The 57,671-nt window shown below is 41.0% G+C and carries 41 protein-coding genes (1 of these 41 running past the window's edge); 15 read left to right on the forward strand and 26 right to left on the reverse strand.

The features are described 5' to 3' along the window. Positions 1-45: 45 nt before the first annotated feature. Positions 46-684, reverse strand: coding sequence for an RNA polymerase sigma factor (locus tag RMY00_RS27505; RefSeq protein ID WP_322650579.1), 639 nt, complete (start codon positions 682-684; stop codon positions 46-48). 400 nt (positions 685-1,084) lie between these two features. On the opposite strand from RMY00_RS27505, the gene RMY00_RS27510 reads away from it, so the two are divergent. The 4 genes from RMY00_RS27510 (at position 1,085) to RMY00_RS27525 (ending at position 3,385) form a co-directional block, all read left to right on the forward strand. Continuing rightward, positions 1,085-1,378: a YciI family protein gene (locus RMY00_RS27510; RefSeq protein ID WP_322648155.1), complete on the forward strand. Its 294-nt coding sequence runs from the start codon at positions 1,085-1,087 to the stop codon at positions 1,376-1,378. Between the two features lie 239 nt (positions 1,379-1,617). Next, the gene (locus RMY00_RS27515) at positions 1,618-2,115 is read left to right on the forward strand and encodes a VOC family protein (RefSeq protein WP_322650580.1); all 498 of its coding nucleotides are present in this window, start codon (positions 1,618-1,620) and stop codon (positions 2,113-2,115) included. An 87-nt stretch (positions 2,116-2,202) separates the two neighbouring features. After that, on the forward strand, positions 2,203-2,634 hold the full coding sequence (locus tag RMY00_RS27520; RefSeq protein ID WP_322650581.1) for a YciI family protein: 432 nt from the start codon (positions 2,203-2,205) through the stop codon (positions 2,632-2,634). Positions 2,635-2,974: 340 nt separating this feature from the next. Next, positions 2,975-3,385 (forward strand): VOC family protein, encoded by a 411-nt coding sequence (locus RMY00_RS27525; protein WP_322650582.1) that lies wholly within the window; start codon positions 2,975-2,977, stop codon positions 3,383-3,385. A 145-nt stretch (positions 3,386-3,530) separates the two neighbouring features. Here RMY00_RS27525 and RMY00_RS27530 read toward each other — a convergent pair whose 3' ends face one another. Then, positions 3,531-3,674, reverse strand: a complete 144-nt coding sequence (locus RMY00_RS27530; RefSeq protein WP_322650583.1) for a hypothetical protein — start codon at positions 3,672-3,674, stop codon at positions 3,531-3,533. Here RMY00_RS27530 and RMY00_RS27535 point away from each other — a divergent pair. Together RMY00_RS27535 and RMY00_RS27540 are read left to right on the forward strand one after the other, a co-directional pair. After that, positions 3,673-4,107, forward strand: a complete 435-nt coding sequence (locus tag RMY00_RS27535) for a VOC family protein (protein ID WP_322650584.1) — start codon at positions 3,673-3,675, stop codon at positions 4,105-4,107. The two genes, RMY00_RS27530 and RMY00_RS27535, sit on opposite strands and share 2 nt — an antisense overlap. A 110-nt stretch (positions 4,108-4,217) precedes the next feature. Beyond that, positions 4,218-4,838, forward strand: coding sequence for a glutathione S-transferase family protein (locus RMY00_RS27540; RefSeq protein WP_322650585.1), 621 nt, complete (start codon positions 4,218-4,220; stop codon positions 4,836-4,838). A 155-nt stretch (positions 4,839-4,993) separates the two neighbouring features. On the opposite strand, the gene RMY00_RS27545 is transcribed toward RMY00_RS27540, so the two are convergent. From RMY00_RS27545 to RMY00_RS27570, 6 genes are all read right to left on the reverse strand, one after another. Continuing rightward, positions 4,994-5,635 (reverse strand): hypothetical protein, encoded by a 642-nt coding sequence (locus RMY00_RS27545; protein ID WP_322650586.1) that lies wholly within the window; start codon positions 5,633-5,635, stop codon positions 4,994-4,996. 167 nt (positions 5,636-5,802) lie between these two features. After that, entirely contained in the window at positions 5,803-6,063 is a 261-nt protein-coding gene (locus tag RMY00_RS27550; RefSeq protein WP_029631390.1) for a hypothetical protein, read from the reverse strand. A 474-nt stretch (positions 6,064-6,537) separates the two neighbouring features. Continuing rightward, complete coding sequence (gene drmC, locus RMY00_RS27555) at positions 6,538-7,353, reverse strand: DISARM system phospholipase D-like protein DrmC (protein WP_322650587.1); 816 nt, start codon at positions 7,351-7,353, stop codon at positions 6,538-6,540. Then, positions 7,350-9,242 (reverse strand): DUF1998 domain-containing protein, encoded by a 1,893-nt coding sequence (locus RMY00_RS27560; RefSeq protein ID WP_322650588.1) that lies wholly within the window; start codon positions 9,240-9,242, stop codon positions 7,350-7,352. The genes drmC and RMY00_RS27560 overlap by 4 nt, the downstream gene beginning before the upstream one ends. An 86-nt stretch (positions 9,243-9,328) precedes the next feature. Further along, positions 9,329-13,357: a DISARM system helicase DrmA gene (gene drmA, locus RMY00_RS27565; protein ID WP_322650589.1), complete on the reverse strand. Its 4,029-nt coding sequence runs from the start codon at positions 13,355-13,357 to the stop codon at positions 9,329-9,331. A gap of 130 nt (positions 13,358-13,487) precedes the next feature. Next, positions 13,488-15,632 carry a UvrD-helicase domain-containing protein gene (locus RMY00_RS27570; RefSeq protein ID WP_322650590.1) on the reverse strand — a complete coding sequence of 715 codons (2,145 nt, stop codon included), beginning with the start codon at positions 15,630-15,632 and terminating at the stop codon, positions 13,488-13,490. Positions 15,633-15,913: 281 nt separating this feature from the next. Here RMY00_RS27570 and RMY00_RS27575 point away from each other — a divergent pair, with 281 nt between their 5' ends. Beyond that, on the forward strand, positions 15,914-16,738 hold the full coding sequence (locus tag RMY00_RS27575; RefSeq protein WP_322650591.1) for an Rpn family recombination-promoting nuclease/putative transposase: 825 nt from the start codon (positions 15,914-15,916) through the stop codon (positions 16,736-16,738). 176 nt (positions 16,739-16,914) lie between these two features. Beyond that, positions 16,915-17,193: a DUF4351 domain-containing protein gene (locus RMY00_RS27580; RefSeq protein ID WP_322650592.1), complete on the forward strand. Its 279-nt coding sequence runs from the start codon at positions 16,915-16,917 to the stop codon at positions 17,191-17,193. Between the two features lie 90 nt (positions 17,194-17,283). On the opposite strand, the gene RMY00_RS27585 is transcribed toward RMY00_RS27580, so the two are convergent. The 5 genes from RMY00_RS27585 to RMY00_RS27605 all read right to left on the reverse strand — a co-directional run bounded on the left by RMY00_RS27585 (position 17,284) and on the right by RMY00_RS27605 (position 26,161). Further along, positions 17,284-21,369: an Eco57I restriction-modification methylase domain-containing protein gene (locus tag RMY00_RS27585; protein ID WP_322650593.1), complete on the reverse strand. Its 4,086-nt coding sequence runs from the start codon at positions 21,367-21,369 to the stop codon at positions 17,284-17,286. Positions 21,370-21,429: 60 nt separating this feature from the next. Then, a complete protein-coding gene (locus tag RMY00_RS27590; RefSeq protein WP_322650594.1) occupies positions 21,430-21,990 on the reverse strand; it encodes a hypothetical protein in 561 nt (186 codons plus the stop codon). 77 nt (positions 21,991-22,067) lie between these two features. Then, positions 22,068-22,550: a hypothetical protein gene (locus RMY00_RS27595; protein ID WP_322650595.1), complete on the reverse strand. Its 483-nt coding sequence runs from the start codon at positions 22,548-22,550 to the stop codon at positions 22,068-22,070. A gap of 41 nt (positions 22,551-22,591) precedes the next feature. Further along, positions 22,592-25,738, reverse strand: coding sequence for a DISARM system SNF2-like helicase DrmD (gene drmD, locus RMY00_RS27600; RefSeq protein ID WP_322650596.1), 3,147 nt, complete (start codon positions 25,736-25,738; stop codon positions 22,592-22,594). A gap of 267 nt (positions 25,739-26,005) precedes the next feature. After that, complete coding sequence (locus tag RMY00_RS27605; RefSeq protein ID WP_322650597.1) at positions 26,006-26,161, reverse strand: hypothetical protein; 156 nt, start codon at positions 26,159-26,161, stop codon at positions 26,006-26,008. A 250-nt stretch (positions 26,162-26,411) separates the two neighbouring features. Here RMY00_RS27605 and RMY00_RS27610 point away from each other — a divergent pair, with 250 nt between their 5' ends. Together RMY00_RS27610 and RMY00_RS27615 are read left to right on the forward strand one after the other, a co-directional pair. Beyond that, the gene (locus RMY00_RS27610) at positions 26,412-28,664 is read left to right on the forward strand and encodes an argonaute/piwi family protein (protein WP_322650598.1); all 2,253 of its coding nucleotides are present in this window, start codon (positions 26,412-26,414) and stop codon (positions 28,662-28,664) included. Then, positions 28,661-30,112, forward strand: a complete 1,452-nt coding sequence (locus RMY00_RS27615) for a hypothetical protein (RefSeq protein WP_322650599.1) — start codon at positions 28,661-28,663, stop codon at positions 30,110-30,112. Before RMY00_RS27610 ends, RMY00_RS27615 begins: the two co-directional genes overlap by 4 nt. Positions 30,113-30,310: 198 nt before the next feature. Here the strand turns inward: RMY00_RS27615 and RMY00_RS27620 are convergent, their stop codons facing one another. The 7 genes from RMY00_RS27620 to RMY00_RS27650 form a co-directional block, all read right to left on the reverse strand. Beyond that, positions 30,311-31,000, reverse strand: coding sequence for a macro domain-containing protein (locus RMY00_RS27620; protein ID WP_322650600.1), 690 nt, complete (start codon positions 30,998-31,000; stop codon positions 30,311-30,313). Continuing rightward, positions 30,981-36,860: a DarT ssDNA thymidine ADP-ribosyltransferase family protein gene (locus RMY00_RS27625; RefSeq protein WP_322650601.1), complete on the reverse strand. Its 5,880-nt coding sequence runs from the start codon at positions 36,858-36,860 to the stop codon at positions 30,981-30,983. The genes RMY00_RS27620 and RMY00_RS27625 overlap by 20 nt, the downstream gene beginning before the upstream one ends. Beyond that, positions 36,853-39,423 (reverse strand): sacsin N-terminal ATP-binding-like domain-containing protein, encoded by a 2,571-nt coding sequence (locus tag RMY00_RS27630; protein ID WP_322650602.1) that lies wholly within the window; start codon positions 39,421-39,423, stop codon positions 36,853-36,855. The genes RMY00_RS27625 and RMY00_RS27630 overlap by 8 nt, the downstream gene beginning before the upstream one ends. Before the next feature lie 164 nt (positions 39,424-39,587). Further along, the gene (locus RMY00_RS27635; RefSeq protein WP_322650603.1) at positions 39,588-39,836 is read right to left on the reverse strand and encodes a helix-turn-helix domain-containing protein; all 249 of its coding nucleotides are present in this window, start codon (positions 39,834-39,836) and stop codon (positions 39,588-39,590) included. A gap of 277 nt (positions 39,837-40,113) precedes the next feature. Continuing rightward, complete coding sequence (locus tag RMY00_RS27640; protein ID WP_322650604.1) at positions 40,114-40,965, reverse strand: hypothetical protein; 852 nt, start codon at positions 40,963-40,965, stop codon at positions 40,114-40,116. Positions 40,966-40,979: 14 nt separating this feature from the next. After that, complete coding sequence (locus tag RMY00_RS27645; RefSeq protein WP_322650605.1) at positions 40,980-41,774, reverse strand: hypothetical protein; 795 nt, start codon at positions 41,772-41,774, stop codon at positions 40,980-40,982. Positions 41,775-41,794: 20 nt separating this feature from the next. Further along, positions 41,795-42,739 carry a hypothetical protein gene (locus tag RMY00_RS27650; RefSeq protein WP_322650606.1) on the reverse strand — a complete coding sequence of 315 codons (945 nt, stop codon included), beginning with the start codon at positions 42,737-42,739 and terminating at the stop codon, positions 41,795-41,797. Positions 42,740-43,044: 305 nt separating this feature from the next. Here RMY00_RS27650 and RMY00_RS27655 point away from each other — a divergent pair, with 305 nt between their 5' ends. The 4 genes from RMY00_RS27655 to RMY00_RS27670 all read left to right on the forward strand — a co-directional run bounded on the left by RMY00_RS27655 (position 43,045) and on the right by RMY00_RS27670 (position 48,134). Then, positions 43,045-43,635, forward strand: a complete 591-nt coding sequence (locus RMY00_RS27655) for a hypothetical protein (RefSeq protein WP_322650607.1) — start codon at positions 43,045-43,047, stop codon at positions 43,633-43,635. A 62-nt stretch (positions 43,636-43,697) separates the two neighbouring features. Beyond that, positions 43,698-44,927 carry a hypothetical protein gene (locus RMY00_RS27660; protein ID WP_322650608.1) on the forward strand — a complete coding sequence of 410 codons (1,230 nt, stop codon included), beginning with the start codon at positions 43,698-43,700 and terminating at the stop codon, positions 44,925-44,927. 48 nt (positions 44,928-44,975) lie between these two features. Then, positions 44,976-46,079 carry a DNA cytosine methyltransferase gene (locus tag RMY00_RS27665; RefSeq protein ID WP_322650609.1) on the forward strand — a complete coding sequence of 368 codons (1,104 nt, stop codon included), beginning with the start codon at positions 44,976-44,978 and terminating at the stop codon, positions 46,077-46,079. Between the two features lie 168 nt (positions 46,080-46,247). After that, positions 46,248-48,134 (forward strand): tetratricopeptide repeat protein, encoded by a 1,887-nt coding sequence (locus RMY00_RS27670; RefSeq protein ID WP_322650610.1) that lies wholly within the window; start codon positions 46,248-46,250, stop codon positions 48,132-48,134. A 6-nt stretch (positions 48,135-48,140) separates the two neighbouring features. Here the strand turns inward: RMY00_RS27670 and RMY00_RS27675 are convergent, their stop codons facing one another. From RMY00_RS27675 to RMY00_RS27695, 5 genes are all read right to left on the reverse strand, one after another. Beyond that, on the reverse strand, positions 48,141-48,701 hold the full coding sequence (locus tag RMY00_RS27675; protein WP_322650611.1) for a hypothetical protein: 561 nt from the start codon (positions 48,699-48,701) through the stop codon (positions 48,141-48,143). An 80-nt stretch (positions 48,702-48,781) separates the two neighbouring features. Further along, positions 48,782-49,903, reverse strand: coding sequence for a hypothetical protein (locus RMY00_RS27680; RefSeq protein ID WP_322650612.1), 1,122 nt, complete (start codon positions 49,901-49,903; stop codon positions 48,782-48,784). A 13-nt stretch (positions 49,904-49,916) separates the two neighbouring features. Further along, entirely contained in the window at positions 49,917-50,498 is a 582-nt protein-coding gene (locus RMY00_RS27685; protein ID WP_322650613.1) for a hypothetical protein, read from the reverse strand. Positions 50,499-50,502: 4 nt separating this feature from the next. Further along, complete coding sequence (locus RMY00_RS27690; RefSeq protein WP_322650614.1) at positions 50,503-51,816, reverse strand: CHAT domain-containing protein; 1,314 nt, start codon at positions 51,814-51,816, stop codon at positions 50,503-50,505. 14 nt (positions 51,817-51,830) lie between these two features. Further along, positions 51,831-54,158 carry a tetratricopeptide repeat protein gene (locus RMY00_RS27695; protein ID WP_322650615.1) on the reverse strand — a complete coding sequence of 776 codons (2,328 nt, stop codon included), beginning with the start codon at positions 54,156-54,158 and terminating at the stop codon, positions 51,831-51,833. A gap of 170 nt (positions 54,159-54,328) precedes the next feature. Between RMY00_RS27695 and RMY00_RS27700 the strand changes: the two genes are divergently transcribed. Then, positions 54,329-57,478 carry a hypothetical protein gene (locus RMY00_RS27700; protein WP_322650616.1) on the forward strand — a complete coding sequence of 1,050 codons (3,150 nt, stop codon included), beginning with the start codon at positions 54,329-54,331 and terminating at the stop codon, positions 57,476-57,478. 38 nt (positions 57,479-57,516) lie between these two features. Here RMY00_RS27700 and RMY00_RS27705 read toward each other — a convergent pair whose 3' ends face one another. Continuing rightward, on the reverse strand, positions 57,517-57,671 hold the 3' portion of the coding sequence (locus tag RMY00_RS27705; RefSeq protein ID WP_322650617.1) for a tetratricopeptide repeat protein. Its footprint extends 1,606 nt past the window's final position; only the last 155 of its 1,761 coding nucleotides appear in the window; the start codon falls outside the window, past its right edge; the stop codon is at positions 57,517-57,519.

Below are 57,671 nucleotides of genomic sequence, written 5' to 3' on the forward strand. Positions count from 1 at the left end.
AACTCTTTCTCAATTTATGATTCAAAATTTTTCTCATATTATGATTCAAAGCATAGCATCTCCTTTGGTTGCGGCATAGCCTTCGTTGAAGATGAGATAGATGACTTTCAGGACTGCCTCTATCCGGGGAGCGAGATCAGTCGTCTCAGGTACTTTGTAAGGAATGCCTGCGTCTCGAATTTTGCGTTTAGCACGAACTAACCTCTGTGCCATTGTTGCAGTCGGTATAAGAAAGGCGCGGGCAATTTCGTCGGTTTCCAGTCCACCCAACATTCGCAGGGTCAACGCTACTTGAGTTTCCGTTGCCAGTGCCGGGTGACAGCAGGTAAAGATTAATCGCAGGCGATCGTCTCCAATTTCATCACTGTCATAGGTTGGTTCTTCAGTGGATGGAATTAAGCCAGATGCCGCATACCACTCCAGTTTTTCGGTCAGTTTCGTGCGTCGTCGGAGGCGATCGATCGCCTTGTACCGGGCAGTTCGGATAATCCAGGCACGGGGACGATCGGGAATACCGTTGCTTTCCCACTGATTCACTGCCGCTGTAAATGCTGCCTGTGCAGTTTCTTCAGCTACATCAAAATCTCCGACCAGCCGAATCAGAATAGCAACAATGCGCCCCCATTCAGTTCGATAAAGGGCAGCAATTGCTTGAGCCACATCTGTTTTTGGGATTGAAGCCATACCTTTACAAAAAGACTTGAAGAAGAATTCAGAAGTCAGAATTCAGGAGTCAGAATCAATCAGTCGGGGATTCAGACCGCGCAGGAATTGATGACCACCAAATCTAGAATTTGGTGGGGGTTTTAAACCCGGTTATTCAGACGCGACGCTCGAATACTCGCTTGCCGCCGGCGCTATCCGCTTTTTCGGTCAGAATTCATGCTGAATTCTGACTCCTGACTCCTGACTCCTGAATTCTGTTCGATAAAGTTCAATTGTACTAGACAAAATTTTTGCACTCAGGTGTCGATTTGGACAATTCCCGTTCGACTTAATCACAAAGGAGGCAACCGAATGAAATATTTGCTGCTGATTTATATGGACGAAAACGCCATGAGCGACACCGAGCGGGAGCATTGCTATGGGGAATCTGCCCAACTCGCCCAGGACTTGCTCCCCTCAAGGACAATTTCTGGCGACGGCTCCACTTCATCCTGTTGCAACCGCAACCAGTGTCCAAGTCCGTGATGGCAAATCACTCGTGACCGATGGACCATTTGCCGAAACCCGCGAACAATTGGGTGGATTCTTCCTCGTTAATGCTCAGGATTTGGATGAAGCCATTGCGATCGCCACCCGCATCCCAGGTGCAAAAGTCGGCACCGTCGAAATCCGTCCTGTCATCGAAGTTGCGGGACTACCAGCACAGCCCTGACCGAAGAGGCGGAGGGGCAGGGGGCAGGGAGCAGGGGGAGCAATCCCTGTCCCGTTCGCGCAGCGTCTCCAAGAGTTGCCGTGAAGCGGAGCGGAACATGGGTATCAAGCCCCGCCCTTCCAGGGCGTTCTTGATTGGTGGGAGTGCAAGATCCGTTACTACCTCCCCCCTGCTCCCTGCTCCCTGCCCCCCTGCCTCTTTTGACCGTCCTTAACCGCTTGAACTCAAGGAGAACCCTCATGCAAAACAATTCCAAAATCACTCCCTGTTTATGGTTTGACGATCAAGCCGAAGCCGCCGCTCAGTTTTATACGTCGATTTTTCGCAATTCCAAAATTGTCCATGTCAGTCGATACGTAGACGCTGGACAGGAAATTCAGGGATTTCCAGCCGGATCTGTCATGACTGTCAGCTTTGAACTTGATGGTCAGCCGTTCACAGCACTCAACGGTGGTCCGACCTTCAAATTTAACGAGGCGATTTCCTTCCAAATCTTTTGCGATACCCAGGCGGACGTGGACGATTACTGGCAAAAATTGTCTGCCGGTGGGGATGAAACCGCACAGCAATGCGGCTGGCTCAAAGACAAATACGGCGTTTCCTGGCAAATTATTCCTCGCATTCTGATTGAGTTACTCAACCACCCCGATGTGGCAACCTCTCAAAAAGTAACCACTACCATGCTGCAAATGAAGAAGATCGAGATTGATGAACTCAAGCGTGTCGCTGCTGATTAGCGGTTCCTTCGGAGTTGCGCCTTGTGCTAATCAGCACACCCAACCTCTCGCAATCTAACTCAAAACCATTCAACAGGAGATTTCACAATGAAAGTTATGGTCTTTGTCAAAGCAACCCAAGACTCCGAAACTGGGGTCATGCCGAGCGAACAGCTTTTAACTGAAATGGGGCAGTACAACGAAGAATTAGCCAGGGCAGGTATCTTGCTCGCTGCTGAGGGGTTTCATCCTAGCTCGAAAGGGGTGCGAGTTCACTTTTCAGGAACCGATCGCACTGTCACCCAGGGACCTTTCACTCCAGCGCCGGAGCTAGTGGCAGGATACTGGCTGTGGCAGGTGAACTCAATGGAAGAGGCAGTTGCTTGGGTAAAGCGCTGCCCTAACCCTATGCCAGGAGACTCCGAGATTGAGATTCGTCCCATATTCGAGGCAGAGGATTTTGGTGAAGTCCTGACACCTGCCTTAAGGGAGCAGGAAGACCGCATTCGCGCTCAAATTGAAACGCAGCAGCAAAAGTAACGTCAGCGAAGAGGACAAGGGGCAGGGGGGAGAACCCCATAAATAAATTTAGGGGCTTGGAACAAGGACGTATTATTTCTCTCTGCGAGACGCTGCGCGAACGCGCTTCGCGTCGACGCTCGCGGACTCGCTTGCCGCCGGCGCTATCGAAATAAATGTTTTTACTTGGAGTATAAATAAATTTAGGGGCTTGAAACCCTTGTGGCAGTAGAACTCCAGTATCTTTCTCCCTTGCTCCCTGCTCCCCTGCCTCTTTGGTCATCAGCAACCGCACAAATGATGTTCATGTGCGAACGATCCGCTCATCAAAACGCAGAGTCGATTACAAAAGGAGAAATTAATGCAACTCAATTCTTACCTGATGTTCAATGGCAACTGTGAGGCAGCATTCAAGTTCTACGAACAATGTCTGAGTGGGAAGATAACTATGATGATGACACACAAAGAAGCACCTTCTAACGAAAATGTCTCACCGGAATGGCAGGACAAAATCATGCACGCTTGCCTTGAACTAGACGATCGCCTCCTGATGGGATCTGACTGCCCACCAGGATACTTTGAAACCCCGCAAGGTTTCTACGTACAAATTAGCGTTCCTGAAATCGCTGAGGCAGAACGGCTTTTTCACGCTCTAGCAGAAAACGGCAAGGTGAAGATGGCGATCGCGCAAACGTTCTGGTCATCGCGTTTTGGTATGTTGACCGATCAGTTTGGGACACCGTGGATGATCAACTGCGAACAAACCATCTGAGCCGAATGGGACGCTTGATAAGGGAAAATCATTGAGACAGCTCTTGTGCAGAGGAGCAGAGGAGCAGAGGAGCAGGGGAGAAGTTTAAGGTATTGCGTTCGGATATTTAAAAATTCCCCTCTGCACCCCTGCACCTCTGCAATTCTTACGCTGCCAACCCTTCAGCAAAACTAGTAGTGCCATTCCCATCTGAGCCTATACCAACATCTGTCATTCGTCCTTTGTCCTTTGTCTTTTGTAAATAGCCACTGACCACTGACCAACAACTAACTACACCAGGAGAAACCATGAGTACTCAAATTTTCGTCAACCTACCCGTAAAATATCTCCAGCAATCCATCGAGTTTTTCACAAAACTTGGCTTTCAGTTTAACCCCCAATTTACCGATGAAACGGCCACCTGCATGATTGTGTCCGAAACCATCTTTGTGATGCTTTTGACTCATGAGAAATTCAAAACATTCACGCCGAACCCGATTTGCGATGCCACAAAAAGTACCGAAGTGTTGACGTGCTTATCAGTTGAGAGCCGAGAAAAAGTGGATCAGCTGGTTCGTGAAGCCGTTGCTGCTGGTGGCACAACCTACAACGAACCTCAAGACCACGGATTTATGTACGCGCATGGATTTCAGGATTTAGATGGTCACATTTGGGAACTGATTTACATCGAACCCGAAGCAACCCATCTAGTTGAGGCCCAAAGGGAAGGAGCAGGAGTGTGAACCACAACAGAACAACTAGTGGAACACAAAGAAAGCGAACTCATCGAAACATGAGCATACCCATTCATACAAGAAGATGAAAGATATTTGCACATCACTGAGGTTGATTCATGAAACTCTATGAATTTGCTCCCACGCGATCAATTCGAGTTCGCTGGGTTCTCCAGGAACTTGGGGTGGAATTTGAAGCAATCTCCATCAACATGCAGGCAGGTGAACACTGTACACCCGATTTTCTCACCATCAATCCCACTGGCAAGCTCCCTGTACTCATCGATGGCGAACATATCATCACTGAATCCGTAGCCATTGCTTTGTACCTCGGTGAGAAGTACCCAGAATCTAACCTGGTACCTACAGACTTGCTTCTGCGAGCACAGCTTTATCGTTGGCTTCTCTTTACTGCCACCGAATTAGAACAGCCGCTATGGCGTATCGCTCGCCACACGTTTATATACTCAGAAGAGTTGAGATTGCCTGCTGAAATACCTCTGGCTGGGCAAGACTTCACCAGTATGGCTGTAGTTTTAGAGAACCATCTGTTGGATCGGCAGTTTGTAGTGAGTGAACACGTCACAGTGGCTGATTTTGTGCTTGCTTACACACTGGATTGGGCGAACGAAGTTCAGCTACTTGCCACTTTCCCCACGCTGGTGGACTACATGGAACGAATGTACAAACGACCAAAGGCATCTGGGCGAATCGCAGCTGCACTTGCAAGTCTCAATTAGACTCACAATGATTCACAAAAGGAGATAACCCAATGGAACCCAACCAAGCTGAACAAACCTCACCCATGCCTGCTCAATTGCAGCGCTGCGATCGCTTCTAGACGCAATCATTGTCTAGCAAAAGCCAAGTCACTTCAACGATATCATCAAAGCTGTCAATCTCCTGAACAGTCTTCTTCATCTTCCCAATCTTCATCCCAGAGAAGTTCACTGTAAACCTTAGTTGCTTGAGATATTTTTAGGTTGTGAGCTGCTGTCACACAATTTTTTGGTTGCCAGCCAATGAGGGCATATCTTCCATATAAATGTCTGACAGCATCTTTGCAGTCATTAATTACTGGAATATCTTCTTTGATGTATTTCCGCAATTGGACTCCTAAATGAATTGCCTCCATTTCATAATTTTGAAAGTAGGGTTCTTCAACATCAGGTGTAGAAATCAGCAATGCTCTCACCCAGGCATGATTTTTATAGATAGCCTTCGCTACAACTAAATTAACTTGTTTTGGTGTCCAGTTGCTCCTTTGTAAAAACTTATCTATTGCTGATTCATCATCTAAATCTATATCTACGTTAGATTCTGAAAGTATTTCCGAAATATCTGTATTTTCTAGGAACAGTTCGTACCATTCTTGAAATGTTTCGGGACTAAATAGTTTTCTCGCTTCTTCAAATGAAATTTTCTCCCATCCAGCATCTGTAACTATTTCGTTACCAGTTTTTGTAATGAACAGATTCTTTTCTTCTACCATCCAAGGGAAGGATGTCTTCTGATGTTTTCTCTTTCGTTTACCCATTGAGCCATTGCAATGTCTATCGCCTTGCCGCCTAAACGTTTACGCATTCAACTTTAATGCTACCCTTGATTATTTGGTAGGCTTCTTTACCAAAGAGCAACTCCTGTTTGTGACACTACGTACTCCACACAAAAAAGTATCGTTTTTTACATATGTTCATCAGAGTATCACCCACAAAAATCATCCACCCGGATATCCCGCCAAATGTCAGAAATCTGCCAGCCAGAGTTGCCAACAGACTGTACTGGAGGATTGTCAAGGAATGGAATATAGTCAGGTTCTCTTGGAAGAAGAATTGCTGCTGGTTGCTCATCAACTACAGGGGCTGAAGAATTGACGGTATCAGCTTGAAGATTTTGGTCTTCAGCGTGTTGGATTTCCATCATTTTCTTCAGAGTCAGCTTGTCGGATTTTTTGATGATCTTCATATCTATCTATTAAAAGTTTTCATTCACTGCTCCCCAAAGGCATCGGCTGAAAATCTGGATGACAGCAAAGTTGTGAGAAATTGGGTGTTAATAATTGCACGGAATAAACAAGATACAGCAAATCTATAGAAAATACGAGTCCCTTGCTGAGGAATTTATCAATTAGATACAAATTTCTTTTTCGCGCAGATGCCACAATATTTTACAAGATGTTTTGGGCACTCGCTAGCCTCATAAAAACCATTAATTCTCAAAATCAAACTGGCATATATCAGTTCAGTAGGAGCTATTCAGTTTCACATCTATGTTTGTATTACCTAACCTGCACACTTGCCAAGTTACAAACGTACTTGTTGAGAATGCAATCACCTTTGTATATATGAGTAGAAGAAATAGAAAAATAACTTTTTAGGTAAAAAACTACTTTAACAGAAATGTATAGCCAAAAATTAGTTGCCTACTGAATACTTATGCCTACAGCGAGTTTAAAGATACGAGAAACTCTTCCTGAATTAAACGGTCGATATGTTCTGCCACTTGATGAGCTATATCTTCACCGTGAACTAGTAGTCCCATTTCCATATTTAATGTCAGAGCGTACTCAGTGAGGTTAGCACTGGAAATAAACAGGTGCTTTCTATCGGCGATCGCACATTTAACGTGTAAGGAACCATACCTTCCTTCTGAATCTGTAAGGCGCTTATTTCGTGGCCAAATAAAAATGTGTGCTTGTTGGGCAATTTCCAGTCCCAATGCTGCACTGACTCCAAAAGGTATTTTACCCTTGCTAGATTCGGGGGTTTCAGCAATAATTCGCACAGTGACTTCTCGTTTCATTGCTGTTAATAATGCTTTTGCAATCTCTGGAATCTTATAAACAGCAAAACTGACAAGAATTATTTCCCGTTGCGCTTCGTGAATTAATTGTAGTAACACTTGTTCTGTTCTACGAAGTGGTATTCCCTCACTTGTGGGGCCAGTCCAAACCAACTCAACAGACAACTCATTCTTTGCTGCCACCTCACAGTAAATTGCTGTGGCTAATGCAGACGCGATCGCACTACTGTCCAAATAAATAGCTTCCCGACACCAAGTTTCTAACAATTCCCCTACTAATCGGCGAAAGTTAGCATTGGGCAATTGTTTCAAGATAGATGCTTTCAATTCAAAATTACAATATTTTGCTGGACTGTTTCTCAACAAATCAATCACAGCTTCCAAAACAGGAGATGGAAGTTGTTTGGCACAAGTGCGAATTTGAGCTAATAAAAGCGGCGGCAAGAAACTCACACTTTTACCTCTGGGAAGAATGCCAAATCTGTAGTTAAGACAGTGGAAATCAAGACTGCGCGATCAAGATATTTATTACCGCGTTCACAAGAGGTTTCTGGGCTAAACAGACAAGCATGGCAAGCTGCCCAATGCAGAGATGTAGCTCCTTTAAATGGGGTATGTTCTGCACATAATGGGTCAGAAGCACATAAGCGCATTTGTTCTAAAGCTTGGTCTATATGATATCCAAGTGTTTTAGGCTCTCCCAAACTGACTAAACCACCCAAAGTACCTTCGCTATCAGGTGCCGCAGTATAAATTAGTATGCCTGCCATTGGCCCACCTTCATCCTCTGGACGTTTGGAATAGATTCGCTCTTTTAAACTGGCAGCATTGTAACCACACTCAAGAGCCATTTGCCGCATTAGGGCATGAGCGAAGGAGTGAAGTAAAATGTAGCGTATACCAGGAAAGTGAATTTTGTCTGGATCAAGAGAACGGACTCTACACCAGTTTCTATGAGCATCGACAGCTTGAAGCTTATAATCTTGTAACTTTAAATTTTTTTCCCATTGATGAAGTGTCGTTTCTTGGAACTGGATAAAAATACCTTCGCCTTTGACTTCACTGGCTGGTACCCATTTAGGATTGCTGCGACTTAAAGCTACGCGATGTTCTGTAAGAATTTCGCCAGAGTCAATAAAGTCGCCAGGGGATTGAATACGTGTAAAACCAATTAAGGCACGCACTTCTCGCAATCTTTCTACTAACACTACCTGCGAAAAGTAATTTTCATATCCGGATGGTGGTTTTACAGGGCGTAGCTGAAAATCTGGAGTGTTAAGATTTGGGTCAGCAGATGAAAAAACCTGCCATTCAGGTGTTTTCAAATCTCTGGCACTTTCATCATCAATGTTGCTCTGCTGCTGATGCTGAAGTTGTTTTTGTTGAATGACTGACCAAATTCTATCAGTTTTGTACTTAGATAATTCCTGAAGTTGTCCTATAGCGGAGAACGCTTGTAATAATACTTCTAAGGCGTTTAGGTTATTAGTTTTTCCTAAAACAGTCCAGTTTTGTTCAACCAACTGCTCTAATTGATTTGAAGTTATGGGAATTGATAAAGCTGAGAGTGTAATTGGAAACCAGCTATTGGATGCTCCCAACAAGATAGTTTTCATTTGTTCATCACAGCTTTCATCAAAATTGCGTAAATGCGGATGACGACCGCGACAACGCGGCATATTTTTCTTGGCTAGTTCACCAAACGCATCAGACAATCGACGTTCGCTGTTGCAGCCATTGCATTTAACTACGATATCTGAAGGGGAACCAGATACACCGTATTCCTCTAACCTTATTGACCCCTTGCAGGCTGTATTGCCACGATGAACAAAATATAACCAAGGAAAGTCATCTAAATGTCCGCGATCACAGGAGACGAGGAAACGCGATGGTATTGCTGTTGGGTCTTTTTTTTGACTTTTGGAACAGTTGAGATGAACATAACGGGTTTGGTCTGGACGATAAGGATTTTCCTTAAGTTGGAAATAAGGATATAAGGGTGCTAGTAAACGACATTTTGGGCATACCATCCATCCAGGAAAGGGCGCAACGGGAATTCCTGTTCTGGCATATTCATCAAATGGACTTCCGGAGGAGGCATCCTCAGCAGGTATTGGAGGCGCGAGTAGTTTTTTAACTTGTTGACCCAATTCGCGGCGAATGGCTGCAAGGAGACGTTGTTCTCCCAATTCGACTACTCCCTGTTGAGTGTTCCAGTCTTCCAAACCCATAACCATAACTGAAAGATTGGGCAAGTCGAGTACAGCACCTACACCAAAGGAAAATAAAATTTGGCTGGGTCGCAATTCACCTACTCTATATTTATAGTTAGATTGGCTCATTTTGGTAATGGGTAATTGGTGATTAGTAATTGGTAATCAGGGATTAGGGTTTGCTGATTAGTGATTGATAATTGGTAATTGAAAGTTTACCCATTACCCATTACCTCTTCTTTCATTGGTTGAGGTAAGCGACTAAAGTCATCATCAGGCACTTGATCTTGAAAAATTAACCCTACTGTCGGTTCGACGTTTCGCAGGGAGTTCAAACAAGTAAATTCTTGCCAAATTCCTTGACCTGCTGATTCTAATAGTTCAATGGTTAAACCATCACGCTTGTCTGTCTGATATTTGAGAGTACCGCCTCCAATCAAGTTTTGTGCTTTACTCAACCAGATATCTAATTTGGCTTCCAGTGCTTGTTTAACGAGTTTTTGAGCTTCTGTACCCGCAACTAAATTAGCCCGATCGCAAATTGTATTAATGGCAGATTGTATATAAGGATGGTTGCGTTCAATTCGTCCTGCTTGGTTGTTACCGTTAAATTCTCTACCCGCCAACCGCACAAGGGATATAAACAACGCGGCTAAACCTCTGTCAATCGCACGGGGCGCAAAGGGAGTTAAAGATAGCGCTTCTACGTGTTGATAAAATGTAGCGTGGTAATGCTCAAATCTTTCGTAGTGGGATAAATCTCTAGGACGCGCCCAATTATAAACTGTAAATACGATACCAGGGAATGTCCGCCCGACACGGCTGGTAGCTTGAATATACTCGGCAGTATTTTTGGGCTGATCTGTAACAGCCATCACACCCAGGCGTTTCACGTCTACACCCACGGAAATCATATTAGTAGCAAGTAAAACATCCAGTGGTTCAAGCTGATCGACTTTTTCCCCAGCTTTGCGTTTGGCTTTGATTTGTGCTTCTCGGACTGGATCGAAGGATGTTTCTAGCCTATCTAGAACTACAGGAATATCTGTAGAATCCTTACGAGATGTAAGTTCCTCCAAGTTAATCCGCAGACGCTTTGCTAGTCCCCGACTATCCATTTTCCCAAGGCGGATGCGAATATCATCATCCACTAAGCGTCGCATACCCCCTAATTCCCGCATCGAGTTGAAGTAACCGACCAACGTCATCCAGGGGTCAGCACGATTTCCGTATTGTTTGTTTTCATACAGGTCTTGAGAAGCAGCAAGAATAGCAACATAAACTCGAATTAATGCAGCTTTTAGCCGTCGCCCTGTGGCACAAATACCGACATAGCGCCGCCCTGGATTAGTCTCATTTGGTTCTCGCTGGCGTGAGAAGAAATTATCTTCCACATCTAAACCCTGGGGTGGAAAAACCTGTACTTTCCGCAGAAATAGGTTATGCATCTGAGTTTCTGCTTGACGTATTGTTGCAGTAGAAGCTATGACTTTGGGGCGAACCTTTTTACCATCGACTTCCCAAGAGGAGAGTTGGTCTACTGCGGTTTCATAAAGTCCTACTAACGTACCGAGGGGGCCGCTAATCAAGTGCAACTCATCTTGAATGATTAAGTCAGGTGGACGTAGGGGGTTGCTGTGAATTGTTTTAGCACCGGGTAAATACGCAGTTTTTTTATGTGAATTAGTATCTTCAATATCTGATGTCCGAAAACCATGCCGTTCACAGTAACCATCTACTTGCCCAAATAGCATTTGAATTTCCCCTTTCCAAGGCATTTGGGCAAATTTATCTACGGTAGCAATCAACAGCGTGGGTAAACGACGGTAGATTTCTTCATCAACTACAAGGATGGGTAAACCTTCGCTTGAAGATTGTTTTTTACTAAACAGACAACGCCCCAAAGAGTCGCCGCAGTAAATTAGAGTACGGGCGCGACCTTTACTAAAAGATTCGACTTCAATGTTTTTACCTGGATCGATTTTAGAACCACACCACGGGCAATTTGTAAGTTGGTGAGGGGAACCGCTAGCACTTTGCTGGTACTGCCCTCGCGCTTGTTTGCAAAATTCTTCGCTTTGGTCGGTGTGGTTGGGGGTAGTGCGCTGACCTACCCACAACCCAATACGGAATGGTTCGTTTCCCCATTTAGTTGGGTTGTCTCGACGGATAGATTCGCAAGCACAAATTAAGGTGGTAGCGCGTTGAAATTGTTGTAGTGTAAGCAGGCGTAGGGTGTAGCGCATTAGAACTGCAACGCCATATTCTCCAGAACGTCCCGAAATTACCCCTTGTAACCTCCGCAAGCCGATGGTGTAGGCGGTTAATCCCAGGTAAGCTTCGGTTTTACCACCGCCAGTGGGGAACCAGAGTAAGTCTGCAACAGCATCAGTTTCGTGACTACGATCGCAATGGTGTAAGTCGGTTATGCTGGGTAAATTCAGCAAGATAAAAGCTAATTGAAAAGGAAACCAGGTAGGATTAGGGATTTTGTCTAATTCTGACACTTTGCCTTGGCGTACTTCTTCTGAGTAAATAGAACGAAGACGCTGCAAGTGCATGGCTTGATTCATGAATCGGAAAGCTTCGGCTGCTTCCGGGTTAGTTTGCAGCAGCGTTAAACCTGATTGAATGCGTTGAAGAGTGCGATCGCAATTTTTAATTGCATCCTCGGCTACATCTTGGTAATCTGTCAATCCTTCATTAGGATTAGAAATCCGTTGTGCTTGTTGTTGAATCCAAACTGCGTAAGCTGTTACCAGGGGATCTAACTTACTTATAAAATCTGCGGTTGGAGTTTGCGCCAGTTCTTTCATATCCAAAACCAATCCCTTCAATTCAGGAATTTCATCTGCTTGAGGTGGAGAGGTTTTGGGAACTTCGTAGACAGGTACAACGTTGGTAGATAATTTAACAGCACATTCTGTAGTATTTTGTACTGTTTCGGCGTGGACACTTACCCCATGACCAATGGCGAACTCTACCTGTTTGCGATAAAGCATTGCCATTGCTTTTTCTTCAGCATAAATTACTGGGTCAAGCTTACCAGCCTGACGGGGTTTGTGTCGCTTGAGAAAAATATCAAGATGTTGAGAATCTGCTGATTGTACGCTTAATTCTGGTTGAAATAACCACGCTTCATCACGTAATTTGGCGGGTTCTTTTTGCCCGTTAATTAAAAACAAGCTAACAATCCAATCCCCGTTACTTTGTTGGCGAATTTTGCCTTGTACTTGCACTTGGGGATATTCTGAATGCACCGTCCATTTAGGAATTTCTCCCTCAATCAGAAGAATGGGAGGTGAATTTCCTAGAATTTGTTGGCGCTTCCATACCATTTTTGGTGTATCATCTTTTTTGGTAATAGTTTCGCTTTTAGTGCGTTTATATTGTCCCCAACCTGCATTAATTTGCAATACTTTGGCTGCACCACTAACGCAAAAAGTCATCCCAAAAGATGAGGGAAACATCGTTTCAGCAGGTGGTACACTAACCTCAGTTGTGCCTTCCTCGACAGTACCTTTACCAACTACAGCCAATTCATCAAGAAGTTCTGGTTGTTGATAGTCAACTTCTCTAAATAATTGGTCTTGCACTTCGTCAGCCACAACCGATTTATTTACAGTCTCAGCACTGATGCGGCGTTGTTGTGGTGCGAGTAACCCTACAAGATAGCGATCGCTTACACTATCCTCATCTACTTCTTCTTCCTCACCACCCGCAGGCCCAAGTAAATCTGCCAATACTGCTTTTTCTAATTCATCACGGATCTTATAAGGTGTGGGTAACTGCGATTCCAGAATTTTACTAGTTTCATCTGCTTTTACTTCTAGCTTTTCCTCAACAAGTGGATCAATCGCAAGTATAAATTTCTCTTCTAATAATTGACCTTCATTTTTTGAAGGTATAAATTGCGTTTCTAATAGTTTTCTCTGTTCCCAAAGTTGAGGAGTTACTTTAGTTTCTAGCGGCTTTTTCTTAGAACGCGATTTTTTAACTTTCGGCTTCTGCTTGTTAAAGAAATTGATGATATCATTAGCAATTTTCTCTGCAATATCTCCATTTATTAACCAATCAGCATCTTCTACTTGATCGATTCCGTCCAGCAAAACCACAAGCTGAGACTCTGGTGCAGACACAACCGCACTCCAATCAAGCTGAATTTTATGTTCCCGCAGTTGTTTATTGATATTTAGTAAATCTAATTCACCTGGAAGTACAGAAGGAAGCTTAATAATTTCCATATTGCTGATAAAAGTATATATAGTTCGCCTAAATTATGCGTGTAAACTTCTTTCTTACTCCCTTCTCGCTGAGGGAGAAGGGTTGGGGATGAGGGCAAATTTCGCAATTCAGCAATGCCATTTTTCTTTCTTATTCCCTATTACCCAGATTCCACAATTGAGAATCGAAGTTTTCCAAGAGGAGAGAAGGGTTACTTGCAGGAACAATAACCAACAATGCCCGCATAGCACGAGTCATACCAACAAATAGAGTACGGCGATCGCGTGCTAAAATTTCTGTAATTTCATCCTCCGGTGTCCCTTTGGGAATTGTTGGATAGGTTGCATCCAAAAATCCTGCGATCGCTACAATGGGAAATTCTAACCCCTTCGCAGCTTTAAGCGTAATAACTTTAACACCTTGTTTATTTAAGTCCAAGTCTTTGCTAGACATGAAATGCGCTTCTAACCCTAAGTATGAAAGTTGACCAGCTATTTTTGTACCAGCACTTTCTGTCGGCACAATTACGGCACAAGCCTTAATACCCAACCGAAATTCACGGGCAGCACTTTTGCAAAATCGTACCAGTAGTTCGGCTTCATCTCCTGGATTATTTACGGCACGGACAGCCGGTGGTGGGCCATTGTGGATATAGTCTCTACTTGGAGAATGGGAAATTTCTCCGATTCCCAATTCCCTATTCCCCATTCCTTCATCATCTAAAATCGAACTTGCCAAGTAAGATATTGCAGCTTCGTTAATTTCGCGGGTGGTGCGGTGATTAACGCGCAGTACTCCTGTGCGTCCGACAAATTTCAAGTCTTGGCTAACGTCACTCCACCGGAAGCTACTACCATATATGGATTGATTGGCATCGGCGGTAATGAACAGGCGGTTAGGGTGACGGCAAACTTGAGTCAAAATACGTAAAGTATTGGGGTCTAAATCTTGGGCTTCGTCAATTACCACTGCATCATAAATTGGCGGGTTATCCATCTCCCGTAACGTTTCCAAGGCACGGGTACGGACTTGCTGCCAAGTTTCGAGTTCTTGTTTTTCTAGCAGCTGGTAAAATTGTTGACGCAAGTGCCAGATTGCTTGACGTTGCGTTTTGTTAAGGGAAATAGCCCTACCGCTTCGTGGCGTTGCTTGATATGCTTCGAGAGTTTTGATTTCCCGTGCTTCGATAACTGTACAAATTTCATCAATAAGATAATCAATACTCAGACGTTTTAACGTTTGTTCTTGCGCTTGACGTTGTAGTAGGTTGCCTTCTAGAGAATCAATTGCGTAGATTAACGCTTGCTTGATGGTTTTTCGCAGGACATCACCAGAAGCAATATTGGGTTTTCCGGTACTTTGGGAAATGACTGACGCAATTATTGCATCGGCAGTTTTGACAGTAACATACTGTATATCTTCGCCCAAGAGACTTGCTAAAAGTTGTTGAGAAAACGCAACCAGTGCATTTGTATAGGTTGTAAATAGGATTTTAGGTTTTTCGATTCCGTTAGCTTGGAGGATTTCTACCAAAGCACGAACACGGTAAAGTGCAACGGTACTTTTTCCCGTTCCGGGGCCACCTTTTAGCAGTGTAGGGCCAGAAGCGTTGATTGCCCAACTGACGAACTTTTCTTGTTCGGGATTGAGTTTGAGTAAAAATCCCAGCAACTCACCTTCAGTGAAGCGCAATAAATCATCAGTGCTACCCGTAACAAAGCTGGGTTGGTTCAGAACTTGGTCAAAATTGGGTTCAGCGATACAATCAAAAATGCGATCGCACCACTTCCCTGGTAAATTTACCGCCATTAAATCATCTAATGTCCGACACGCGGTTAATGTTGCCCAATATTCTTCTGGTAGTCGCAACCTATGAAGCAAATCTTCGGTAATTTCCACGGGTAGCGGGCTTTCTGTGTTGGAGGTATCAGGCAAAGCCAAGCTTTGGGTATAAGTTGGTTTTACAGCCAGTAATGCTTCTACATCTGGCAGAGTGCTGATATCAATATCGGTTGTTTCTGCAACTAGCTTATCGCCTTTGTATACATCTTTACGAGCATCTACACCCAGCAACACTACCCATTTATCACCAAAAGTATAAATTATGCGATAGTCGCCTGAACGCAAGCGATACACATCACCCTTATAGCCATGTAATTTCTTCTTTAAATTACCGTGAGGTTTGGGATCATCCCGCAATACTTCGATTTTCTCCAATATTTGCACCACATACTCTTTAGGGATAGCTAAGAGTTGATTGGTGAAGGTGGGTTTGTGGATAATCTCGAAGATCATGGTAGATGGGTATCTATACGTAGATATAACTAGGTTTGTTTAAGCGTTATTCAAAATTATACTCAATCTTCAATGAGGAATGGGAAATTGGTAATGGGTAATAGGATAAAAAAAGCTTTTATCTGCTTTGTGCAAATGATTTAAATGCCAGCAAGTTAAACTTTTACTCATTTTTAAAATGTAATATTTGGTTGATAACTATAGTAATTTATTATTATAAAAATTTTATTTATAAGCTAGAAAATTATAAAATTATATTGGATTAAATTTGGGTGTAATTAGTGTCTTTTGATAATGTTTGTAAAATATTAGCAGAGAAATATCCAACGGATTTTGCCCGGTGGCTGCTACCTGATGAACCACAAAAAATAAAAGTATTAAAAACTGAATTAAGCATCGAACCAATTCGAGCAGATTCTGTCACTTTTTTACAAACAGAGAATCGTATTTTGCATCTGGAATTTCAGACAACAGTAAAATCTGAAACTCCCATCCCCTTACGAATGTTGGATTACTTTGTCAGGTTAGTGCGACAGTATGATGTTCCAATAACGCAAGTAGTAATTTTCTTACAAGAGACAAGTAACGAAATCGCTTTTACCGAAGAATATGTAAATGAGATGACACATCACCGCTATCGTGTTGTCAGAATGTGGGAACAAGATTCAGCGTTTTTTCTGGATAATCCTGCATTATTACCGTTAGCACCTTTAACACAGACAGATTCACCCCAAAGGTTATTATCGCAGGTTGCCCAGAGTGTTGCTAGAATCTCAGATAGGGAAACTCGGCAGAATATCGCTGCTTACACAGAAATATTAGCAGGTTTGAAGTTTGAGAAGGATTTAATTCAGCAATTTTTAGGAGAGGAAATTATGCAAGAATCTGTAATTTATCAGGATATTTTGCAGAAAGGAGATAAGCAAGGTGAAGAACGTACAATTATACGCCAGCTTAATAGACGGTTTGGCGAAATAGATTCATCATTGATTGATAAAATTAGAGTGCTATCTGTTGAAAAGCTAGATCATTTAGCAGAAGCATTACTAGACTTTTCAGAAGTATCTAATTTAGTAGCTTGGTTAGACGAACAAGAAAGAAATTAATTTCAGGTGTTGATAAACTATAAAGTCGGAGTTAAAAAATCCGGCTTTTTGTATAATCCATATTCATATAAATTAAAGTAAATCTAAATTACTTAATATTTTTACAAGAATAGGCTATTTTTTTATAGTAAAAATGTACTATATTAATATCCGATCAATTATGGAGTGAAAATTTTATGCAAGAGTCAGTTAATGATGAAAATATTTTATATCCAGGTGCGTATCATTTATTTAATTGTTTAGTTCGTAGTCGTTTTTGTGACATTAGTGAACTTGAGGAAGAAATACCTGGAATCTCCGAACGCATTCGCGGATTGAATCTGCAACAGTTAGAAGGATTTGCAATAGCTTTTATGGAATTTACAGACGCAATTGATTTAAAGGTTTGGTTGGATGAATATGAACATGAAAAGGATTGGAAAAATCGGTTTGTAAAAAAGGTATTTAATTGGTGAAAACTTATAACCCACCCTGCAAAATTCTAGTTCCCCTTCTACCCAAGGGAGAAGACGCTAGGGTGAGGGCTTATATTCCATATTCTCAACCTAAAATAAACTCATCTGCCCATTATCATTATCTTGCTTTTTAGATTCCGCTTGCGCCTTATTCTTACCTCCAGATTTACCTTTTTTCTTGCCTTTATCATGCAAACCCTGTGCTACCTCTTCAGCATAGCGTTGGTGATTTAATTCTAATAATCTATCTAGCACTTCTCGCCGTGCAGTTTCGCTGATGGTGAAGCGTAAGCCTTGTTTGGTTTGGTGGAAACCATGAGATAATTCTAAATCTTGCCAACCGTAAGCAGCAGCTACAGCATTATCCATTTCTATGTGCAATTCGCGCAATTGTTGAATATCGGCGGCGGTTTCGTCGGGGTTGTGGAAGCGGTTGTAGGTTTTGGTTAATCCTTCTTGGCGTGTTTGCATGATATTTTGGCGATGCGTGTGGTATTCGTCGCCTATTTTTTCTAAGTTAGTGGTTGATGATGGGAAAGGAAATGTAGCAAAAACATCAGAAGTATATCTTAAATCTCCCTTCATAGAAGAAGAATATTGACGGCACCAACAATCATGAAAACAACTTTGTAAAAGCGCAATAGTATTAAACTTGTCAAAAGCCATTATGTATACTGTATTAGCAAATACTATTCCAGTAGGTATCGAAACAAAAGCTAGAGTTCGACTTGTTGCAGCTACAGCAATTACACGACTCATACCAGCAATTGCAGAATCAAGTGCCACTCGGTAGCCTGCAAACTGCCACCAGCGTTGTGCAGCACTTTTATTATATGAATTAATTGGTGGTAAACTTTCACGTTCAGGTTTTACTCTCTCTTGTAATATTGATAGACAATCTGGGTAATCCATTGCGTAAGGAGAACCTTTAGGATTTTTAGGATCTTCATGATTCGCATCCAAGCACCAATCAAAAAAATTAATTACCCAGCGACTAGGGGACTGATCAGGGCGAGAATTTAAATCTTGACCACTAAGATAAGGAAAAATAACATCCTTATTACGTAAATTTTTAGAGATTAATTCTTGGGTTTCTTTATCAGTAATAAGAAAACCCATCCCCAGTACAATTGAACCTTGAAAAGCTTTATTTTGATTTCCAACCAAACTATCAGGGCTTCCTGTAACTTGACTTTGAATTGTTAGTAATGGCGTGATACCAGCAACAGTTTTATCATCCAAAATTGATAATCCATTCCAATTACCTTTGTGCAAACATACGTAAGCAATCTCAAGGTTAGCAGAACCAGGCCATTTACGACTTGGCACTGCACGATAAATTATATTAGTGGAAGTAACTATTTGCTCCAAACCTACTTCACAAGTATCACCTTGAGCAATGGTGTTTGTGGCAAGTAAACCGAAACAAGCTTGAAATGAGATTAGTTTTTGCGCTCTCAAAAAAAAGTAACTACAAAGGTCTGCTGTTCCTCTAACTCCTCTAACACCATTAGCTATGTAATTAATTAAAAAATCTCTATAGTTTTCACCAAATTGGGTATATAGTTTTAAACCGCCCATAAAAGGTGGATTTCCTATAATCCCATCAAAACCTCTTTTTATGTTATCTAAAAACACTTCTGGAAATTCCAACTCCCAGTGAAAAGGACGCAACTTTTCAAAATCAGGTAAAGCCTTACCCATTCCTTCAGGAATATCCGCACCATCCCGAAACGAATTTAACAAAGTCTTCCTTAAACCTTCCCGTTCCTTCTCCGACCACTCATTAAAATAACTCCCAACCAATAAATCGCAACCTCTGCGTAAATCAAAACTTCTCGCATTCGCCTGGGCTAACAAATATGCCTTGCGATTTTGGTCTTCCCTCGTCAACACTGGAAGCGATGCTATCTCTCGCCGTAACTCAATTACCTTATCAACTTCCCGCCGAATCTGATCGGCAAATAACTCCGGTGTCCCAGTTGTGTCCAAATTCCAATAACGCAACTGTTCCAAACTCACCCCAATCAGCGAATCCCCACACTTTAACGCATGATCCACAAATGTAAACGGACGGTTCTTTTGCAGCGTAATCAACCACAGCGATAACTTCGCCATCTCCACCGCCAAGGGATTTTTATCCACCCCATACAAACACCTATCCGCAATTATCCGCCGCGCCACCATCAAGCGTTCATCCGCATCCTTGGGAATTACACACTCCTCTGGACGCGACTTAGATAAAGTTCCCTCCGGTGCAGTCACCACCTTCCCCGGATTCGCCTTTTCCGCATTTTCCCACGCTTCCACCAACCGTTCCGCCAAATAGCGACAAGTCTGCACCAAAAACGCCCCCGAACCCATCGCCATATCGCAGATTTTCAACTTTAATAATTCTGCTGCTGACTTGAGTTTCCACTGTTCCTTCGGCTTCCCCTCAGCCACACCCTCATACACCAACGGTTCCAAGGTGTACTGCACAATTTCTTCCGTCAAACTGCGCGGCGTGTAGTGTGTCCCCGTCTCCCGGCGATCGCTTCCCTGCGTCACATACACGCTTCCGGTGGGAATCACCACCGGATAACCTAAAGTATCTAATCTGACTAACCCAGCAAAAGGCAACACGCGGTTAAATAATTCCTGGTCATTATTACACGCCGTCAACAAACGTTGTTCTTCATAGGCTGTCAACTCTTGCTTTAAAGCCTTCTGCAAAGCCGACTGCGATCGCCCCGTTTCCGCTTTCAGAAATTTAACCAATTCCCCGTTCTCTATCCTTTCCAACCTTTCCAAAGAAACTTCCGGTTCCTGATACCGTGTTCCTATCAACCCCAAAACAGGCGAACTTGCCCTTACTGCTGTATGGTCGAGTAAACCTTCATAAACATGACCAATTTGTTCAATATCCAACGCCCGGAAGGATAGCCTACGTGGTTCTACAGTACCTGCCACTTTAATTTGTAGTATTTGTAAGGCTTCCAATAGGTGCAGCACAATCCGGTTATTTACTGGAATCGGGTCGGCGGAAGTTTCTTCCCAGTGTGTCCCCGACATACGACCTTCTAAAAATGGGAACCTGTCAGGATCAAATAAACTACCACCATAGGCAGGAAGCTGCAAAACATCGTGCTGAACACCGCCATAAACTGCCCGAAATGTCGCCAACAGCCGACACCAAGCATCATAACGCCGTTCTAATACCTCCTCACCTTCTTTATCAGCCCGTTGCTGCAAGTGTTCCCGCAGAGTGGAAACAGCATAACACTGGTCGTAAAGGGGATCGCCCAGTAGTAACAAACCCCGTTCCTCCGCCGAAAACAAAAACACCAGCCGCATCATCACCGTCAACGCAGCTGCGTAAAGTTCCGTTTCAGAAATACCTTGAAGGAGACTGCGGTTTCTATCTTGGTCGATGCGGTCTAGCGCCTCTACCAACACCTCCACCGCCTTGCGGACTTGATAGCCAAGTTGGTCAGTAACTTCTTGCTGGTCGGTAACACTTGCTTGCAGCAAAGCCTCCAACGTTTCTGAGTCATCTACCCCAAAAAAGCGCTGTACACCCAGCAAACTCCGAAATGCCCGCAGTGTGATATGTTCTTCCAGCCACAGCGCCCCATACCAGGAAATAAAACCAGTCGTTTCCCCCCGTGGGGCGTTTACCAGCAGCCAATGTTCTCCATTCGTCACCAACCCTAAGCGCACATTACAAGCGTGTAGCAACTCCATCATCCGCGTTGCTGGACTTGCTTTCCAACGGCGGTCTTTGAGGGGTTTTTCTAAATTCTGCTGAGGTGATACAATTTGCACTAAGAAGCGAGGTTTGTTCCCATCCGGTTCAACTACCACCCAGTCGGGACGCAAAGTTTCACCCTGTTCAGCAATAGTCGCAGCCAGCCCCGTGGGAATGCGCTGACCTGTTAATAAAACTTCATCCGGCAATTCTAAAGTCTGCCGCAACACAAAATCTACCCACGCCCGATGAATTGCTGAGTCAGGCTTTGCCCCTAATTGATTATCTTGCCATTCTTCGTATGCTAATCGTAACAGCTTCAAGTGTTCTGGATCGTGGGCATCTAAACCGTTAGGAAATGCTTTGAGGAGTACAGGTAGACTGAGAAAGGGGCCAGAAGCTTCAACTAGCGATAACCATTCGGCGTGGTGACGGGCTGTAGACATGGGAATTGGGAATGGGGAATTGGGTTAAGTTTTGAAAGTTAAAATTTAGCTAATAGAGATTTATTGTTTAGGTAAGAAAATAGAATAATTCAAAAACTTAACACACCAATCATTGAAACTTTCCCATAAGTCATCATTATCTTCTAAATACACAAGAATATAATTTGCTTTTGATATTTTTAATCTTTTTATCATTTCTTCTAGTGTGATAACTTCGTAGTCTTCCATACTAGCGCAACAAAAACAATCTCCTGGTTCAGGGATTTCAAAAGCTTCATTGCTAGCAGGTAAATCCACTCCTGGTTTTTCTACAGTTCCTGGATAACCTCTATTTTCCCATTCTTGTGCTGTTGCAATTGATGATGAGAAAGTTACGTATCTGCATTGACAAGCTTCGTAAGCAACAGCCATTAAAGCTAAATCCTGATCTTCTGTTTCCACATAAACAGGAAGATAAGCTAAATTCTCATCTTCATCCGCTTCTAAAAAATATTCATCGTCTTCATTCGTTTTTAAAAAATCTTCATTTTCTTCATCGTCTCCATTTTCATAATCATATTCGGAGTAAAATTCTTGTCCTGTCTTGTAAGGTACTAAAACAATAAGTCCATTTTTGCTCATGTTTTTATTCTTTTTAAGATTATGTGTTGGTAACTTGAGATGAACTATTAATAAATATTTATCTAGTTAAAAAAATCTCAGGGACATTCAATTAACAATGGCCCTTCAGGAATAAAGCGAGAATTATAACAAGACTTTTTACCTAAACCTTTCAAAAAGCCAATTTTTCTAGGAGAAGTTAGTGGTTTCAAATCTTGCACTTCCCAAAAACTAGCCCAAGTCGGCTTATCAGTAGCAGTAGATGGCGGACGAAATTGAGCTTTACCTGGATATCTGCCATTGCGAGAATTTACATGACCAATGTATAAACCATGCCAAGATGCTTCTGAATCTAAAGGTTGATCTGCATCTGAATAGGAAGCATAAATTAATACTTCCACACTTTTATTTCCCCGCAACTCATCAACTTTACGAAATAGCTCAAAATCCATACTTCCGAAAGCTGTTTTAACCGTTTCATCACTTAATTCATGCTCTAAGTTAACTATTGTCTCCATCGCTGAAAGCAAGTGCATTTCTGGAACAGGTGCAAGAATTGCAAACGAATGTGTTTTAACCATATTTTCGCAAGTTAACTTTGTAATTATATTTACAGTTATACTCACCGTGCTAGCTTTTGGGGAATTAAGTAAGTAACCGCTAAGGGAAACAGTCGCGGTGTCGGATTTGCAAACCTAGCTTGAATTGCAGCCACTTCGCGCTCAATTTCTGCGGGAATTTGCTCTACTCTCGCCTTAAGACTGTTGACATTGCGCTCGAATTGTTCTTTTTCTGCGGTATTAAACAGTTCCAACTGCTTAAACTCAGGTTCATCCAGTTCATTGAGAATGCTTTGACGCAATTCCGTTAAAACTGCTGTAATATCAGCCGCTTCTTTTTGAGCGCGATCGCCTAAGTCTCGTTGTAAACTTTTACTACGGTCTTGAAGCCGTGCCTCCAAAGCTTGCATCAAAGCTGATACGTGACTATCCCATAACTGGGCTAATTTCTCTGTGACATTTTCCGGTGCTAATTCTGGTAAAGCTACTGAAACAGCTTCTTGAATTTTCATCACACCCAAACGGCTAAATTTTCCTTCTTTGAGCAACCCACCCGCTATGATTACTTCCTCATGTAACCGTTGCTGGTCGCTTCCTAAAATCACCAATCGACCGTAAGCTATAACCGCAGGTGTATCCAAAACAGAATTGGGAACCAAACGCGCCGTCACCCGATGTAAAGCTTTTCTACCTTCCTTTGACCAAACTTCAGCACGTAACAAGCGCAAGCACATCTGCACCAAACGATGATTCAAGTGGGCTAACACTACATCATCTCTACCATGCGCCAATTCCGGGTCAAAAACAATCGGACGAATTTCTTTGGTGTGGGGATGGGCTAAACCTTCGCTGCAAACCGCCCAACTGCTTTTTAATGGTGGTAGGTAAAACACCTTCCCAGCAATCCCCTCAACTTTCCCTGCAATCAAAAGTGGTTGTTGGGCTAATTCCAAACCAATTTTTACCACCGCCTCAATATTATCCGGTGTCAATCGCAAATGCTGGCGCGTTTCATTCAACTGTTCTCGCAGCTTTTCAATTTGCTCCCGTACCTGGCGCTCAAATTTCAACATTCGCCGCACAACTTCAGACTCCCTCTCTGCGACTGAAGTATCCAAAACGCTGCGATACCCCATCATTGCTTCTTCCACCTGTGCCGCAATCACTGGCCCCACCTTACCTAAATCTTCGCGGATGTTGTTAATTTTCAACGCCGCCCGCATGAGAAATTCTAAATCGCCTTCTAACTCACCGGGACGTAGCCCAGTTGTATTATGTTGATAATCTTTGCCAACAAAGTGGTAAATCCTCACTTCTTTAGCTTTTTGCCCGTGACGGTCAATTCTACCGTTACGCTGTTCCATCCGGTTCGGGTTCCAGGGAATTTCATAGTGGATAAGGCGCGAACAAAAATTCTGCAAATCCAAACCTTCACTCGCCGCATCCGTCGCCAACAAAATCCGCACTGGGGATATATCAGGAGATGCTTGAAACGCCGCTTTTACCTGCTCTCGATCTTCTGACTTCATCCCGCCGTAAAGTGTCATTAGGCGATCGCCTTCTACTAACCCCTCTGTGGCAAATAAGTTATATAACCATTTCTGGGTAGCTCGATACTCTGTAAAAATTATCACCCTTTCATTTGACCATTTGCCATCAGGTTTAATGTGGGTATGAATCCAGTTAAGTAGTTCTTTGGCTTTGGCATCAGACACTCTCGATGTCGTCTCTGCCCATTCCCGCATCTGCCGTAGTAAAGCCTGTTCTTCTGCACTCAGTTCTCTAAATAACCTAGTTGTATTAGTAATTGCCTCATCTGTCGATTCTTCATAAACTTCATCATCTGCAAAATCTTCTTCAATTTGTGCCAATTGGCGGCGCAAAATACCTTCTGTCGGTCGAGATAAACTGCTATAAGTGCGGCGACGGGCATTTTTTAGCGATTCTTCATGCTGTGCCAAAGTAGTTGCAAACGCTTGAGGAGACGAAAACAACCGTTTTTTTAACAACTTGAGGACAAATTCAGTCGCATATTTTTCTGTATTATCTGCCACCCCCTTGCAGCGCAATTCAGTATATCTTTTGAGGTTAGTGTGTGCTTGTCGTTCTGCTTGAGGATAGTCTACAGGTATAGCTTCTAACTGGCGCTGTGGAAATAAGTCAGAACCATCCCAACCTTTCATTTCCGATTTGAGACGGCGAACCATGATTACTTGCAATTGCTTGCGATCGGGTGATACCCCCCGTGCAAACCGTTGGCTATCAAGTAATTCCAATAAGGCTGTAAAACTTTCGGGGTAGCCGTTGTGTGGTGTCGCCGTCAAGAATAGTTTGTGTTCAAAATGCGGTACTAAAAGCCGAATAGCAGCAGTTCTTAAAGAATCAACAGCATAGTTTCCACCGCCAGAGGGAGCAACATTGTGCGCTTCATCCACAATCAGCAAATCAAACCGCCGGGGATACATCGGTTCCCCTTCACCTGGTAACATTTCTCGCAGAAGACGAAGAGGGCGATCGCGTTTGAGAAAATCTATTGAGGTAATCAACCTGGGGAAATGCTGCCAAGGGTTGACGTGGATTCCCCGCTTCCGTCGTAGTTCCTTCATTAAGGTACTGTCCACGACGCGGAAATCTAAACCAAACTTATCGCGCATTTGGTCTCGCCACTGAATTTGCAGTGAAGATGGACAAACTATCAAAATCCGCCGACAGCGATGACGGATAATTAATTCTTGAGCAACTAACCCCGCCTCAATGGTTTTACCTAATCCGACATCATCTGCAATCAGTAAATTAACGCGAGGCATTTGAATTGCTCGCACTACTGGATCAAGCTGATAATCTTCAATATCAATGCCACTGCGAAAGGGGGATTGTAAAGTGCGAATATCAGCTGTTGATGCTGCTCCCCAACGCACAGCATCAAGAAAAGCATCTAACCTTGCGGGTGCGTCAAAGCCTGTAGGTTTGGGCAACTCCATCTTTTCATAAACTAATGCCCCAGGCTCTAATTCCCAAATTACTTGTAGTTCTTCACCCAAACCATCATCTTCAACAGAGGATAGACTGACCAAATGCTGAGTTTTTTCCACTGCACTCAGCATTGGATTGGTGGGTAAAGTCGTATTACGCACATCCGTGACGACGAATTGCCGGGAGCGAACGTTAACCAGTTGACCTTGTTCTGGGATAGCTCTGACTATAGCCATGATTTGGGGGATGGGGAATTGGGGATTGGGAATGGGGAATTATCAAAAATAGGTTTGTGTTGTTATTATTGTTACTTCTCTTTTCCTATACAGTCAAAATTCTCAGTGATGTGTTCTCAAAATAGTGGTGCAAAGCATCTGTCGTGAGAACACATTCAGTAATTCAAACTGTGAAATGTATGCTAAATTTTTTATTTCATTGGAATTTTTGTAGTTTGCGTAGGCGCAGCCCGCACTTCTCTACGAAAAGCTGCGCCAACGACAAGCTCAGTGAGCATCGTAGACATCGCTATGTACGTCAGGAGGGCGGGTTGCTGAACTGTGCTGTTTCTCGCTTTTAGCAGAGGCCAATAAACCAGACCTTTGCTGATCTGTAGATACCTGTAGGCGAAGCTTTCGCTGCGATCGCTTATCCAGCCACAAAGTAAAACTTAGAACATAAAAAAAATCTAGAGAATGGCGTATTCTTCCAAAAAGTGTAAATAAATACGCTAAATATAGAATAATTAACCAGTACTAATGTACTTGCCTTAGTTCAGATAACCAAGGGGACTGAGGTACAAACTGCATCAAAATTTTCACAGATATAAAGTAAGTGCTACATATGTCCATTTGCTTCAACGGGTTTAAGGTAGAACTTTCCGCTAATACGTTCACCGCCTATGTTCAAGACATGCCAGATAATAGAGGGCTACGAGAATTACGAGAAAAACTCCAGTCGGACTGGTTTCTTCATTGGCGCTCTGGCAAAGTCTACGGAATTCCTAAAGTTAACGTATCTCAACTAACACAAAGTTTTGGCAAACCCGTTGAACTGAAGTGTGACGAACACCTGCAACTCCTAGCAGATCGCATCAACAGTGTCTTGCCAGATATATTTTACCAATACTCAATTTTTCGATTTAAACCCTTCACATTCCTTGCTCAAAAAGAGGAGTTAGTCAGTTCTATTGCTACTAAAATCAAAGACTTACCATCACTAATTTCTGCCTTCAAAATTAAACCTAAATTTGCACTTGAAGCAAAGTTGGTTGAACTCCGCCAAGAGGAGACATTTATTGGTCTGTTCCTGCGGTTAGAAACTCGTTGGGAAATCCTGGCATCCCTGAGCGACCTACAAAATGCGGGGGTTAATCTTCAAGATTTATATGTTGTTCGTCGCCAACCTCAACCAGGACAACGCCGTTTGGTTGGAAAAATCAGCCACATCTGTGAAAGAACAGTCAACTTATTAGAATCATTCGATGGAATTACTTCTATCAGTGAAGACGAAGTATGGTTAGAAGGCTCTAAAGCGTCTTTTGTACGTTGTCTCAAAACATTGCTGGGAGATAATTATGATGCCTTTGAATCAGAAAGATTTACTCAGGAAGCTAATTTTTTAACTGGCCCTGCATTAGACAATATTTTGACTCGCATGGAGACCTTTCTAGTCAGAAAATCTCCTATGCAGCTTGCACCTAATTTATCTGCTCATGTTAGAGGTCGTATTGAAGCAGTGAATGATGAGAGTTACCAAACAGTGATTTCTGCTTCACCAGTAGAGTATTGCTTTGATGCAGCCAGAACAAAACGAAGTTTATACGCTTGGAGCGGAATCGAGAAATACGGGCCTTTTAGTCGTGAGATTTTCTCAAAAAAATCCCCTGAAATATTGGTTCTTTTTCCAGACACTGTTCAAGGAGCAGTAGAAAATTTTTTGAAAGCTTTCAAAGACGGAATTAGTATCAAGAAAAAAGTATTTAAAGATGGGATTGAATGCTGGGAGGAAAACTCCAAGTACTCAGGTGGATTTGCTAAAATTTTTGGTCTTTTTAATCCTAAGCTGACTCTGCGGCAAATTCCCTGGCTCAACAGTAAACATAAACCACCAGCAGTCGCTTATAGAGAAGCTGTGGCGCAGGTTTTAGAAAAAACCATGCCAGATGCAGCTATTGTTATTGTTTTAGACGAACACTCAAGGCTTCCAGACCCAGAAAATCCTTATCTTCAGTCCAAAGCTCTGTTACTAATGGCTGGAATCCCTGTGCAAGGCATTCGGGCATCTACTCTGGGTCAATCACGTTATTCAATGCAATACACGCTGCAAAATCTCAGTGTTGCTCTCTATGCCAAAATGAACGGGTTGCCTTGGACAGTAGATCATGACCTGACGATTAGCGATGAACTTGTCATCGGCATAGGAACTTGTGAACTTTCTGGGAGTCGCTTCTTTGACCGACAAAGGTTTGTAGGTATCACAACAGTTTTTAGAGGTGATGGAAACTACCTCTTGGGCAATCTTTCCCAAGAGTGTTCTTATTCTGAATATCCAAGTATTTTGAAAACATCTACTGTATCAATCTTACAGGACATTAAGCGACGCAACGGTTGGCAACCAGGAGATACTGTTCGCCTTGTATTTCATGCTGCTAGACCTTTCAAGAACCTTGATGTAGCAGATATTGTGGCACAGTGCGTTGCGGAGGTTGGAGAAGAACAAAACATTCAATTTGCTTTCCTAACAGTTTCTCACGAACACCCATTTACTCTGTTAGATAAATCACAACAGGGTATTTCTCTCAAAGATGGTGCTAAAAAAGGACAATTAGCACCACAGCGAGGCATAATTGTGCAACTTGGAAGATATACCCGACTTTTGTGTACTAACGGCCCAGCACTAGTGAAAATGGCGCGATCGCCTTTACCAACCCCTTTATTAATTCATCTACACCCACAGTCCACTTATCGGGACTTGACGTATCTTTCCGAGCAAGTGCTAAAGTTTACATCATTATCGTGGCGCTCCTTGCTTCCAGCTAGCAAACCAGTGACTATCTATTACTCTGAACTAATTGCCGAACTACTTGCCCGCCTTCGCAATATTCGAGATTGGTCACCTGCATTGCTCAATATCAAACTTCGTGCAAGCAAGTGGTTTCTATGACAGATGCAGTAGCTAAAAGCTTCGGTTATCAATTGGATTTTCTGACACATTATCTGGGGGCAAACTATAACTGGGAATCACCAGAAAGTGGCTTTGCACGCTATATTTTTTATCGCGCTGATAGCAAACCACCTTTTAGTGTGGCAACAGATGCAGCAATTAACAGTTTGGAACCAAGGCGACTACATCAAGCTCCTGTTCTTGCTGCTGTGGGTTATGAGCTTGCTTGTGGCAGAGTTTTTGGTGAGAGTTTTTTGTCAGCTTGGGCAAACGGTTTGACGCGACTAGCCTCTCGTGAAGCATTTCCTTCGGATCGAGCTTCGTTTTTTTACCGACCTGTAGAACTGTTGGGTATATCGCTTGGTGTAAGCTCTTGCCCAAAGGTTCGCCCTGAAGACTTGCGTTGGTTGCAGGATGTATTAGCAGAGGGAGAACAGAGATTAGTTCATGGCGAATTATGGACATTTATCCTCGGCATTTATGCAGCAAAAATTCTTTCTGTATCTTGGAAGCTGAAAAATCTACCGTTGCCAGAAGAAATGACTATTGATGAACTGGCCCTGGTTAAGTTGATATGTCCTTTTCATTCATATTTGGCTCAAGTAGTTGGTTTTAGAGTGCTTGAAAGTGAAATAGATAAGGCTTTACTTTCTAGTTGTATAACAGCATCTGTCTCGGTGCATGACACTTCTCATGCTGCTGTACTATATCTTTCTCTGCAAAAAACTGTTAACCAGGTGTTTCTGGCAAGCTGGGAGCATTACTTTCAAGTTGGTAACAGCATAAAACAACCAGTGAAATTAATTAGGTTTCTTTGCGATCGCTTCCATCTTGTTGCTGGACAGCTTCAGCCTCCACATTACGGAATTGAAATTAATGATGAGTACGATGTCCAAGATTTATTGAACTCTCTATCGCAGCTTCATTCAGATACTGATGCTGTAGTGGCTAAAGTGATAGATGCAATGAGGCAGAAACTTGGTAATCAGATAATTAATAATCAAAAAATTATGATTACAGGAGGTAATGTTACCATGAGCAACAATCAAAATTATGTAGAAACTATGTCAGAGCGCAAAATAAATATCAACCAAAGTGGGGCATCAATTGGTGTTGGCTATAGTGAGAAAGTTGAGGCAAGTCAACTCGGTGGCACTATAAACAACTATCCTTCGGAGCAGAAGCAGACTCTTGCAGAAGCAGCCGCAGAGATACAGCAGCTTCTGCAACAGCTAGAGCAGACTTATCCCACCAACACCACAACAGGGCAGATGGTAGTAGCAACAAAAGTTATTGAGCGTATAGAAAGTGACCAAATTTGGAAACAACGGGTTGTAAACGCAGTTAAAGAAGGTGGTCTTCAAGCGTTCGAGAAAGCCATTGATAACCCTGTAGGTGCTTTTATTGTAGGAGCGATTAAAGGTTGGCAGGAAGCTGAAATTGAGTGATGTCTACTGCTAATTTAACAAACACTCCCAGGTTTTGAGCATTTGGTCAAGTTGCTCCTTTGTCGCGCGATTCCCTTCGGGATAGCTGACGCTCGTTCCTCGCTATCGCTAATGTCGTTTGTATTGCAATCTGTCTCGTCAACTAACAACACCCAACTCGAACGCTCATATTTCCGCACCTAGATTTTGAATGAGAATTTATTGGTCAGTGTTAGGTAAGATAGTTGGGTAAAATTTTTGGAGTAGGAGTAAACTTTTTTGTACTGTAGTAATCCCTATTCCTTTCGTTGATAAAAATTTAGATAAATTACATATACTTTCCTCTTGCATTGCTTGCTTGACTTTTTTAATGTATATTTTCCCCAAGCCAGTTACCTCTAAAATTTCTCTATCTGATAGTGAAAGAAAAACAGTTTTTAATTCATTAAATATATCATCAGGTGCATGAGGATCGTATATATATATTTCTATAGGTAATTCACATTGACCTAAATACCTATTCATAATTTCTAGAGATTGCTCTTGGGGAATTCCTCCATTTTGTGTTCCAAGCAGAGGAAAAGCGATAGAAGTTATCTCTTTTTCTATGTAGGTATCGACGAATTTTTGCAAACCCAATTCCAGAAATTCTAACTTTGATGGTTTCTTCCAGTGCTTTTTAGTTGGGAAGTTAAGAACCCAATGTTTGTCACATTTATACAGCCACAGCTTACCAATATCCATCAAATTTTGATTACATATTTCTACATAATATGTATACATTTCTTGATATCTTAAGCGAAATTCCAATGCAATACCAGCACCCATCACCCCCACACAGTTAACAGTGTTGACTAGTGTTTGACAATTTGAAGTAAATAAATTGCCTTTAATAATTTTGAGACTCATTTGTATAAATTAACCATTCTTGACCATTTTCTTGAAACCTAACACTCATAGGAGTATTAGGCTTATATTGTAGCTGGATAGAACGAGATGAACTAACATTAATAGATTGTCCAAAGTTAATTTTTGAAATATCTTTAAACGGCGAAATAATTTCTCTATTAAATGGAAGCTGCTCTGTAAAGCTAAGAATTAATTCTCCATTAATGTTTCCATATTTATCGTAGTTATCAATTTGGATATCAATAAAATTTCCCTCGTCCTTAATTGATACATAAGGGTTATCATGATAAAACAAACTACCCTCAGCAACTATTTCTCGTTCTTTAAATACTCGACTAGCATATTGTGAGTCTGTACCAATGAGGTTTAATAAAGTTTCTTTATCCTGAGTTGTTCGACAAATAATACTTATATCATCTAAATTTAACTCAGTAAAATCGAGGTAACTATGAACGATAAATTCTTGTTGAGATGCTCTCAAAAAAGTTTCTTTACCAACTGCCAGTGTAGAATAGACATGATCAAAATCAAAACACTGCTCCAAGAAAGTTGTACTGTTACCATAATGAGAGCCTGAAGCTGCAAGATTCCCACTACTTATACCACATTTGCTGCCATGAGTTTCCAGGACTCGCTTTAGATTGAAGCGGAAGAAAATTGGTACAGGACAAAGAGCATAAATATTTCCTCTACGTTTGCCTAATCCTTCATTATGCCACTGAGTTGGAGTTTGTGGTCGGCAATAAAAACGTGCAAAATCTTTTACATCGCTTCTAGTACGGTCAATAAGGTTTGCGCCGGCTGAATTGCTGAAGTTCCCACAAAGATTTCTGGCTAGTAGTTTCTCACCTGTGAGAATTGAAACAGCATTTTCAACATGGGTAAAGTGGTAGATGTATCCTTTCCAGTAAGAATTTTGACTATTAAAACCTGCTTGCAATTTAAGTGCAAATTCCTCTAGCTCTTCTGCTGATCTTTCTAAAGAAAAATCATCTCTTGTACAATTAGTATGGATTTCAAATAAAGGATTATAATCATCTATTTCTGGTTCATCTTCTTGAATTTTGTTTATAGTTATCGCTGGTAAAGTGTCTCCTCTTTCAATGACAATCAGTACCATAAGCTCAAGTATGTCTATTATCTGTTTATCATTGGCAAACCAATAAAACTGTCGATTAGCATATAAGCTAGATGCTATTTCTTCTCGTTGTTCTCCCTGTAAGAGATAGATATATACTGCTTGACGCTGATCTTCAGTTGCTGCTTGTAGCACCCATCTAATAATTTCGTCTTTGGAAATACTGTCTCTTCGGGAACGACAAGCATAGAAGAAATCTAAAGCAGTATCCTTGTATTCACTGTGGAGGATGCGGCTATCTGGTGCAAAATCAACTAACAATTTTTCCTCAATAGCATTGGAATTACTGATTAATAGTTGCTGGCAAGGCAAATAACTACCAGCTTTAGACATAAAGTAAACTGTTTCTAAAAAATTCTGAAGTTCATTAAGTTCATAAGCTGCACTAAAGTTATTAAGAAAATTTTTGGAAATCAGACTACCAACATATATAGCTTGGGATGCCCCCACTCTTGGTTGATTATTTCCTATTTCATTTTTTAATATATCAACTAACCGTAAATCATTGACAACATAATGTGTTTGAACAAAATCTTCTCCTAATAGTTTCTTAACTTCTTGCCATTTATCACGGGCGATGAGGTTATTCTGATACTGTTGCTCAAAACCTGGCCAATTTGCGACTTGTAAAAAAGTGTTTTGCTCTGAGATTTTACCTGTTAATTTATAGTTCACATTATCAAGTGAGACGAGTTGACGGTAGCGACCATACAAACCACTGGGTAAAGACTGACAGCGAGTGATGAGATAACCCATAGCGCGATCGCCCGCCAACATATTACTGATAATATCAATTCCTTCACTGGGGTCTTTTTGCTGCCAACGAACTGCCAACTCCTTCCATAAGAAGTTCCAAAACTCATATTCATCAATATTCGTAAAACCAAAAGTTTTTGTCAAAGCTTGCCAGTTACCCTCACTAGCACGGAAAAGGCTATGAAGAACTTCTCCTAAATTTTTACCTATAACTTGCGCTAACTCACGGTTACGAACTGAAGACTTCACTAAACTTTCTCGGCCTGTGGTAATGTCAAAGTTAGCATTCAAAACAAAACCTAAAAATAGCTCTTCCCTTGTGGGTGCTGTCACCCAAAAAGTTGGTATTTTTTCTGGTAAAGCGTTATAAAGGCAACCGTTTTTTTCAAATAGACCTAAAACTAAACCGGCTTTTATTTCTCCGCCAGTTTTTAGACATAGTAGTATCGAATCTTGAGTATTACTTCCAGTTTGATATTTACCTGTTTCCACTGTCGGAATATTCAAAACAGAAGAGGGATTCCAATGTAAAGTAGTTTCTTGACAATAGGAATCAACAAATGTACAGGTTTTGATAGCTTTAGAAAAAACTAACAGAATATTAGCTACAGATTGGAAATCTTGAAGTACATTTTGCCAAGATACATTCTCTTCAAGATTCAATTCTATAATTGTTGCATCAGATAAACTAATGTAGCGTTTATAATCACCTCGAAGTTCACTAGCTTTTAGTGCATTTAATCGTGATGGTATCAGCCCACCTTCAACGGTAAAACCTAAATTTTTGCTTAGTACATAAGGTCTTCTGGAAGCAAGATAGATACTCTTAAATCCTAAGCCAAATTTCCCTGTCACTCCTTCTCCTTTATCAGAGATGTTGAAAGTTAACATTTTTTCTAAGTCACGATCAAATCCCTTATCTCTATATTGTTTTTCTGGGTGATCAGGATGTTGAAAACAGCCAATTGGTCTACCTGCATGAATGAATTGAATTTTATTCTCATCAAATTTGATAATAAATTGCTTCCTGCTATCATGAAGTCTTTGTTGGGATGACATAAACTGCCATTCAACTACTGCATCATCAGCATTTTGAAATAACTCAAATGGAATACTTTGACATCTGTAGCCGTGTAAATTTATCTTTGCTCGCACAGCTTCTAATAATTGATTTCTTACCTCTTCACTTTCTGAAGATTCATCTTCTAGTAAATCAGATAATTCAGAAATCAGATTTTCAATTTTTTTCTCGATATTCTCTACAGAGCGATTTTGCTGTTTGAATTCTGCTTTCCGATGACGAAGGTTATCCCAATTTGTTAAAAGCGTTTTAATCAGAGGAATATGTTCATGTGCGCCTAGCATTCTCATTACATAAGGCGCACCTTCTAGTAAAAAGTTTTTCGCTACTTGTATATCTAGTTGATCTGACTCTAATAAATCTTTCCAAATCTGATTTAGTGATGAAGGCGTTACTTGATAAACTTCTTTGAGTAAGATTTTTGTAGAGTTCTTTAAAATCTTTATTAATTCTGTGGGAAGAAAATGTTGAGCTTGAATAGGTAATAATTCAATTTCTGTAACATCAGGTGCAAGTTTGTTAACAAAAATATGAGGAGGATTTTTAGTATTTACAAGACTTGCTTTAAAAGTAAAGCCCATTATAGACTCTACTTCTCTAGTGCGATCGCTTGCCTGACCTACATAGATACAAAAGGGGCGATTTGCTAAGGGTTGAGAGTCAAGTAATCTTTGGCGTAAGATGCCTAAATCTCGTTTACCTAAATAGAGATGAGCAAGGTTTTTAACACTGCCTTCATTACCATATAATAAAGTTAAAAATGCACCTATTGGTTCTGTAGGACAATATTGTTCCCAAGCCCGAAAGTAATTTTGCAGAACATCAGAGTTTGTTTCATCTGTTGCTGTTACAGAAATTTGTACAGCATTTGAGGAATTATTTTTCTGCATATCCTTTAAATAAGGGTGCAGAATTGCTGTTTGCTCTTTGTTGAGAAGATAAGCACCATCAATATTTTCTCTATTTCCCCAAGTTAAGCTATCAGGTGTTTGCCAGTGATTGTCATGGTTAAGTAAACGAATTTGTCCTATAATTTTTGGAAAGCTATTATATTGGACTGCTAATTTTAGGTAGCAATTAAAAACTTTAATCGTAATTGCTTCAGGTTCATTATTTAAGTCAACAAGATTTTGAAGGATTTTAATTAATTTTTCTTCATCTATTTTACCTAATAAATTAGGAAGTAGATATTTTTTAAATTTTTCTAAGCTAATTCTTTGAACTAAGTTCCAAGCTGGCAGGAAACTAACATCTATAGTGTTAAATATTTGCACAACTTCATCTAACGGAAATTCATCTATTTTAAATTGTCCTAGTTGGTAGTCATCTGCTTGTTTCAAAAGTGTCCCAATTTCTGACAGTACTTGCTCTGGAGTTAAAAATAATTCTTGAGATAACCATTGCCAACAAGTTTCATTATTACGTATTTGTTGATTTAATTGTGAAGATACTATGTAAGAGCTAGAATTTTTTAAGAGTAACTCTTCAATTTCTATTTGTATATCTGGATAATGTAGAACATTTTCTTGATAAACAACATTTCCATCTATATCTACAAGCCAGGGTGTTATTTTTAGCTGTTCGTGATTATCTTTAAGCAGCCTTTGATTTGCATTACTAAATAAACTACTTAAAGCATCCAGGATAATATCAAAATATAAGTAAGGTTGAGACTGACTCAGAATAAACTCAATTACATTATTTTCATTCCACCGAGAAAACAGCTTTTTAACTATTTTCAAACTATCGTGATTTTGGACATCTGGCGACAGAAGTGATAATTCTGCATATTCGCCTTCACTTATCTCAACTAATGTCAATAAATGTTTACTAATACCTTTGGATACAATCTCTATTACTTGTTGAGGAGCAATTAGTTTATCAATACAAACTAGCCATTTTTGTGTTGTGAGTAATGTTTGTAATGTTGGGTTATTAGAAATATCTATATCTGGCAACGCATCTAAAACCAGTGGAGAAAAATTACGCCAGTAATCTAATGTTTTTTTCGGACGAGTAAAAATTTTTTCTAGGATAGTTTCTGTCTCCCAAAAGGTAAATAGTTTTTCGACATAACTATATGCTGAATGATTTTTTATTCTAGTATGTAAAAATATTTCACTATATTTGGTATTGTCTAAAGTAGAGATATTTTGTTGATGTTGTACTAAATTTATTGGAAATTTGATTACATCTTGTGGTTGTATTGCTTTACTATCTACATCCACTAACCAATGAATATTTTTTAGTTCACTTTCCCATTTATCTTTTTCTGATGTAGACAATTGTTGCAGAGCATTCAAAATTAAATCACAATATTTTTCAGGATTGGTCAAATTGACAATTGTCGCTATTGCTTCGCCAGGAGTCCAAACTTGAATCCAATCTTGGTCTATTTCCTGTTTGTTTTGACGAATCAGTATAATATATTCTTTAAGGCGTTCATCAAGGAAAAAATCTGGATTTTCTAAATACATTTTGCCAGATTCAATACAAACTAGCTCACCATTAAGTGTTTCATGGAGTTGTAGAGATTTCCATAACTCTTGATTAATAGGTCTTTGCTTAATATGGCGCAATAGCTCATATCTCTCAGATGGTTCTAGCAAATTCCCATCTACACAGTCTGCTCCTAACTCACGAATTAAATCTACAACTTCTTCAGTTTGTAATAATTTAATTCCTAGTATTTGGCGTTTAGCCGAGGGAATATACTCAACAATGAGCGGATCGATTAATCGCCAATCTTCACCTCGTATTTGTAAAACTTGTTGTCCCACTTTTTGCCATACTGTACTTTCTTGCGAAGTGATATATAAAGGAGTTGTAATATCTTCGTACTTTTCTTTATTTCCATGCAACAAGTAACGCAATTGCTTAGACATAATTAATTAACTCCTTCAATAAATTGCATCGTTGGCTGGAATTGCCTAAATCTGGTTTTGTGGCTAAAAGCTGTAAGCAAGTTTGATGTTCCAATTTAGGGATAGCTTTTAAAGTACTAGCTTTTTCTAAAATAGTTGCAATTTTTGGTTCTATAAAAATTAGTTTGCATTCGGGTAAAGCTGCTTTTACAGCAATAGCAATAGGTGTCTCATAGTCTCTTTTATCACCTCGAAATAGCAAATATTTTTGTTTGTATTGTTGTAAACTTAAGTAGGAGCAAATATAGGTTTTATTCTGCTGATGATTATACCCAAAAAATAAGGCAAGATTCGACACAAGGTTTAAAACAGTTTCTAGTGAATTAATCTGCTCAAGAATTTGCTCAAGAATTTTTTTAGCTACCTGCTGGGTAGTTGCTGTTATCAATAGTTGGCTAAGAGAAGTCAGAATAAATTTTACTTGTTCATTACTCAAAGAACCAGTACTAACAGGGGAATTTGGCTCAAATAATTCATAAATTAATAGTGGTTGTTCAATATCTAGCTGATATAATGCGTTTAAAACAAGTTGTATAGCTTGCCCATTGTAAGTAACTTGTTTAAGTTTCAACCTTTTTTGAGGATGAATTAATGCAACTATTTTTTTAATAGCTTCATTGAATTGCTCTTGTTGGAGGTTTTCGATACCAATGGTTATAAATGCTTCTCGAACTATATTTATTAGGCAGGTTTGAATTTCCGATTGTCCAATAAGTTGTTTATTTTGGATGAGAAAATTCACAAAGTAGTTGACATTTTTAGGTTGAGCAAAAAGCAACTTTAAATCTAACGATGTCAGTAGATTAATAATTTCTTGCTTTTGCCAATCTACAGATGTTTCATCTGACAGAAGATTAGGTTGTTCCTTGTCAATTAAATAATACCTTTCTACTAAATTGCTTAATTCAGGGAAGATTTCCCAGTTGGGGGGAACACCAGGTAGCGATCGCACATTTGCATTAACCGGAATTAGTTCCCAAGCACTACGAGATGGTTTAATCCTAAATACCCACTGAGCCTCTCTACAAATACTCTGTTTGTATACTTTACTTTTGAAAAACTGCGATCGAAAAATTGCTTCAGAAAGGTTAGATATATCTGGAATAGATAAACTATGAATTTTCACAAATTTCTCAAGGGAAGGAAGAAAAACTTTTAAAGTTCCTTTAGTCGCCAGCAAATAATTCCACTGAGCTATCATTTCATCTTCATTCGTGGGAGTCTTTTGCACAAACCCATCAGTGCGAATTTTTTGCAATCCTTCAATATATTTTCTACCAGAATCAAGAAAGAAATAACCATGTAAAAAAATTGTATAATCTTGCTCACCTTTGCAATCAATTACTTCATAAGCTTGTTGTTCGGCTCCCTCTTGACTATAGCTAGCTTCATCACTGGCTAAAGGTAGAAAAACCGACCATTGCAGCATTAATCTAGCTTTATGTCTATTGTTTAGCGATTGCTTGGTAAAAACTACAGCACAATGAGGGATTGATTTATCAGGTATACTTTCTGATTCCGCCGATTCATTAATTGATACTCTTTTTGTCCAATAAGGTGACTGTTGTAAATCATCCCAAAAAGTATTTGATACGCTTTCTGAATCTTGACCTAGTAGTAATGAAAAGTCACTCGCTGGTAAAATTCGTTCTTTACCTGCAAACCGGATTCCTGTTGCATCTGCACTAATGATAATTCTCCCTTGCAAATCGTGTTCATCTTGTTGTATTATTTTACTTTCTGAATTTGGATAAATACAGCGATCGCAGGGATTATGGCTATCTAAAGTAACAGAAAATTGCGCCTGAAGAGAACCGCTATTATTTTCTAGCCAATATCTAACCTTCCTAATATGACGTAACAAGGGTAATAATTGCCCAATCCTCATTTTCATGTCTTCAGGTAGATTAGATTCCACTGATTTGGCATCATTATAATAGTTAGCCAAAATACAACGTTCATCTGGCATTCTTTGGCGCAGTGGTATCCATAATAAAAAGTAATTAGATGTAGGTTTTACTAAGTTTTGCTGAATTAAATAATTTTCTAAAAACTGGCGATCTTCAAGAGAAAGTTCTCCCCACTCTGGGCGTTTAGAATCAAATCCATCATAATTAGCCCAAGGATTAATAAATTGACCACAACCTTCTTGAATATCCTGAGAACGAGCAATATAAAAGAAGGCTTCACAAAAATGAAAAATACTCTTTTGTCCAAGTCCAAATTTACCGATTTTACCTTTATCTTTGGCATTAGCATCAATGCCAAAGCAAGATATAGATTCTTTATCCGATTTAGAAAATGTACCATTATTGAGGAAAAATAGTCCAGGTATCTTTAAAAGGGGATGCTCAACTGCATCTCCCAGTTCTTTGACTATTCCAAATTCTAAAGTTGTAGCTCGTCCATCATTGGCATTTTGAATTATTTCTTTAATGATAGGAAACCCTTGCTTATACCTCTCCCGCAATAGACTTTTGATATTATTGACAATTGTTCCGGGTGGAATTTGATAACCTGCCATAGTTAATACTCTATTTTGTAATTGAAAATGGTCAAAAATGTTGAAATTGGGTTTTTATATTACTTAGGGATTTGATAATCTCTGCTATGGCATATACTCCTGAATTTGCGGCTTAAATCTGCGATGGGCAAAACCCACCGCCCATACCAAAACTGAGCAAACAGCTAATTCGGTAAATACTTAGCCAATAAATCCTGACCCTGACTGCCCATCTCATCAAGCTTCAGCTCAATAAGCTTCATCGCCATCGGTGACGGTTTAGAGCGTCCATTTTCCCAACGATTAATCGTGGTATAAGTAACGCCTAGAGTGGCTGCAAATTGTTCTTGCGTAAGCCCGAAGGCAAGCCGCAAATCATGAATGATCTGCCCCACCTCTGGCTGGTTGATAGCCAAGGGTTTTTTGATAGTCATTTAACTTCTAAACTTGATCCACTAGTTTAAGTAGCCGATGCTATATTATTTGCTACATATTAACCATGCGAAACCTGAGCATTCATCAGTAAATACGCGATATTTGTGTTTTTTATAGTAAAATTTCTTGCTTTAGTTAAGGGGATTTTTTAAGTGATGTTGAACTTGAATTTAACCTAACGGTTTATTGCTGATGGCTCCGTTTCATTGGTGAAACAGGCATTCCCTGTCAAGTAAAATAACCTTTTCGTTGATTAGCTCGATTAAAATGAGTATTCTATCTTTTAAAAAATAACAACATTCCATGTGGATTATCTAAAAATACATCTTTATTACTATTGTGATTTTGCGATTCATCCCCTTGCAAATCTTGACTTGAAAGTGAGTACACATCAGTTGCCACAAGCTGATATCCTTGAGTATTGAAATAACCAACTAGTTTATCAGGCATGACATGAGATGCACCGTAAATTGGTAACAAATTATGTTCAATTTTATCCTGGTCTAAAATATTTAATTGCACAACACCTGTACGACAAAATATATCAAAATCAATCGGCTCGACTAAGCCACTTGTAGTAATTTCTATTGAATCTAATTCCATCGCCAGTTGCTCTATACTGGCAAAATTACACGACCACGGGTTGCCCATTAAAAATAACCGTATCGATATTGCCTCTGGCTGCACCTTCACAATATCAAGTAATGTTCTCGTAACGGCATCTGGTTGCAAGTAATCTAACACTCCATGAACCGAAACTAGCCGCAGGCTATTTGGAGTGTAAAGTTTTGTCAGTTCTAATTCTGCTAGATTGCGATCGCAAAAATAATTTAACTGTAGATTTGGGTATTGGCTGCGTAAAGCTAAAAACTTTTCTGGTGGATTAGTAGCAATGTCGTAACAGTCGATTGTCGGAAGTTGGTAGCGCGTCAAGTCAACTCCCTCAAAACCAAAAAAAACTTCCCGTTCGGCAAAACCTGCACCCAAGATAGCTGCACTATCACCCTTACCTGAAAGAATCGCTTCCCAAGTCAGGGGATAAACATTGGGGGTAAGCTCCAAAAGTCTAGCTCGACTAATTTCTAAGATATTGCCACTGCCCTTGTTTTCTAGGAATCTTACTGTCATAAAACCTCGTTATATTATGAAATAACCTTGGGACGACTGATTAGGGTAATATCTTTACCTTCGCCCAAACGGTACACTTCTGTGCGATCGCCAACATCAATTTCAAAAAACCGATAGCTTGTAGTAAACTGCGCCCACGGTGCCAAAGGATTAATTTTTGGGAGATTGGTTGTTGCTTGGTAAGTAATTTCAAACCCCACTCCCCCATCTTGCTTGAACATCTGCAAAAAACATTCGTAGTCTCTAGCGTGCCAAAAATCAGTCGTTCGGCGACGTACCACATCTTGTGAGTCAGAACTCATCGCCCGTGCTGCTGATGCGGACACGATCAATTGCAAATTGTCAGACATTCGCGTTAAAGCAAGTTTCTTGTCTGGGTTTGAGAATATTTCATCAACAATTGATTTAAGCTCAGGGTGCAAACAAGTTTCGGCAATGTAAAACCCTGAATACTTGCTGATATCTTTCTCAAATTCCCGATCAACTAGTCTTTCGGAGTCACAACTAACCGACTTTCGTAGGCTTGCAAAAATCAAGTCTTCGTATAACTTCTGCTGCGATGCTGGCGTTGCTGCAAGAATTTTGAATGCAGACCCACGCATCCCCTGAATTCCTATCAAAGCACAGGTACAGTTGAGGGATGCCGCCCACATTGCTAAAAATTTTCGATAGTTGGTATAAAGCATTAATGCTTCCTGGTAGTCAGGAGCTTTAATTTTGAGTAGATGCTTTACTGGATTGGGTTTAATTTCCCATCCAGGCTTGCATAGTAAAGTCCACAACGTTGAGGAATCTTCAATGGCATCCATGCATTTATCCCCTCAGCAAATTAATGACAATTATTTGTCTGTCCGTTCTTGTCAAACCTCATGCGGGATATCAAATCCTTAAGATGGGCTGGGTCTACACCAAACCTATGAGCAATGTCATACTCCTCATCTTCAGTTGGCGGTGCATTTAGTGTAAGTAAATGCTCCAAAAAAGGTTGCGACCCCCCTAAAGGCAAACCATCATCCGTAAAAGGTAACCTATGTTCGTGCATTGACTGCTCAAATACCGCAGGGCGGGTATTTTGTAGCCACGCTACAACCTCACCAGGTTTTGGCGGCTCTATCCCCAGTCGATCGCATTCTTCTAATAACTCGTTTGATAATTGCGATTCTACTGCGGAGACGCTGTGCGATCGCACCACTAAATCCTGCAACCACTCCTGTAGCTTTCCTGTCTCTGGCAGCTGCAAATCCAGCGTCCGACAAGCAGCTACAAACTCTTGTCCAATAACAGCTTCCCTATGCAAATTTTTCAGAAATGCAGCATACTCGTCTTCCGATAAGACATTAAGCTGCTGCTGAAAAAACTTTTGAATTTCTCGACTTAAGCGAAATATACGTGATGCCTGAAAATCATTGTCTTTCTTGATACCCTCAATATCACCCAAGCCAAGGGAGAGATTATCTACAAACCAAACCCCTACCTGGCCCACTTCTGGTACTGATAAACCCAAGGATTCGCACGCAAATATCAGTTCTATGCCCAAAGAGGTATAACCAGAAAACATCTGCTCCAAACTACCCGGTTGAGGAACCGGCTTACCACTTTTTTGAGCTAGGTCAACTAAATCTAAACCCAAATCAACTAAACGCCTTAAAGCTTTCGCCAAAGTGCCACCCAATATCGGCAGTAAATCATCTACCTTTTGCCGCACACCGGGCGCAAGGGTAAAAGATACTCGGTCAGTATCCCCTCCAGAAAAGCGTTCGCGCTGATTTGACACACGTTTTTTGAACTTGGTTTATCGAGATTTCTCTTCAGTTTATAGAAACAACAGGGGTTTTAGTTACAAACCTTAAGTTTTATATCAAAACCTATATCGCTAGAACAAATAAACACCTCACCATCAATAAACCTTGTCATTTTAGTGATGCACTAATTTTAATTAGTGCATCACTAAGTATTAAATAATATTAAGTTAATGCATCACTAACTCGGCAAATCGGTAAACTTTACCTAAAAAGCACAAAAGAAGGGCTTGAGATAAATCGAGCTAACTCGCTAAAAATCGTGCAAGAGCTAATAAAGATGCAAAAGAACTACAAAATACTAGAAGTACTACCAAAACAAGGACTAGAACCAAGGCAATTTCTGCGCCACTGTTTTGATATTGCCGAACTTAGTCCCCCCGAACTGCTCGAAGAAGAAACGGACTCACAATACCGCAAAAAATGTATCACTGTACTATGTGCAGTCTTAGGTGTACAAAGACCAACAGTTCGCAAGTGGGGAAGCGATCTCAATTTTGATGGGATACCCAACTGCTGCAAATTTGCACTTGCTTACATTCACGCCGCCGAAATCCTGCCAAAGCAGCTAAAGAGCATCTTGAGAGGAGAATACAACGCACCGTTCGTAGATGCTCAAACGTTTCTAGAAAAAATACTCCTCGAAAGGTTAAGTGAACAACAAGTATTACAAACTGTCTCTCACGCCAATTTTCGCGCAACTTGTGTCAAAACCCTCACGCAAGTATTACATATTGGCACCAAGTCAGTCCAAGATTGGGGTCAGGATATGTCGTTTCACAAAATGCCCAAAATTCACAAACACACCTTGGGCTATGCCTTGGCTGCTATTTCTAAATCATCATCAAAAAACTTGCAGAAAGCAGCGTGACTTATTCAACTAGTCGAATTAGGAAACTTGGTCTTAGAGATTAATACCGCGCATACAACATCATGACTACAACAACTTTTGCAAATAAATTATACGTCGAGCAGCATCAGGTAGACTCCAATCCTACCACCCACATAGAGCAAAGTACCCTAGAGTACCTCCATACGGCTTTCCTACTCTATGAGTACAAGCAGACTTACACTAAAAAAGAATATCGCGCACTGTTAGAAGAGTACGGTTGGGATAAGGGCAGTGCTGAGGAAAGGCGATCGCTCCGAATTGCCGAGAATTTTCAAGCATTTATCAGTTGCCCGGAACATTTAGCGGTTTTACCAATATCGGTACTACTTCGGTTATGTTCCAATAACTACAAAATCCTAATTGATGAATTGAAAGATATTCCTATTGGTGGATTGACTTGTGGATCAGTGTTAAAACTGATTGAGAAAAGAAGATTGTTTCTCAAAGCCATGAATCAAGAAAAAAAAGATGGCAACTGGCGAGCAACACCAGATGGAAATAGATATTACACCTTCGGCAAAATTATGGAGGATGACTACCAAACAGGAGTGTTTACCGAGAAGTTAATAGAGGAATTGGGATTGTCACCGCAGCGAATTGTCAGAATGGCGATCGCTGACTTATATGAAAAGCATCAAGCTGAGATAGCCAAGAATGAAATCGGCTCTTTTGAAGAACTAATCCCTTGTGAACAACTCACTGACACCATAGAAGAATTGATTGCTGCCAACGATGAAAATATCGTTAACCCAACAAACCTTGAGGTAATGCAGCGAGAACTTGAAACCTTGTGGCAAAGGGATACAGAACAATATGACTGCCAAGAATACCTGGAAGAACCTGAAGAGTCAAACATTGACTTTGAAGAAGATGAGATTCAGGCAGTAGAAAGTACATTGGCTAGGATGTTCGGTACAAATGAAGTCCCAGCAACTGATGCAGAAGTCCTCGCAGACATATTGCGGAAAGCTTCAGATTATTCCTCAGTGCGCCGAGGACTATGGCAATATCAACAAGCTAAAGAAGAAGCTTGGAGCCTCCTCTCGGATTCGGAAAGGAAATCTGTATGGCAGATGCTTCCAGAGGCAATCAAAAAGCTTAGTAATGCCAAGCGTGAAGGGTTGATTGTCAACTTTTATGAGATGGAGTCAGGAGGGGTATATAAAGTCTTCACTACAGATTACCCATTAATAGAAGAAACAATTAGTAATAGTCGGTTAGACAGATGGTTGGCAGAACTAAAAGTCAGGCATAACTCCGATTGTAATTGACATGTCTTTAAAGCCAAGTGCAAGAAATTAACATTAATTAGAATCTCAATGAACTCAACAGCAACAAACAAAAAAATAGCTGTTAGCCTATTCTCCGGGGTGGGTGGATTTGACTTGGGATTTAAAGCAGCAGGATTTGAAATCGCGATCGCCATTGATAACAATCCCATCGCCTTAGCAACATACCAACATAATTTCCCGCACGCCACAGTCTTGTGCAAAGACATTCGGGAAGTGACAGGGGAAGAAATACGCGCCCATATTCAGGCGAAGTACATAAATTGGGACGGGGAAATTCATGCCGTTTTTGGTGGGCCACCATGCCAAGGATTTAGCGTTGCCGGACTGCAAAATGTTGAAGATGAGAGAAACTCGTTGGTAGGGGAGTTTGTACGGCTGGTGTTGGAACTCAATCCCCTTGCGGCAATCATGGAGAATGTGCCAGGGATTGAGAATCAGAAGTTTGGCTGCATTACTGCTAACCTCCAAGCAGTGCTAGAAGAACATTATTTTCTCTCAAAGTGGAACCTCACCGCTTCAGATTACGGGGTTCCCCAGGCGAGAAAAAGGGTATTTTTTGTTGCATCTAAGTTTGGAGAAATTATACCGCCGGAGCATCAACCTCAACATACAGTTAGAGATGCGATCGCGGACTTGTCGCCAATCCCCCTACTCCCCAAGCAAAACACTCAAGAATGGCATCCAGATTGGGTGAAGGGAGAATATGCTAAGTATCTTGAGAAAATATTCCCAAATCTTGGTATAGTAACTAACACTGAGACGGGATTCGCAGCGACAACACATGCACCAGAAGTAATTCAGCAATTCATCAACACTCCCCCAGGTGCGAGGGAAGCTAAATCCAAATCAAAGAAGCTGCAATGGGATGGATTCTGCGTGACGTTAAGAGCGGGGAGTGGCAACCGCACCGCATTACGTCCCCTTCATCCAGAACAGCCACGGGTTATATCTGTAAGAGAAGCTGCTCGTTTGCACAGCTACCCCGATTGGTTTAATTTCAGCGAGGCAATACTCCACGCCCAAAGAGAAATCGGAAATTCGGTGCCCCCATTGCTTGCATATGCTGTGGGAATGCAGGTTAGAGAACATCTAGAATGCAATACCAGTTATCAGATTAGATGCCCAAATTAGCAAAACTGCCTATTTTTACCAACTTCTTGCAATTTTGAGAATCTATTCGTTTTTGTCAATGAAATACTGTCTTTAAGCAGGTTAAGCAAAATCAGCAAAGAGCGATCGCCTCCACTTCTGGAAGAAAGCAAAATTTAGTTACTTGCCTGTAGGTCTAGCGGATAATACATGATTATTTTATCAGTAATGGATGAAGAACGCCAAAAAGCCTATTTAACTCTAATTAACTCCTTGCTCAACTCCCCCAGTAGCAAAGCAAATTCGATTTTGAATGCTAATCAGGTGTTAGTTGATGCTGCTCTAGTGCAAACAATGGAACAGGTGGCATCTGTAATGGCAGACCAAGGCTACCAGAATGCTGCCGATTTTTTAATGGATGTTGCTTGTCAACTCTCTGAAATAATTAGTTCGTTAGGAAATGTTACCGATAGGACAGCGGGTCAAGGCGAGTCGTTAGCAAAAACCAAACAGGAAGAATACTTGATTTTTCTAGACCAGGTATATCAGGCAACCGCACAAAGCAATAGTAATCCGCAAGTGGTATACCCGTTGCTTGTAGAGAATCTGGAGAACCTAAATGATGATTTTGCTGTTCTGTTACGTCAAGTGATAATGGACACCCTATCCCAAGTGGCACCAGAACAAGCCCAGAGCATTGCAGCAGTAATTGGAAATTTCAGCGACCTGATGCGTGAGTTTCCTCAAGGTGACAGAGCTAGCAATTTGGAGATTGCCATTGCTGGCGCTGAAGTTGCAGCTACAATTTTTACTCGTGATGTTTACCCAAACGATTGGGCAACGAACCGCAATAATCTGGCAGCTGCATATACTAAAAGAGTGCGGGGCGATCGCGAAGAAAATCTAGAACGGGCAATTGTAGCTTACGAAGAAGCTTTGCAAGTCTACACTCAAAGCAAGTTTCCTCAAGAATGGGCTAGAACCAAAAGCAACTTAGGTAATGCTTACAGCAATCGCATACGCAGCGACCGAACTCAGAATCTAGAGCGAGCGATTCATTGCTATCAATCTGCTTTACAAGTCCGCACTCGTGAAGCATTTCCTGAACAATGGGCAACAACTCAAATCAATCTAGGTACTGCCTGCTGGGAAAGAATTGAGGGTGAACGGGCGCAAAATTTGGAGTTAGCAATTTCGCATTTCCAAGCAGCTTTGCAAATTGATACAAAGGAAACATTTTCTCAAGATTGGGCATTGATCCAAACCAATTTAGGTACCGTCTACTGGGGAAGAGTTCAGGGCGACCGAGGGTCAAACTTAGAGCAGGCGATCGCACATTTCCAAAATGCTTTGCAGGTTTACACTAAAGAAGATTTTCCTCAATACTGGGCAACGGTTCAAAATAATCTGGGTGGTGTCTATCTTGAACAAGGGCAGTTTGAAGAAGCGATCGCCTGTTTCCAGTCAGCCCTGGAAGTCTACACACCCTCTGCTTTTCCCTTCGAGTGCTTGGGAACCGGGAAAAACCTTGGTAACACAGCCAAAGCATCTGAGAACTGGGCAGTAGCGAGTGAGGGGTATCGTATCGCCATTGAAGCTGTAGAGCAAAGTCGCTCCTGGGCTATCACTGATGCAAGGCGACAAGTGATTCTGGCAAATGCGATAGATGTATATGACGACATGGTGGAAGTCTGCATTGACATTGAACAGTTTGACCAAGCCATTGAATATGTCGAGCGTTGTAAATCCCGTAGCTTCATCGAACTTCTGCACGTTCGTGACCTTTTTCCCAAAGGGAATATTCCCGAAGGTGTGATTAATGAACTAAAGCACTTGCGTCAGGAAATAGTGACAGAACAACGCCGCTTAGAAATTGTTGAGCAAAATCAAGCAACAGGTATAATTTCTGCTGTCAGTAAACCCATAGATAATTCCTTAGCTTGGGTGGAAAACCGTACTCGTTTAAATGAATTGGTCAAACAGCTAGATGGCTTGATTGACGACAAGATTAACCCGATAGATCCTGACTTTAAAGACACACAACAAGTTAATCCCATTTCCTTTAAAGAAACGAAGAAACTTTTGCAAGCCTTTTGATTATTTTCATAATTTCCGACTCACCACTAACGTTGCACCAGGCATATATGTGGCAAAGTCTGACTGACTTTTTCTAGGCAAGGCGATTAAAATCACGGAAGCAATTGATGTATTTGCTTGTGGCGCTGACTTTACACCTAACACCAAAATCCTGGAAAACAGGATGGGAGATGCCAAATAATTTTTTTGAGAATTTACCTGACTTTTAACAGGCACAAGTGTAATATCCACAATATCACCTGCTTCTAAGTTCCCACCAAATGTCATACTAGGTGTAGCTGGAATACCAACAGCAACTGTATCAGCAAGGTGATTTGGATCAGTAAGTTGCTTCTTAGTTAGTGGTTTTTCTTTTGAGATATTAGTTAGAGTATAATGACCTACAATCTGTTGAGACTTTTTTAAGGCGTTGGAAGGTACATTGTTTGAAGCGAAAACTTTTGAAGTCAAGTCGCTCTGTCTTATCTGGTAGTATGCAGATAAATCTGCTTTGGGAACTTGAACTTCAATTTTTGTTTTGGTTTCAAGATATGCTGCTGCAAAAATTCCTACTAACACGGCTACCATGCTTATCCATTGGCTAAGGGATAATTTGAACAACAACCTTCTTAATAAAATGAAGAATTTCAACTGCTTCTGCATGGAGATTATGGGGAATTTTGACTATCAGATATATTAGTGTCTTTGTATATTAACAGTACTTGCGTATTGCCGCTGTAAAGAAGTTGGCGAATCTTGCCCCATACTTCAATCTCTTCTGTTGGTGTTTTTGGCAGTTCTAATCGCATCTGTTTTAAAAGTTCATGACGGTAAAGGTCAAACCCAGCTTTAATTTGTTGAGCATAGAGTAAGGCACTTCCTAAAGCTGCCCGATAAGCTAGCCAAGCTAAGAATAATCCCCCCCATAAACACAGCAAAAAAAACCACCCAGAGGCTTTAACTATTACTAAATAGACACCACTTGCTAGAGCGAAAATACAACTAAGGGTAGAAATCACCAGCATAAAATCTAGAGAACTTCTGGCTTCGGCTATAGTCTGAATAAAACGTTCAGGAAACAGATTATACAAACGCGGCCAGATAAGAACTGCATCTATGTCATAGCGGTCAAAAGGATATAGTTCAGCATTTTTGAGAATGTTGCCCAAGCAAGTTGGCATTACTTCTTGAGGTTGCGTTGGCAGGGGATAGTACAAATAGATATTTTCATACAGTTTTCCTTGGTTATGCTGCTGTTGTAATTCTGCTTGTTTTTGAAGCAACCTTTTCTTTTGTTTATGTAGCTTATTCAGTTTTAATTGGGCTTTAAACTTTAGTAATGGAGATGGTTGCTGAATTTGACTAGATAGTTGAAGTGAAGTTTGTTGTAGTGCTTTATCAACTAGCTTTAGTGTTCTTCTCAGTTTCTTGGCTTGGTTTTCAAAATCTAATTTTTTCAGGCGAGATTGATACCATTTTTTACGTTTATTTGCAAAATACCTCCCAAGCGGAAAATCCCAGTAGCCCTCATAAAAACGCAGAATTGTATTTAGTTGGCTAGATAAAATTATGGAGAATAAAGTTACCCAAACAACAAAGCCAATAATTTGCAAGGTTTTGAGTATATTATCCAGTTTAGTCCACTTTTTAAATGCCTCAACAACATCACCTTGCCCTGCAATTGCAACTGCAATTACTAGTCCCCAAAAGATGAGACTGGGAAAGGCGGCATTAATTAGGAAACGGCGACCAAGAAGACTAGGGGCTTCCTTAAAAATATCGCTTAACATGACTGCCTATAGTTTAAGTGAGCTTTAGCTTATGGGTTGGTACGTTAGGGTCTTTATTTTGGCAGGGGGGTAGCTTTCGCCGATCAAGAAAAGATAATTCATTGACATAACCGCACTCACCACACTTAACCAAACATTTTGGTGGCTGATGTCGTCCTCCCAATCCGGTATCACCAACAGCACCAATGTCACCCATTGTTTTACTCTGCTGCTGGTACTCACCACTTCCTAAGTAATCGCCAACAGTTTCGACGGATAATATTCCAAAAATTGTCTCGTCATTGATGACTATGGCTCCCCTTGTTTCTTCAGCTATGACCTCTATCAGTTCTGAATTTACCACCTCTTGCATATCTGCCTTGCAGCCAACAGTAATGGCTATAGGGAAACTAGCCACAGCATCAATCAGAGAAATTGCACCTTCCATAGAAGCTTGTTCTAAATCTTCAGCTACAACCAAGGCTAATGGCTTTTGAAGCTCATTTACAACTACACCGTGGTCGCCGACTTGCAGTGTGGCAAGTGCGTCTTTTAGGTTAAGCGAATCTGGCAGTAACTTAAAATTTTTAGTTGTATATTGTTCAACTTTACTCATTTCGTTATCTCCAATCTCCTACTAAAAGGAAAGGTGCCCAATAATAAATACTGTCATAAACAAGAGTTGTGTAATCTACCTGATAATTTCTAGCTAACTTGCACTGAGTTAACTTTTTTTTGATTATTCTATAATCTTTTGTATCGATATCCATATTTTTTAAAATTTGATTGTAGCTATGCAATGCTAATTTGAAATCTTTGGCATTAAACCGCATATCAGCGATGTTCACATCCAATAATTGTTGTGTGACAGGGTTATTTATTTGATGTTTGGCAGCTTCGCAGTAATCAATCACTTCTTGAACTGTTATGCGTTGCACTTCTAACTGTGCTTGTTGTAAAGCCTCAGTTTTGTTTAACCCTTCTTTTAACTTTTGGTAAAATCGGCTCATTAGAATGCTTGTTGAAATTTCATCTACTGACCATAAACTGACTAATACAGAAGGTGTTCCTGCGTAAATGAGGGCACGAGTTAGTCCAATTAATTCATCTCCTGGTTTGTTGTCATTAATACCACTTTCACAGGCACTTAGTGTAACTAAATCAGCGTTCATTTCCAAGCTAAAAATTTGTTCAGCTGTGAGGATTTCTTCATCTTTCAGTTTTTCTTCATCTGTTAGGTTTTCTTTTTTTGCAAACTTGATGCCTGACTTCAAGGCTTCCTGTGAATTAAAGACTCCATGGCAGGCAATGTGCAATATGTCAATATCTTTTTTCGATTCTTGAAGCTTACGTTTGAGTAAATCTTTAGTGACTTCATCACCAATGTAAAGTTCAGCAGGAGGGTCATTGAATAATTGCTTGATTACCTGAGCTTGTATTTGGGCGTGTAAAAGTTGTTCATCTGGCTGCGTTGTACGAGAGTCAGCAAAAATCAATGCCTTTTCTCGTTTATCCTTACGCTTTTGATGACAATACTTCATAACTGAGGCACTGGGAGTGTAGCAAACTGGGTTTCGCTCAATTAGGTAGCGGTCGCCTACTTTTAAAGCATGTAGTGGCAGGTAGTGCAAGAAGTTATGAGGTACAAACCAGATAATGTCGTTCTCCTGTGTCATCAGATCGCCTTTGGGCGACTCGCACACAAGAGGCGCAACAAAGGGAGAGAAGCAGTCCTGGTAATCCTGCTCATCTTGCTCGTTCCAGTCTTTGACTTTTTTTTCTTGAAAGTATTTCTTGACAAAGTTCTGAATTGTTTCGGTTCCTATGGGAATCTCCTGAACCAGAGGTTGTTCAAAATCCTCACGGACTATAAAAAGCAAAGTACGGTCTTCGACGGTAAAGTATTCAGCTAGAACGACTCGCTGTGCAGGCATCTGTGGTACTCAGGTTATGCTTGATGGCTTTGAGCAGTTAGCAAACAGGCTTTCACATCCTCAAACTTCAGTGGTAACCCGCGTCGCAAACTAACATATTCACTAGCAGCAGGGTCACTAGTGACCATTTGCTCCCAAAGAGTATGCAGGCGATCGCTCAATTCCACAACTTCAACTTGGGTAGAAGCACGATTAATTGCAACCAATAGTTCCCTTTCCCTCTCCAGTAGCTTTTTATCAGTTATGGATGGAGGTCGTAAGGGTGTCAGGGCTAGGGAGTCCAAAAAAGCTCTCCCTTTAAGGCGTTCTAGCCAGTTGAAAGTGACGCTACTGAGCTTAAGATACCAGTAGTGTAACTTAATTGCGAACTTGTAAACTTTTTCTTTATCTGATATCAAACCCAAACGGGCTGTCTCTGTTGCAACTGCATTGCTTTCGATAAAGCCACCTCGTACTAACTCAATATCTGCTGCTGCCTCTTCCAACCAATGAGCAGCATTTTGCCAGTGTACCTGCTGTTCCTCATTAACCAAACCTTGAAAACTTTGCATAAATTCAATATCAGCCAAGTAGAAGCGGATTTTCCAAGTAATGTCCCGCATCTTGGCATTTTGGAAGTATGAGAGTGCTTGAGAGCAGAAGCGAGCTGCTTCAATATGTAGGTGAGGATAGCCACGGTTCCCTAGATCGTGGCAAACTAGCCCCAGCAAGGTGTCAGTGATTGCAGTCTGGGTGGCTAAACCAAGATCGGCGTAAGTATTGCGAGCTTTTTCTAGATAGGACACAGCATCAAGGGAACGTTTACAGGCAACAGCCGTTTGTCCTTGTAATTGGTAAGTACCAGCAATGCCTGCAACAGCTTCGTTGTTGCCAATTGTCTTTAATAGGTCAATTGCTTGAGAATAAAGAGCCATTGCTGCAAAATAAGCTGGATCGGGGATGAGAGAACTGCCAGCACAATGATGTTGCATGACTGTTGCCTGTGCAATGCATTTGAGTTTTTCTGCCTGCTCAAATCGATATTGGCAGGCTTCATCTACTTCTAAACCCTTACGCCAGACTAAAATTGCCTTTACCCAGTCGCTGCTGCTACTTAGCACATTACCCAAAATGAAGTAGGCTAGAGACAAACTTTTACTAGAACCTGCTTGTTTGAAAGTTTTGATGGCGCTACAGCAGACTTTTTTAGCCCGGTCGGGCAGGTTCATTAAAGTATAAATGTTGGCAAGATTTAGCCCTTGCATCGCCAGGACGCTCGGAACTGCTGTTAGTTGTTCGACTTGTTCGCAGGCTGCTTTAGCACGAGCATAATCACCAGTGCGAAAATAATAGTCACCAATGCCCAGATAGGCTGTTGCTTGTGCTAGAGGAAAGTTCATCTCTTGAGCAATTGTTGCAGCTTGTTGGCGGCAGTCCAAGCTCTGTGACACTTCTCCTTGTTGTAGATACCAGGTACTCAGGTCAATCAGAGAATTAAACAAACCGGTCAAGTTATCTTCTTGACGATAAATCTGCATTGCCTGCTGCACTGCATCACTGCCATCGTAACCTGCTTTGATCGTGCGACTTCCCAAGCTAAGTAAGACCTCAGCTGATCCCAAAACGTGATTGACAGACTCATACAAAGTGATTGCTTGGTGGTAGAGGGTCGGATCTAGCTGGACTTCTGGATTTGCTGCCCTTTGGGTAAGCATGGTATCAAAATCAAGTTCAGCAAGACGCAGTGCGGCTTCAGCCTGACGTACCTGATTGCCAGCAGTTTGCGCTTGATCGCGTGCTTGTTGAAAGATAGACTGGGCTGTAGCTGGGTCAGGTGTGGATAGTAGGTGAAGCCGACCCAATTTAAGCAATGCAGCTAAAGCAGTGTCACTGTCACCTGAACGGTAATAGTTATCAACCGCCTCACCTAACAGATGTTTTGCTTCTACCAAATCAGATGGGGGAGACAGATTCCATACAACTGTGATCGCTTTTCCTCTTCCTAGCAAATCCTGAGCCATTGCCCTCGATTTTGGACTTTTATTTTCAGCCAGTACTGTTCTTGCTTCTTCTAAAATAAGAGTTAAATTACCAGTTAGGTAAATTTGCAAGCAAGCACACCATAGACGCATTTCCCATGCCAATTCACTATTTGACGGCAATGTCGCCAACACTTTGTTACAAATGGTTTCGGCTTGTCGAAAACGCCCTTGTTCCAACAGACAACGTACTAAAAGTAACTGAGCCAGAGGAGCCAAGTCTTCGGAAGATGTAGCATTTTGAGCCAGATGAATAGCAGCAGGTAGTTGGCCTAAATGGAACAACCGCCATCCTTCAACCAGTACTTCAGGTTGATTAGTCATTTTCCGACTTTCTGCTTGGTAAGCTATATCAAATAAAATACACATTTGGGTTGCTGAATTTCGGAAATTGTTAATTTTTTTTTACATCAGTCAAATGAATTGGCGTAGTTTACATTAGTGTTATGAGCGTACCTTTAGCGCTAAGTATGCCCCTCTATAGTTAAAGTTTTATGGCTCAACATAATTCCTTAAGAGAAACGGAAAACCAGCTTTTACTGACGGGTTCAGAAGAGATAGAAATTCAAATTTTGAAAGGGGGGCAGCGCATAGAGGAGAGCATTCGCAAACTGCTCAGAGAAAAGAAAATACTCTTGCCGGATGAAGATTACATTTGGAAAATATTTGTGGGAGCTAGGTGGGTATTTTATCCTGATGGACAATTTTTCTTCATCCCTTCTCCTATAGTCAATTTGGATACAAAGTTATTTCCATTATCCGGAACTTACGTCAAAGTTGAAGATACATTCAAATTCCAAGGAGAACGGCAGTCTCCAGAAGGAGATATTGCTTGCGTAGATGGGATCATCCACACGAATGGCGAAATTTTCCGTGCAGAGTTTATTTATTCTAGAGATAAAACGAGCGAAAAAATTTCGCAGGTTCTTTCTCAAAACGCTCAACCACCTTCTATAAAAATTGAAACAATTGAAGGAATAGAAGTTCCGTCCACTTTCAACATATCCCTAGAGGGAAAAACCGAAGCTCAGTCCTTTAGTCCTCTCTCAGGAACACTCCAAATCCTACCCTGCGATCATCCTAATGACCCTAACCCATTTTTTGTGGAACTCCATACTGAAATCCTAGATGGCGTAAATGGGCAATTTTTGTGGCGATCTTTTCAGGGTTCCTCAATAGAGGAAGGAACAGCAAACGGAGCGATCGCTGTCTATAATGGTCAAGTCTGTATCGAGTTTCAACCCATTCCCATTAAAGAACTGCGTGTTAGGCTAACCTGGGATACCATTAACCAAGGGGAAATGGCTGAGTATCTCCCTACAGTTGGGGTCGATGTCAACCACGGCACACTCACCTTTGTCATTCAGGGCGATCGCGTTTCTGGTAGTATTCATGCTTCTGGTACTGTATTTAACAGGCCAGAGCAGTTAAGCACCTATGAAGCAGAGTTTACAGGTCAACGACAGGTGGATAATTTAGAACTGGCTGAGACTTTGCCGCTTAGAGTCGAATCTCAAACAGAAAACGCTGTCGCTGAAGCTGAGAGTTTTGAAGAAGATGAGATTCCAATAAATTCTATCTTCAACGTATCTATTACAGGTAGAACAGAAGCTCAAAGTTTTGGTACCCTCACTGGCACGCTGATGATTCTGCGGTCTATCGATCCTCAAGACCCAAATCCCTTTTCTGTTACTCTTCACACTGATATAGGGTTGCACATCACAAATGGCTTTATCCAATGGATAACTTTTAACAATTTGGGGGAGCATAAGCAACTAGAAAGCAGAGTTTTTATAGAAAACGGTCAAATTCGCTTGAAAGTCGAGCCTACTCAAAATCTGCGAACGCTGATGTGGAAGACTTTACCCAAAGGCACGACATCTGATGTAACTCCTGTGCATGTGCATGTTGAGCGCGGCAACTTTACCTTCTCGATCAAAGGGAATAAAATTTCGGGGGAGATTCACGCTTCTGGTACAACTTTTGACGATCAGCGAGAGTTAAGCACCTATGATGCCCGAATTGAAGGTCAAAGACAAGTCAGTCATGTAGCTGAAGAAATTCATAGGGTGCTCAACTCGTCTGGCTTTGCAGGGTGTTGGGAAACAAAAAATCAAGCTTTTGGGCAAATTGAGCTACAGGAAATTGGACACAAAGTTAGTGGAACCTATACGGAACGAGGTGGCGGAGTTATTGAAGGCATCGTTTGTGGAAGTCGGCTAGATTTTACTTGGAAGGATGAGCAAGCAAAAGGTTGGGGATTTTTGAGGGCGATTTTTAGTCAAGGGACACTAACCGGACTTTGGGGGTACGGCACAGACAAAACCGACATTCATAGTTTAATAGGGACTCGCCAATATCCGGCTCTACTTACTAACCAAAATTTAACTGCTGACGATGCCCAGAAACTTGAAGTTTTGGCATTTCACCTTTGGCAGCAAGGTAGAGGAGAGTTAGCTATACCATTGTTGGAAAAAGTCTTAAATTTTTACAAATCAAAACGCCTCCAGTCACAAACTCAAGACACAAATAACTTTCTGACTTCAGAGGCGGGGGTTCTGAATTTGCTAATTCACTGTGAAGCTCAATCCAATAAATTTGAGTGTCTGCCGGAACGTCTGCTATATGCCCTAACAATTCAGCAACTGAACGATCCTAGAAGGCTGACAAAACAGTACTTTAATAATCAAGTTGATGACTTGATAAAAATTTTTAATGAAACTTTAGAACAGCTACAAAGTTTACGCTCAAATCTCTCTCAACCACAAACGGTTAACCAAGAACGGATAGAAATTATAGAAGCTTTCACCTTATTGACAGAACAATGGGAATGGTTACAAAACAGGCTTAATCATGATTGTAGCGAATTAAATAATTTAAAAATTAGCGTAACTAACAACAAAATCGCTTCTGAATTAGTCACTTGGCTTAAGTTTGACAAGTTTATTGCAAAAAAACAAGAATTTTTCTTGTCAGAAAAAGACAAAGTTGCCAAGCGAGAAAGAAAAGTTTTTCAAGACCAAATTGAAATTATTCGCGACTTTAATATCTGGCTGCAATCCAGCAAGTATGAAAACATTAAAAATGCAACTATTAACGAATTATGTAAAATTGATGAAATAGAAAATAAAATTAAGCAATCAGTGACAAATAATAGTAAACTTACTAATTTTGAAAAACAACTGTTCATGAATCAATTGTCATTAATTATGATTTTATTACTAATGACTAATTACATGGAAATTCGGTTAATGGGAATTAGGAATTATGCAACGCAAATAGAAGAAAAATTTAGACTAACAGAAACAATAAATTCACATGAACATTCGCTTGCTAATTTGTCCACTCACATGGAATCTTGGCGAAAAGAATTAGTCAGAGATATTGATAAAATTGAAGCGCTGGGTAAGGGGCAGCTATTCTTTCAAAAATTGGTAAAAATCCTATTTCAATTGGGTAGCTATAAACAAGCATTAGTGGTTTCTGAGAAGGCTAAAACCAGAGCATTTGCTGACCTTTTAGCAACACGCTCTGATATTCAAGAAAGAATGCGACAAATTTCTTCTAAGGAAAGGGTAATCTTTAATATTGCCACAGCTCCGTCTTTGACTTTTGAAGATATTTTAGAGTTGGTTAAACACTAATGCTGCGTGACGAAGTTAGCTTTACGTTAGGCGAAAATTTAGCCCAGCAGTCTCACCAACTGCTGAAAGCATAGCGGTTCTCCCTCACCACCCTCTGGCAAAATCAGCCCCCTAGCCTCCAGCACATCAAGAAATGCCCGCGATCGCGATCGCTCAACATAATCTAATGCTTCATCATCCCGGTGTAGTTCTT

Origin of the sequence: Nostoc sp. ChiVER01 (assembly GCF_034531155.1) — a bacterium.
Classification (GTDB): domain Bacteria; phylum Cyanobacteriota; class Cyanobacteriia; order Cyanobacteriales; family Nostocaceae; genus Nostoc.

Coding starts and splice junctions, on each gene's coding strand:
- RMY00_RS27505 (WP_322650579.1), bottom strand. CDS start 684: ATGGCTTCAATCCCAAAAACAGATGTGGCTCAAGCAATTGCTGCCCTT.
- RMY00_RS27510 (WP_322648155.1), top strand. CDS start 1,085: ATGGGGAATCTGCCCAACTCGCCCAGGACTTGCTCCCCTCAAGGACAA.
- RMY00_RS27515 (WP_322650580.1), top strand. CDS start 1,618: ATGCAAAACAATTCCAAAATCACTCCCTGTTTATGGTTTGACGATCAA.
- RMY00_RS27520 (WP_322650581.1), top strand. CDS start 2,203: ATGAAAGTTATGGTCTTTGTCAAAGCAACCCAAGACTCCGAAACTGGG.
- RMY00_RS27525 (WP_322650582.1), top strand. CDS start 2,975: ATGCAACTCAATTCTTACCTGATGTTCAATGGCAACTGTGAGGCAGCA.
- RMY00_RS27535 (WP_322650584.1), top strand. CDS start 3,673: ATGAGTACTCAAATTTTCGTCAACCTACCCGTAAAATATCTCCAGCAA.
- RMY00_RS27530 (WP_322650583.1), bottom strand. CDS start 3,674: ATGGTTTCTCCTGGTGTAGTTAGTTGTTGGTCAGTGGTCAGTGGCTAT.
- RMY00_RS27540 (WP_322650585.1), top strand. CDS start 4,218: ATGAAACTCTATGAATTTGCTCCCACGCGATCAATTCGAGTTCGCTGG.
- RMY00_RS27545 (WP_322650586.1), bottom strand. CDS start 5,635: ATGGGTAAACGAAAGAGAAAACATCAGAAGACATCCTTCCCTTGGATG.
- RMY00_RS27550 (WP_029631390.1), bottom strand. CDS start 6,063: ATGAAGATCATCAAAAAATCCGACAAGCTGACTCTGAAGAAAATGATG.
- RMY00_RS27560 (WP_322650588.1), bottom strand. CDS start 9,242: ATGAGCCAATCTAACTATAAATATAGAGTAGGTGAATTGCGACCCAGC.
- drmA (WP_322650589.1), bottom strand. CDS start 13,357: ATGGAAATTATTAAGCTTCCTTCTGTACTTCCAGGTGAATTAGATTTA.
- RMY00_RS27570 (WP_322650590.1), bottom strand. CDS start 15,632: ATGATCTTCGAGATTATCCACAAACCCACCTTCACCAATCAACTCTTA.
- RMY00_RS27580 (WP_322650592.1), top strand. CDS start 16,915: ATGCAAGAGTCAGTTAATGATGAAAATATTTTATATCCAGGTGCGTAT.
- RMY00_RS27585 (WP_322650593.1), bottom strand. CDS start 21,369: ATGTCTACAGCCCGTCACCACGCCGAATGGTTATCGCTAGTTGAAGCT.
- RMY00_RS27590 (WP_322650594.1), bottom strand. CDS start 21,990: ATGAGCAAAAATGGACTTATTGTTTTAGTACCTTACAAGACAGGACAA.
- RMY00_RS27595 (WP_322650595.1), bottom strand. CDS start 22,550: ATGGTTAAAACACATTCGTTTGCAATTCTTGCACCTGTTCCAGAAATG.
- drmD (WP_322650596.1), bottom strand. CDS start 25,738: ATGGCTATAGTCAGAGCTATCCCAGAACAAGGTCAACTGGTTAACGTT.
- RMY00_RS27610 (WP_322650598.1), top strand. CDS start 26,412: ATGCCAGATAATAGAGGGCTACGAGAATTACGAGAAAAACTCCAGTCG.
- RMY00_RS27615 (WP_322650599.1), top strand. CDS start 28,661: ATGACAGATGCAGTAGCTAAAAGCTTCGGTTATCAATTGGATTTTCTG.
- RMY00_RS27620 (WP_322650600.1), bottom strand. CDS start 31,000: ATGAGTCTCAAAATTATTAAAGGCAATTTATTTACTTCAAATTGTCAA.
- RMY00_RS27625 (WP_322650601.1), bottom strand. CDS start 36,860: ATGTCTAAGCAATTGCGTTACTTGTTGCATGGAAATAAAGAAAAGTAC.
- RMY00_RS27630 (WP_322650602.1), bottom strand. CDS start 39,423: ATGGCAGGTTATCAAATTCCACCCGGAACAATTGTCAATAATATCAAA.
- RMY00_RS27635 (WP_322650603.1), bottom strand. CDS start 39,836: ATGACTATCAAAAAACCCTTGGCTATCAACCAGCCAGAGGTGGGGCAG.
- RMY00_RS27640 (WP_322650604.1), bottom strand. CDS start 40,965: ATGACAGTAAGATTCCTAGAAAACAAGGGCAGTGGCAATATCTTAGAA.
- RMY00_RS27645 (WP_322650605.1), bottom strand. CDS start 41,774: ATGGATGCCATTGAAGATTCCTCAACGTTGTGGACTTTACTATGCAAG.
- RMY00_RS27655 (WP_322650607.1), top strand. CDS start 43,045: ATGCAAAAGAACTACAAAATACTAGAAGTACTACCAAAACAAGGACTA.
- RMY00_RS27660 (WP_322650608.1), top strand. CDS start 43,698: ATGACTACAACAACTTTTGCAAATAAATTATACGTCGAGCAGCATCAG.
- RMY00_RS27665 (WP_322650609.1), top strand. CDS start 44,976: ATGAACTCAACAGCAACAAACAAAAAAATAGCTGTTAGCCTATTCTCC.
- RMY00_RS27670 (WP_322650610.1), top strand. CDS start 46,248: ATGATTATTTTATCAGTAATGGATGAAGAACGCCAAAAAGCCTATTTA.
- RMY00_RS27675 (WP_322650611.1), bottom strand. CDS start 48,701: ATGGTAGCCGTGTTAGTAGGAATTTTTGCAGCAGCATATCTTGAAACC.
- RMY00_RS27680 (WP_322650612.1), bottom strand. CDS start 49,903: ATGTTAAGCGATATTTTTAAGGAAGCCCCTAGTCTTCTTGGTCGCCGT.
- RMY00_RS27685 (WP_322650613.1), bottom strand. CDS start 50,498: ATGAGTAAAGTTGAACAATATACAACTAAAAATTTTAAGTTACTGCCA.
- RMY00_RS27690 (WP_322650614.1), bottom strand. CDS start 51,816: ATGCCTGCACAGCGAGTCGTTCTAGCTGAATACTTTACCGTCGAAGAC.
- RMY00_RS27695 (WP_322650615.1), bottom strand. CDS start 54,158: ATGACTAATCAACCTGAAGTACTGGTTGAAGGATGGCGGTTGTTCCAT.
- RMY00_RS27700 (WP_322650616.1), top strand. CDS start 54,329: ATGGCTCAACATAATTCCTTAAGAGAAACGGAAAACCAGCTTTTACTG.